The sequence below is a fragment of the Sinorhizobium sp. 8-89 genome (assembly GCF_030124325.1).
Lineage (GTDB): Bacteria > Pseudomonadota > Alphaproteobacteria > Rhizobiales > Rhizobiaceae > Sinorhizobium.
Window position 1 is genome coordinate 1 of record NZ_JASKLR010000023.1, and the last position, 57,671, is coordinate 57,671.

General features: G+C 55.9%; 52 protein-coding genes and 4 pseudogenes (1 of these 56 running past the window's edge). 30 read left to right on the top strand and 26 right to left on the bottom strand.

Going from position 1 to position 57,671, the window contains the following annotated elements; all coding sequences use genetic code 11:
- Positions 1-31: 31 nt before the first annotated feature.
- The 3 genes from istB to QN219_RS34295 form a co-directional block, all read right to left on the bottom strand.
- A complete protein-coding gene (gene istB / locus QN219_RS27155) occupies positions 32-835 on the bottom strand; it encodes an IS21-like element helper ATPase IstB (protein ID WP_284003283.1) in 804 nt (267 codons plus the stop codon).
- 12 nt (positions 836-847) lie between these two features.
- On the bottom strand, positions 848-2,377 hold the full coding sequence (istA, locus tag QN219_RS27160; RefSeq protein ID WP_284003384.1) for an IS21 family transposase: 1,530 nt from the start codon (positions 2,375-2,377) through the stop codon (positions 848-850).
- A gap of 1,004 nt (positions 2,378-3,381) precedes the next feature.
- Positions 3,382-3,513 (bottom strand): iron-containing alcohol dehydrogenase, encoded by a 132-nt coding sequence (locus QN219_RS34295; RefSeq protein ID WP_405052274.1) that lies wholly within the window; start codon positions 3,511-3,513, stop codon positions 3,382-3,384.
- Positions 3,514-3,596: 83 nt separating this feature from the next.
- On the opposite strand from QN219_RS34295, the gene QN219_RS27165 reads away from it, so the two are divergent.
- The 3 genes from QN219_RS27165 to QN219_RS27175 all read left to right on the top strand — a co-directional run bounded on the left by QN219_RS27165 (position 3,597) and on the right by QN219_RS27175 (position 5,151).
- On the top strand, positions 3,597-3,842 hold the full coding sequence (locus QN219_RS27165) for a hypothetical protein (RefSeq protein WP_405052275.1): 246 nt from the start codon (positions 3,597-3,599) through the stop codon (positions 3,840-3,842).
- Between the two features lie 47 nt (positions 3,843-3,889).
- Positions 3,890-4,288: a Mu transposase domain-containing protein gene (locus QN219_RS27170; protein WP_284003285.1), complete on the top strand. Its 399-nt coding sequence runs from the start codon at positions 3,890-3,892 to the stop codon at positions 4,286-4,288.
- Between the two features lie 434 nt (positions 4,289-4,722).
- The gene (locus QN219_RS27175; RefSeq protein ID WP_405052276.1) at positions 4,723-5,151 is read left to right on the top strand and encodes an ATP-binding protein; all 429 of its coding nucleotides are present in this window, start codon (positions 4,723-4,725) and stop codon (positions 5,149-5,151) included.
- Here QN219_RS27175 and QN219_RS27180 read toward each other — a convergent pair.
- The 5 genes from QN219_RS27180 to QN219_RS27200 form a co-directional block, all read right to left on the bottom strand.
- Positions 5,125-6,141, bottom strand: a complete 1,017-nt coding sequence (locus tag QN219_RS27180) for a Gfo/Idh/MocA family oxidoreductase (RefSeq protein WP_284003286.1) — start codon at positions 6,139-6,141, stop codon at positions 5,125-5,127. The genes QN219_RS27175 and QN219_RS27180 overlap by 27 nt on opposite strands.
- Positions 6,142-6,238: 97 nt before the next feature.
- Complete coding sequence (locus tag QN219_RS27185; RefSeq protein WP_284003287.1) at positions 6,239-7,384, bottom strand: ABC transporter ATP-binding protein; 1,146 nt, start codon at positions 7,382-7,384, stop codon at positions 6,239-6,241.
- A 37-nt stretch (positions 7,385-7,421) separates the two neighbouring features.
- On the bottom strand, positions 7,422-8,234 hold the full coding sequence (locus QN219_RS27190; RefSeq protein WP_284003288.1) for an ABC transporter permease: 813 nt from the start codon (positions 8,232-8,234) through the stop codon (positions 7,422-7,424).
- 2 nt (positions 8,235-8,236) lie between these two features.
- Entirely contained in the window at positions 8,237-9,145 is a 909-nt protein-coding gene (locus tag QN219_RS27195; protein ID WP_283979799.1) for an ABC transporter permease, read from the bottom strand.
- A 30-nt stretch (positions 9,146-9,175) separates the two neighbouring features.
- Positions 9,176-10,261 (bottom strand): extracellular solute-binding protein, encoded by a 1,086-nt coding sequence (locus tag QN219_RS27200; RefSeq protein WP_284003289.1) that lies wholly within the window; start codon positions 10,259-10,261, stop codon positions 9,176-9,178.
- 280 nt (positions 10,262-10,541) lie between these two features.
- Here QN219_RS27200 and QN219_RS27205 point away from each other — a divergent pair, with 280 nt between their 5' ends.
- The 3 genes from QN219_RS27205 (at position 10,542) to QN219_RS27215 (ending at position 14,495) form a co-directional block, all read left to right on the top strand.
- Positions 10,542-11,984 carry a PLP-dependent aminotransferase family protein gene (locus QN219_RS27205; protein WP_284003290.1) on the top strand — a complete coding sequence of 481 codons (1,443 nt, stop codon included), beginning with the start codon at positions 10,542-10,544 and terminating at the stop codon, positions 11,982-11,984.
- A gap of 227 nt (positions 11,985-12,211) precedes the next feature.
- Complete coding sequence (locus QN219_RS27210) at positions 12,212-13,552, top strand: aspartate aminotransferase family protein (RefSeq protein ID WP_284003291.1); 1,341 nt, start codon at positions 12,212-12,214, stop codon at positions 13,550-13,552.
- Positions 13,553-13,976: 424 nt separating this feature from the next.
- Positions 13,977-14,495, top strand: coding sequence for a GNAT family N-acetyltransferase (locus tag QN219_RS27215; RefSeq protein WP_283979795.1), 519 nt, complete (start codon positions 13,977-13,979; stop codon positions 14,493-14,495).
- 29 nt (positions 14,496-14,524) lie between these two features.
- Here the strand turns inward: QN219_RS27215 and QN219_RS27220 are convergent, their stop codons facing one another.
- The 4 genes from QN219_RS27220 to QN219_RS27235 form a co-directional block, all read right to left on the bottom strand.
- Positions 14,525-14,674: a hypothetical protein gene (locus QN219_RS27220; RefSeq protein ID WP_284003292.1), complete on the bottom strand. Its 150-nt coding sequence runs from the start codon at positions 14,672-14,674 to the stop codon at positions 14,525-14,527.
- Positions 14,671-14,868 carry a zincin-like metallopeptidase domain-containing protein gene (locus tag QN219_RS27225; protein ID WP_284003293.1) on the bottom strand — a complete coding sequence of 66 codons (198 nt, stop codon included), beginning with the start codon at positions 14,866-14,868 and terminating at the stop codon, positions 14,671-14,673. Before QN219_RS27225 ends, QN219_RS27220 begins: the two co-directional genes overlap by 4 nt.
- The gene (locus tag QN219_RS27230) at positions 14,834-15,334 is read right to left on the bottom strand and encodes an ArdC family protein (RefSeq protein ID WP_309486626.1); all 501 of its coding nucleotides are present in this window, start codon (positions 15,332-15,334) and stop codon (positions 14,834-14,836) included. The genes QN219_RS27225 and QN219_RS27230 overlap by 35 nt, the downstream gene beginning before the upstream one ends.
- A gap of 130 nt (positions 15,335-15,464) precedes the next feature.
- Positions 15,465-15,791: a hypothetical protein gene (locus tag QN219_RS27235; protein ID WP_284003294.1), complete on the bottom strand. Its 327-nt coding sequence runs from the start codon at positions 15,789-15,791 to the stop codon at positions 15,465-15,467.
- 582 nt (positions 15,792-16,373) lie between these two features.
- On the opposite strand from QN219_RS27235, the gene QN219_RS27240 reads away from it, so the two are divergent.
- Entirely contained in the window at positions 16,374-17,198 is an 825-nt protein-coding gene (locus tag QN219_RS27240) for an IclR family transcriptional regulator (RefSeq protein WP_284003296.1), read from the top strand.
- Positions 17,199-17,211: 13 nt separating this feature from the next.
- On the opposite strand, the gene QN219_RS27245 is transcribed toward QN219_RS27240, so the two are convergent.
- The 3 genes and pseudogenes from QN219_RS27245 to QN219_RS27255 form a co-directional block, all read right to left on the bottom strand.
- Complete coding sequence (locus QN219_RS27245) at positions 17,212-18,297, bottom strand: DDE-type integrase/transposase/recombinase (protein WP_284003299.1); 1,086 nt, start codon at positions 18,295-18,297, stop codon at positions 17,212-17,214.
- Positions 18,298-18,905: 608 nt separating this feature from the next.
- Positions 18,906-19,057: pseudogene (tnpB, locus tag QN219_RS27250) on the bottom strand (IS66 family insertion sequence element accessory protein TnpB); the annotation flags it as partial.
- Positions 19,058-19,076: 19 nt separating this feature from the next.
- A pseudogene (locus QN219_RS27255) lies at positions 19,077-19,455 on the bottom strand (transposase); the annotation flags it as partial.
- 350 nt (positions 19,456-19,805) lie between these two features.
- Between QN219_RS27255 and QN219_RS27260 the strand changes: the two are divergent.
- From QN219_RS27260 to QN219_RS27305, 10 genes and pseudogenes are all read left to right on the top strand, one after another.
- A complete protein-coding gene (locus QN219_RS27260; protein ID WP_284003301.1) occupies positions 19,806-21,470 on the top strand; it encodes a N,N-dimethylformamidase beta subunit family domain-containing protein in 1,665 nt (554 codons plus the stop codon).
- Positions 21,471-22,060: 590 nt separating this feature from the next.
- Positions 22,061-22,825 (top strand): annotated as a pseudogene (locus QN219_RS27265) (glutamate dehydrogenase); the annotation flags it as partial.
- A 362-nt stretch (positions 22,826-23,187) separates the two neighbouring features.
- Positions 23,188-24,204, top strand: coding sequence for a sterol desaturase family protein (locus tag QN219_RS27270; RefSeq protein WP_284003302.1), 1,017 nt, complete (start codon positions 23,188-23,190; stop codon positions 24,202-24,204).
- 62 nt (positions 24,205-24,266) lie between these two features.
- A complete protein-coding gene (locus QN219_RS27275; protein WP_284003304.1) occupies positions 24,267-24,578 on the top strand; it encodes a MocE family 2Fe-2S type ferredoxin in 312 nt (103 codons plus the stop codon).
- Between the two features lie 10 nt (positions 24,579-24,588).
- The gene (locus QN219_RS27280) at positions 24,589-25,791 is read left to right on the top strand and encodes an FAD-dependent oxidoreductase (protein WP_284003306.1); all 1,203 of its coding nucleotides are present in this window, start codon (positions 24,589-24,591) and stop codon (positions 25,789-25,791) included.
- A gap of 119 nt (positions 25,792-25,910) precedes the next feature.
- Positions 25,911-26,219: pseudogene (locus tag QN219_RS27285) on the top strand (TrbI/VirB10 family protein); the annotation flags it as partial.
- A 438-nt stretch (positions 26,220-26,657) separates the two neighbouring features.
- The gene (locus QN219_RS27290) at positions 26,658-27,980 is read left to right on the top strand and encodes a sugar ABC transporter substrate-binding protein (RefSeq protein ID WP_284003308.1); all 1,323 of its coding nucleotides are present in this window, start codon (positions 26,658-26,660) and stop codon (positions 27,978-27,980) included.
- 142 nt (positions 27,981-28,122) lie between these two features.
- Positions 28,123-29,067, top strand: a complete 945-nt coding sequence (locus tag QN219_RS27295; protein ID WP_284003311.1) for an aminotransferase class IV — start codon at positions 28,123-28,125, stop codon at positions 29,065-29,067.
- A gap of 368 nt (positions 29,068-29,435) precedes the next feature.
- The gene (locus QN219_RS27300; protein WP_283979695.1) at positions 29,436-30,773 is read left to right on the top strand and encodes a sugar ABC transporter substrate-binding protein; all 1,338 of its coding nucleotides are present in this window, start codon (positions 29,436-29,438) and stop codon (positions 30,771-30,773) included.
- Positions 30,774-31,007: 234 nt separating this feature from the next.
- Positions 31,008-32,042 (top strand): histone deacetylase family protein, encoded by a 1,035-nt coding sequence (locus QN219_RS27305; protein ID WP_284003312.1) that lies wholly within the window; start codon positions 31,008-31,010, stop codon positions 32,040-32,042.
- A gap of 699 nt (positions 32,043-32,741) precedes the next feature.
- Here QN219_RS27305 and QN219_RS27310 read toward each other — a convergent pair.
- From QN219_RS27310 to QN219_RS27350, 9 genes are all read right to left on the bottom strand, one after another.
- Positions 32,742-34,217 (bottom strand): amidase, encoded by a 1,476-nt coding sequence (locus tag QN219_RS27310; protein ID WP_283979697.1) that lies wholly within the window; start codon positions 34,215-34,217, stop codon positions 32,742-32,744.
- 167 nt (positions 34,218-34,384) lie between these two features.
- Positions 34,385-35,638 carry a sugar ABC transporter substrate-binding protein gene (locus tag QN219_RS27315; RefSeq protein WP_284003314.1) on the bottom strand — a complete coding sequence of 418 codons (1,254 nt, stop codon included), beginning with the start codon at positions 35,636-35,638 and terminating at the stop codon, positions 34,385-34,387.
- Positions 35,639-35,829: 191 nt separating this feature from the next.
- Complete coding sequence (locus QN219_RS27320) at positions 35,830-36,651, bottom strand: SDR family oxidoreductase (protein ID WP_284003316.1); 822 nt, start codon at positions 36,649-36,651, stop codon at positions 35,830-35,832.
- A gap of 71 nt (positions 36,652-36,722) precedes the next feature.
- Positions 36,723-38,273: a PLP-dependent aminotransferase family protein gene (locus QN219_RS27325; RefSeq protein WP_309486625.1), complete on the bottom strand. Its 1,551-nt coding sequence runs from the start codon at positions 38,271-38,273 to the stop codon at positions 36,723-36,725.
- Positions 38,274-38,452: 179 nt separating this feature from the next.
- Positions 38,453-39,631, bottom strand: a complete 1,179-nt coding sequence (locus QN219_RS27330) for a CaiB/BaiF CoA-transferase family protein (RefSeq protein WP_284003318.1) — start codon at positions 39,629-39,631, stop codon at positions 38,453-38,455.
- A complete protein-coding gene (locus QN219_RS27335) occupies positions 39,631-40,776 on the bottom strand; it encodes an acyl-CoA dehydrogenase family protein (protein ID WP_284003320.1) in 1,146 nt (381 codons plus the stop codon). Before QN219_RS27335 ends, QN219_RS27330 begins: the two co-directional genes overlap by 1 nt.
- A gap of 7 nt (positions 40,777-40,783) precedes the next feature.
- Positions 40,784-41,629, bottom strand: coding sequence for a carbohydrate ABC transporter permease (locus QN219_RS27340; protein ID WP_284003323.1), 846 nt, complete (start codon positions 41,627-41,629; stop codon positions 40,784-40,786).
- A complete protein-coding gene (locus QN219_RS27345; RefSeq protein ID WP_284003327.1) occupies positions 41,626-42,585 on the bottom strand; it encodes a sugar ABC transporter permease in 960 nt (319 codons plus the stop codon). The genes QN219_RS27340 and QN219_RS27345 overlap by 4 nt, the downstream gene beginning before the upstream one ends.
- Before the next feature lie 36 nt (positions 42,586-42,621).
- Positions 42,622-43,860: a sugar ABC transporter substrate-binding protein gene (locus QN219_RS27350; protein WP_284003330.1), complete on the bottom strand. Its 1,239-nt coding sequence runs from the start codon at positions 43,858-43,860 to the stop codon at positions 42,622-42,624.
- 89 nt (positions 43,861-43,949) lie between these two features.
- Between QN219_RS27350 and QN219_RS27355 the strand changes: the two genes are divergently transcribed.
- From QN219_RS27355 to QN219_RS27405, 11 genes are all read left to right on the top strand, one after another.
- Positions 43,950-44,780 (top strand): IclR family transcriptional regulator, encoded by an 831-nt coding sequence (locus tag QN219_RS27355; RefSeq protein WP_284003333.1) that lies wholly within the window; start codon positions 43,950-43,952, stop codon positions 44,778-44,780.
- 58 nt (positions 44,781-44,838) lie between these two features.
- Positions 44,839-45,591, top strand: a complete 753-nt coding sequence (locus QN219_RS27360) for a 3-deoxy-manno-octulosonate cytidylyltransferase (RefSeq protein WP_284003337.1) — start codon at positions 44,839-44,841, stop codon at positions 45,589-45,591.
- On the top strand, positions 45,588-46,418 hold the full coding sequence (locus QN219_RS27365) for a fumarylacetoacetate hydrolase family protein (RefSeq protein ID WP_284003339.1): 831 nt from the start codon (positions 45,588-45,590) through the stop codon (positions 46,416-46,418). Before QN219_RS27360 ends, QN219_RS27365 begins: the two co-directional genes overlap by 4 nt.
- Positions 46,419-46,444: 26 nt before the next feature.
- Positions 46,445-47,521, top strand: coding sequence for a sn-glycerol-3-phosphate ABC transporter ATP-binding protein UgpC (locus QN219_RS27370; protein WP_284003341.1), 1,077 nt, complete (start codon positions 46,445-46,447; stop codon positions 47,519-47,521).
- 117 nt (positions 47,522-47,638) lie between these two features.
- Entirely contained in the window at positions 47,639-48,388 is a 750-nt protein-coding gene (locus tag QN219_RS27375) for an electron transfer flavoprotein subunit beta/FixA family protein (protein ID WP_284003344.1), read from the top strand.
- A gap of 24 nt (positions 48,389-48,412) precedes the next feature.
- Complete coding sequence (locus QN219_RS27380; protein WP_284003347.1) at positions 48,413-49,357, top strand: FAD-binding protein; 945 nt, start codon at positions 48,413-48,415, stop codon at positions 49,355-49,357.
- Positions 49,358-49,542: 185 nt separating this feature from the next.
- Positions 49,543-49,710: a helix-turn-helix domain-containing protein gene (locus QN219_RS27385; RefSeq protein WP_284003386.1), complete on the top strand. Its 168-nt coding sequence runs from the start codon at positions 49,543-49,545 to the stop codon at positions 49,708-49,710.
- Positions 49,679-50,245, top strand: a complete 567-nt coding sequence (locus QN219_RS27390) for an IclR family transcriptional regulator C-terminal domain-containing protein (RefSeq protein ID WP_284003350.1) — start codon at positions 49,679-49,681, stop codon at positions 50,243-50,245. Before QN219_RS27385 ends, QN219_RS27390 begins: the two co-directional genes overlap by 32 nt.
- Before the next feature lie 124 nt (positions 50,246-50,369).
- Positions 50,370-51,152, top strand: coding sequence for a sugar phosphate isomerase/epimerase family protein (locus tag QN219_RS27395; protein ID WP_284003353.1), 783 nt, complete (start codon positions 50,370-50,372; stop codon positions 51,150-51,152).
- A complete protein-coding gene (locus tag QN219_RS27400) occupies positions 51,082-51,957 on the top strand; it encodes a ThiF family adenylyltransferase (RefSeq protein ID WP_284003355.1) in 876 nt (291 codons plus the stop codon). The genes QN219_RS27395 and QN219_RS27400 overlap by 71 nt, the downstream gene beginning before the upstream one ends.
- An 84-nt stretch (positions 51,958-52,041) precedes the next feature.
- Entirely contained in the window at positions 52,042-53,355 is a 1,314-nt protein-coding gene (locus QN219_RS27405; RefSeq protein ID WP_284003357.1) for an amidohydrolase family protein, read from the top strand.
- On the opposite strand, the gene QN219_RS27410 is transcribed toward QN219_RS27405, so the two are convergent.
- Together QN219_RS27410 and QN219_RS27415 are read right to left on the bottom strand one after the other, a co-directional pair.
- On the bottom strand, positions 53,348-54,160 hold the full coding sequence (locus tag QN219_RS27410; RefSeq protein ID WP_284003359.1) for a shikimate dehydrogenase: 813 nt from the start codon (positions 54,158-54,160) through the stop codon (positions 53,348-53,350). The genes QN219_RS27405 and QN219_RS27410 overlap by 8 nt on opposite strands.
- Positions 54,157-56,130, bottom strand: a complete 1,974-nt coding sequence (locus QN219_RS27415) for a VCBS repeat-containing protein (protein ID WP_284003361.1) — start codon at positions 56,128-56,130, stop codon at positions 54,157-54,159. The genes QN219_RS27410 and QN219_RS27415 overlap by 4 nt, the downstream gene beginning before the upstream one ends.
- Before the next feature lie 82 nt (positions 56,131-56,212).
- Here QN219_RS27415 and QN219_RS27420 point away from each other — a divergent pair, with 82 nt between their 5' ends.
- Both QN219_RS27420 and QN219_RS27425 read left to right on the top strand, forming a co-directional pair.
- Positions 56,213-57,145 carry a dihydrodipicolinate synthase family protein gene (locus tag QN219_RS27420; protein ID WP_284003362.1) on the top strand — a complete coding sequence of 311 codons (933 nt, stop codon included), beginning with the start codon at positions 56,213-56,215 and terminating at the stop codon, positions 57,143-57,145.
- Between the two features lie 53 nt (positions 57,146-57,198).
- Positions 57,199-57,671, top strand: the 5' portion of a protein-coding gene (locus QN219_RS27425) for a ribokinase (protein WP_284003363.1). Its footprint extends 409 nt past the window's final position; 473 of the gene's 882 nt are visible here — the first part of the coding sequence; it begins with the start codon at positions 57,199-57,201; the stop codon falls past the right edge of the window.

Sequence of the window (57,671 nt, forward strand, 5' to 3'; positions counted from 1 at the left end):
AAAGGTGCTCACGATCCTCTGAAATCGTTGCTCATGATCCCCTGAAATCCGTGCTCACGATGCAGTGAAATCCGTGCTCACGATCGCCTGAAATACGCAAAGCTTTGCGCGGCAGATTTCGGCGCAGACTATCTCCGCTCAATTCGATGCGGTGGGCATTGTGGACCAACCTGTCGAGTATGGCGTCGGCATAGGTTGGGTCGCCGATGACGCCGTGCCAGGCGGATACGGGAAGTTGGCTGGTAATGATCGTCGATCGACGGCCATAGCGATCTTCGAGGATTTCCAGCAGGTCGTGACGGGCCTGTTCATTGAGCGGTTCGAGCCCCCAATCATCCAGTATCAGGAGCTGAACATGGCCCAAGGTCCGTTGCAGCCGGGCATACCTGCCGTCACCACGCGCGAGCGCAAGCTGGGCAAACAGCCTTGGGACACGCTGATAGAGAACTGAGCGATCGTCTCGGCAAGCCTTGTGGCCGAGAGCGCAAGCCAACCAACTCTTTCCGACGCCCGAGGGTCCGCAAATGGCCAGATTGTCATGGGCGTTGATCCAATCGCCACTGAGCAGTTTCATGAAGAGAGCGCGATCAAGGCCGCGTTCGCTACGATAATCGACATCTTCCGGGGTGGCCTGGTGGCGAAGCTTGGCAAACCTGAGGCGTGCCGCAAGCTTTCGATCGTAGCGGGAGCTCCACTCCCGCTCGAGCAGCAGTCCGAGCCATTCGGCGTGCGAGAGATGTTCGCTTTCGCCGTTGGCAACGAGTTCACTGAAGGCCTTTGCCATGCCGGTCAGGCCCATGGCATTCAGTTTATCCAGGGTTGGATGAGCAAGCATCTTTCGTTCTCCTTAATGGTAATAGCGGGGTCCGCGGATGTTGGCGTGATGGATCGGTTCATGCGGCGTCGCCCCATTTGACGCAGCCGTTCGGTCGAGGTGGTTGTCGAGGATGGAGCGTACCGAGCCATAGGTCCGGGCACCGATCTCCAGCGCCCGGCTGCAAGCGGCATTGACCCTGTCGCGGCCAAAGCTCTTGTTGAGGCGGATGATCCCGAGACAGGCTCGAAAGCCCTGCTCCGGGTGCGGCCTGTCGGCAAGAATGCGTTCGCACAACAGCGCAACATCCGGCCCCATCGCAGAGGCTTCGCGTTGAATGCGTTCGATCGTCCAGTCGGCAAAGCGGCGATGCGCCGAGGGCATATGATCGGGGATCGTCGTGTGCTTGCCGTTGCCGCTGGAGCGGCGATGGGCGGCAATACGCTCGCCCTTGTGGAAGATCTCGATCGTATTGGCGGTGATACGAGCCTCGACCTGCTCGCGGGCGAAGCGATAGGGAACCGAATAATAGTGCCGCTCGATCTCGACGTGATAATCCAGCCCGGCACGCCGGATACGCCATTCGGCAAAAACATAGCGTTCGACAGGCAGCGGTCGCAAAGCCGGACGATCAAGCTCTTCGAACAATTGGCGGCGCGTGACGCCGACGCGGCGCAGAACGCGCTTATCGTTGAGATCATGGAGCAATTGGCCAATCGCCGCATTGACCTCGGCCAAGCTGTAGAAGATGCGATGGCGCAGGCGGCCCAACAGCCAGCGTTCGACGATACGAACCGCAGCTTCCACTTTCGCCTTGTCACGCGGGCGTCGCGGCCGCGTCGGCAAGACGGCGCTGCCATAATGGGCCGCCATCCCGCAATATGTCCGGTTGACCTGGGGATCGAAGTGGCAGGCCTTGATGATCGCCACCTTGGCATTGTCGGGAACCAGCAAGGCTGGCGCACCGCCAAAGAACTCCAGCGCCAGGATATGGCATTCAATCCAGTCGGGAAGCGTCTCGCTCCAGCGTGCCTGCGCATATGAAAGGCTCGATGCTCCCAGAACCGCCACGAACAGGTGCGCCTGCCGTGTCTTGCCGGACAGCCGATCAATAACCACCGTGACCGTGTCGCCGGCATAGTCGACAAACAGCTTGTCGCCGGCCGCGTGATCCTGCCGCATCGTCACAGGCAGCTTCATCGCCCAGCCGCGGTAGAGGTCACAGTACCGACTGTAGCGATAGCCGTCCGGATAACGGCTGATGTATTCGTCCCAAAGGATCTGCAGCGTCATGTGCTTGCGCTTCAGCTCGCGATGGACCTGCGCCCAGTCCGGCTCGGGGCTGCGACGATGACCCGTCTTCGTCCCGGCCGCCTTGTAAAGCGCCGCTTCCAGGACCGCATCGCTGACGTCGTCACCCAACGGCCAGGAAAGCTCCGCAACGGCCGCACGCCGCAGCGTCTCACGCACCGTCGAGGGCGCAGCGCCAACCCGGACCGCAATCGACTTGTGGCCAAGTCCTTGTTCGAAACGATATCTCAATATCTCGCGGACACGCCGCATCTCCAGTCTCTCCGCAGGCATCCCGTTCCTTCCTCGTCACGTCGAAGGAAGAAACTTCACACCAGCAGAACACCCACGCCAGATGCCCTCCGAAGGGGGCGGCATCATCTCGGAATCAGGGGGCGACTATTTCTCGGAATTGGGGGGCGAGATCATTTCGGAATCAGGGGGCGGATTGCCTCGGAATTTGCACCGCCTATTGGGATTAAAGGTTCAGCACAATTTCCGATGCCGGAAGCATCTCTTCACGCCGACCTCCTTGTGGCAGATATCGCCAGTTTAACCGCCGAAACGCCCTTACTTCGCGCAACTCGTGCCGCCGGGGCTACGACCTCCGACGGTAACGATATGCTTTCTGCTCAAATCAAGCTGATCGCGGGGTTTGCCGTCGGCCTGCCGGCAGGCACCTCTCTCGGGCAATAGTGATCGACTGACGTCAATTTGGATCTGCCGGATGTGCCTGCAGGCATCCTATCGTTGAATTGCGAGTGGACGTCCTTGTTCCAGCGGCTGTTCAGCCTTAAAATCACGCGCAGGATTACCTTTGCGTGCCTCCCACTCTTCGATTCGACGGATGCTGTTTGCAATATCAGCCGCAAGAACTGGTCGGGCGACATTGCGCAGATGAGGGCTTCGGAAGCAAGCCCCATGTCGGCGAGCCGTGCATGGCAGCCCGATCTGCTGAAAGAATTCCGTCATATCGTCGAGTTCATCCTCACTGCAGCCCTCTACGGCGAGCTGAACAAGAAGTCCGTAGGAACGTGTTCGCCTTGTTGGGCATGTCGCGTTCCGCGCGTAACGAGAAGGCCAAGCATCATGGCATGGGCTATCGAGAGACCGCCATTTTCGAAGGCAAGGCAACTCACAGCGGCCTCAACTGCGGCCTCCACGTCTGCAGTGCAGTTGACTTCCCCGCGCTCTACCGCGCGCATTGCGGCCACACCATGAGCCCGGATCATTGTGTAGCAGCCCTCGGCAACAAATCAATGCAGAACGCAGCTGCCTCAACCCGTGCCTGTTGACACCGGTTCCAGCAAACATCCGTGCGCTTCGAAGGACTTGGTTATTGCATCGCCGATGCCAGCACAAGAAAAGCGAGCCGGCGCGGCCGCGATCACGGCCGTGTCGACGATCACGCAATCAGCTACGGTTCATATGCTCAACTGCCACGAGCCGATGGTAATGATCGTAGACCCACAGTCCGCATTCCGGCAAGAAGGTGCCGATCGTCGATCGCAAGACTGGCGAGATCCGCGAGGCGAAGCTGTTCCTCGGCGTTCTCGATGCGTCGAGCTTCACTTTCGCCGAGGCCACCTGGACCCAGCCCTTGTCGGACTGGATCGGTTCGCATGTGCGGATGTTCACCTTCTTCGGCGGCGTGCCCCGTCTGGTCGTGCCCGATAGTCTGAAGTCCGGCGTCAACCGGGCCAGCTTCTACGATCCGGAGATCAACGCTACCGCATGATGGCTTAGAACGGCGTGCGCTTCGCCCAGTGCAGCGCGACAACCAAGATGAGACGCGATCTCAGCCAGATTTGTCGCTCTACAGCCCAGAGCTGCATTCTCGGTCGGCTGCGCAAGCAGACGTTATTCTCGCTCGCCGAGGCCAATGCCGTGATTGCCGACGTGTTGGAGCGTATCAACAATCATGTCATGCGCCGTTTGGGTGTCAGCCGTCGCCACTCTTCGAGACGGTCGAACGCGCGGGGCTCGCAAGCTTGCCCGCCGACGAGTACGAGTTCGCCGAATGGCTTTGCGCGGGTCTCGACGGATTACCATGCCGAGTTCAAGACCTTCTTCTATTCCGTCCCGCACGCGCTCATTCGCCAGCAGGTCGATATCGGGGCGACCGCGCGGATGATCGAGATCTTTCATCGCGGCAAACGCGTCGCGGTCCATCAGCGCCGCTAAGGCGGGCCGCGCTATGGAACAGACCCGGCGCACATGCCGAACTCCCACCGCCGATATGCCTAATGGACGCCGGAGCGCTTCCGGCGCTGGGCCGCGTCCATCGGTCCGCAGACCGAAGAGCAGATCGTCGCCATTCTCGCCAGCCGGCCACATCCCGAGCAGGGCTTCAGAACCTGCCTCGGCATCCTGCGCCTCTATCGCGACATCGGCCGCGAGCGCGCCGAGGTCGTTTCGGCACGGGCCGTCGAGATCGGCGGCCTGGCAAGACGATTGCCTCGCTCATCGCCACCCACAAGGCCACCAGACATTCCACCGAACCCGCCGCCGTCATGGAACACGCCAATCTGCGTGGTCCCGGCTACGTTCGTTGAGGAGACACCAACGATGCTGACCCAATCCGACCATCGACATGCTGCGCGAACGGCCTGACAGGCATGGTCAGTGCCTATCAGGAACTCGAGGCGCAAACGGAAGCGACACCTCGAGCATGGCGAATGGCTTGCACTGCTGCTCGAACGCGAGGCGACGACACGCCGCCAGAAGCGCTTCGGGCGAGAGCGCGCGCTGCAAAGCAGCGCCATGACGCCCAGATCGAGAACGCTGACTTCCGCGCCGCCCGCGGCCTGGACCGCAATCTTTTCATGAAGCTCGCCGGTTGCGACTGGATCTCTCGGGGCCATAGCCTGCTGTTGGTCGGACCCGCCGGCATCGGAAAGAGCTGGCTTGCCTGCGCGCTCGGAAACAAGGCATGCCGCGGGGACTTCTCCGTCGCCTATCACCGCCTTCCAAGGCTGTTCTCCACCCGAGAATTCTATGTTAGGTTTCAGCGGTATAAATCAGATTGTTTTCATAGCAGACTGTAGCACCAGGTGAGCAAGTTCTAAACTTTTCACGTTGTCCTCAGCTGACGGAAAGAAGTCTTCACACTGCCCGCTTACCACCGCTGCTTGGAAGTCGGCCAGGACAGCGGCTCGACCAAACAAATCCCGGGTGGCTAATTCTTCTTCAGTGGAAGTTTCGCCGCGTCGCACCTGAAGGCGCTCTCCATTTAGTGATACGTCGCGATCTCCGCGGCTACACCAGTCCACGCATCCGTTTTCAAACTCCATTCGCCAATCGCCCGAGAAAGTCGTTTCAGGGGCCCGGGTTATCCAGCTACCGCTCCAGTTGACGACCACCCCGTTGGCAAAACGGATCAAGGCCGACGCTGACGCCGGGTCGCTATATTTACTCCAGATGGGGCTTGAGGCGAGAGCATCAACATGTGTTGGTTCAGCGCCTATAATCATGCGCATAAGATCAAAGTGATGGATTCCCATGTCAAGGAGAAGCGGCTGCACCATCGTCTGGTGCCAGCGAGCTCGAGCTTCTGATTCGAAAGTGATGCGGCGGCGAAAATCTACGCGCACGTCGCCGAGCAGTCCCAGCTCTTGTTTCCGCACTATTTCGCGTGCGCGGACAGCCGCGGGGTAGTAGCGGAAGTTTTGATTGACCATCAGGACGCGACGCGCTTCCCGAGCGATTTCTGTCAGACGACGCGCATCGCTCAGTTCGCTGGTAAAGGGCTTCTCGACGAGAACATGCAGCCCGATCTGCAGGGCCTCTGTGACAAGGTCCGGATGAGCATCGGTTGTTGTGAGGACGAGAGCGGCTTCTGCGCCAGTCGCGGCGGCCGCTTCGCTGATTGAGCGGAAGAAGAGGGACGGCAACACATTCAGACGGCTTGCTGCCTCTGCGACTTTTGAGGGCTGCCGGTTTACGAAGGCGACTATCTCGATACCCGCGACTTGCGGAACAACTGTCAATGCCCAGTTGACACCCCAGTCGCCAATGCCAACCTGGATGACTCGCATGAAAGTTCCCCTGCTGCTGATGCGGTTGATCGCGCTTTGCAAATGTATGGAACTAGTCCCGTAGGCGATTTCACGGGGCCGGCTTTGAATGGGTTGGTCAGCCGCGTGTGGCTTTTGGCACCAGAACCGCATTCTCCGTTGGGAACCGCAGTCCGACCGTCTGGTCGAGTACGAAACGACGCGACGGGCTCGGCTTCGCGAACGCCGTTACTGTTCCCACCGGCGTGTCGACCTCGATCCGCGTGAAACTACCCAGGTAGACGGACTTCGTTATTCGACCTTGCAGCATGGCCTCGGTTTCGGAGCAGACCTCGACGTTTTCCGGGCGGAGCAATAGGAGATATTGCTGCGCCGGATTGATGGCGAAATCCAGGCTACAACGCAATACCCTGCCGTCCGCGAGTTTGAAGTCGCTTTCGGACGACTGATTGACCGGAAGGAGGTTTGCCTCCCCCAGGAAGTTAGCCACGAATTCGGTCTGAGGGCGCTGGTACAAGCTCTCAGGTGATGAGACCTGTTCGAGCCGACCATCTCGCATCACAGCTGCGCGATCAGAAAGCATCAGGGCCTCACTCTGGTCGTGAGTCACATAAACGATCGTGAGCCGCAGCCGCTCCTGCAGGTTCAAAAGCTCCAGTTTGAGCTCCTCGCGAAGATTCTTGTCCAACGCGCCCATGGGTTCGTCCATCAGGAGCACATGGGGCTCGTAGACCAATGCGCGGACAAGAGCGACGCGTTGGCGTTGGCCGCCTGACAACTGGAGCGGCAATCGGTTGGCGAACTTATCAGGCGATAACTTCACCGTTTCCATTGCCCGGCGCACGCGTATGTCGATGTCAGCTTTTGACATGCGTCTGAGCTTGAGGGGATAAGCGATGTTGTCGAATACGCTCATATGGGGGAACAGCGCGTAGCTTTGAAACACCATTCCAATGCCTCGTGCATATGGCGGAACCGATGTGACATCCTGGTGGCCGATGTGGATTGATCCCGACGTTGAACTCTCAAACCCCGCCAGCATCATCAGTGCTGTCGTCTTGCCCGACCCGGATGGGCCGAGCAGAGAAATGAACTCTCCAGGCTCGATATCGAGTGAGACGTTGTCGACAGCGCGAACTATCCCATACTCTTTCGTGAGACCTCGCATTTGCACCCGAGAACCGGCTACTGAACCAATTTTTTCTAACACCGGAACTTCTCCTGTATAACTTTGCGACTGCACGATTGCTGATTGGATGCCCACGAAACTTTCCTTCTAAGTCAATTTGACACACGTCGCTTCACATTGCAGGGGCGGCTTCCGCCCACCGCCGCTGCCAGCGCTGGAGGATGCCCGCCATGCACATCAGCACGACTGCAATTATGATCTGGACTGTTGAAACGGCAGCGACGACCGGCGAGGCTGCCATGGATAAACTGGAGAAGATCCGCACAGGCAGTGTCGGCGCAAGCGATCCCGACACGAAAACTGTCACGACGACCTCATCGAACGAGATCAGGAAGGCGAACAGCCCTCCAGTGATGATGGCCGGCAGATTGACGGGCATCGTCACGTCGCGAATTGTGCGCCAGCGATTTGCTCCTAGGCTGAGGGCAGCGAGTTCGATGCTGGGATCGATCCGGGCCAATGCCGAAGCTACGATCAGGTAGACATAGGGGACACCCAGCACAGTGTGCAATACGGCAAGACCAATATTGGAGCCGATCATGTCCAGCTTTGCAAAAAGTGAATAGCCACCCGTTGCCAGGATGATTGGCGGAACCACCAGCGGTGCGATTGCGAGGGCTTCAACCAGACGCTTTGCTGGAAGTTTTGTCCGCGCCACGCCAAAGGCTGCAATGCTGCCAATCGTCGTAGAGAACAAGGTGGCCAGACCACCGACAAAAAGCGTCCGCAAGACCGCCTCATTCCACCGTTCGTCAAACACAAACTCCTGATACCAGCGCCAGGAAAACAGTTGCGGAGGAAATCTTAGGACGTCGTCGGTGCTGAACGATAGCCAGACGACTACCAGTGTCGGGCCGGTAAGATAGAGAGCTACCAGTGCAATGAGCAGAAAACGAATGCGGCGGATGTTTGCTGTGTCGCCCATCTCTATCTCCTGTAGTGAGCAGCGACGCTGCCGATTTTGCTGGCAATGAAAAGCAGGCAAAGGGTCACTAATAGTAGGAGAACGGACATCACTGCACCGCCCTTCAGGTTGTAAAACGTAATGACCTCCGTGCTGATCATATTGGAGATCATTGCGCTTTTCGGTCCGCCGAGAATTGCTGGTGTAATGTAGAAGCCGAGGGAAATGACGAATACCAGGATAGCGGCCACCGCCGCTCCCTGCTTCGTGAGCGGCAAAACAACCTTGGTAAACGTCTGCCGCCCTTTTGCACCGCATATCGCAGATGCTCGTAGGAGGTCGAGGTCAAGACTCAGAAGCGTTGTGTAAATAGGGAGGATTGCAAAAGGCAGCATAGCCTGCACCATGCCAATCAGGACGACAGGTTCGGAGTTCAGCATCGTCAGCGGCTGGTCGATTAAGCCGAACTTGAGCAGCACTGTATTGATGATGCCAAAACGACTGAACATTGCCGTCCAGGCGTACGTCCTGACGACGATGCTCGTGAAAAGCGGAAACATGATGAGGGCCAGGGCGATTGAGCGCACGGTTTGTGAACTCCTCCACATCGCGTAGGCCATGGTGTAACCGACAACGACGCTGATGATCGTGACGATCAACGCGACCCGAAATGTTCGGAACGCAACGGAGTGAAACAGATCATCTCGCATAACGTCATATAACAGTTGACCAGCGGCTCCTACTCCCTGATCGAATATTGCTAAAATCAGTGCGATAATGGGTCCGAAGAAGAATACGCCAAGTACGGCAAAAAGCGGGGAAACGCTCGCAAAGCCAATCGGCTTCGAAAGAACAACTCCCTTGTCGACTTCCGCGACGGCGCTTCCCCGCTGAGGTTTGAATTTGTACGTCGATTGCATAACAAGGTCCAATTGGTCTTTCGCCTGACTACTTAGACTAGATTACCGAGCCACGTAGGCCTGCCAGGCTTTGCCAAGTTCGACTTCCTGGTCCGACATCTTCTCTAACAGATCATCAGTCAATGTCGTGAGAACCGCCTGTGCCTCCGGCGTCACGCTGAGAAACGGCTTTAGTTCCTCTGGGAGGTAGTCAATCGCCTCCGGATTCGGCGCGCTATAGCCGACTTGCTTGGTGAACTCCGCCTGCCGCTTCGGATCCAGCATGTATTCGACGAAAGCATTAAGAACGTCCGCGTTCTTCGTTCCCTTCGTGTAGACGAAATAGGCAAAGAATTGGATGCCGCCGTTGTACTGGATTTTCCATTCCGGGTTCGCTTGCGCCGCTTGAATGATCCGGCCGTCCCAGCAGAGGCAATAGTCGACGTTATTGTCGATCATCAACTGGGCCATCTGACTTCCGTTTGTCCAGTAGGACGTAACCTGGTCTTTGATCCGGTCGAAGATCTTGAGGCATCGATCGACGTCGATACCTTTGCTGAGGTCATCGACACTGACTCCATCGCTTATCAGTGCCAGCGTGCAATTGAACGACGCTGAGCCGGCGTTCGAGCCCATGGCGCGGGCGCCCTTGATACTCGGATCAAAAAAATCTTTCACGCTCTTCATTGGTGTGACGTTGTCACCCGAGCGATAGGAGACTGTCACGACCTGATTGATAACTCCAACGCCATTTCCATGTATCGCCGCCTTGGGAAGCTTGCTTAGGCCGGGAATGGCAGACGCGTCGATCACTTCGATCACTCCGTCGCTAACCAGCCTTGGCATGTAAGGGGCATCAACCGACGAGAGGCCGTCCCACTGGACATCCTTCGACTTGGCCTGGGCTGAAGCCGCGGTAACCGCTTGGTCCATACTCGCCTCAACCAATCGAATCTTAGCGCCGGTCTCAGCTTCGAACGGCTTTACGTAGGCCTCCTGGAGGGCGGTCGTATACTTCCCACCCGGGCTCCAGATAACGGCTTCTCTGCCTTTAAGGTCTGCCGCAAGCACGGCAGACGTCGCAAATGCAAATGCGGCAGTGATGCCGACGTAAAGCATCGGTTTCTTAAGCAATGATTTTATGCTCATGCTCTCTCTCCTTTGGTGAATCGCCCGGTGTCGTAATGCTCCCGCAAGCGGTTGCAGATCGTGTTTCTAAGCATCGTAGAGGACAACTGCAGAAGCTCTGCTCGCAGCACGAAGCTCTGAACAAACTCAGCCTCGCGGCTGTTGATGTCTCGCCGAAACGTTAGTCCTGTTCCCCGCCGCCTTGAGGCGGTCATTGGTTATGCGGAATGCAGTTCCATCTAGAACATCAATACAAAAATGTGTCAAGCTGATTCATGTCAGTGCACAAAAAGGTGACGACATGCCGGTACAAAACGCATACAAGTTACAAAATTTGTATCGTTCCCACTTGCGAACAGAATGTACGGAGCTTAACTTCGGGCCACTTAGATTTTTTTGCGGAGCATTTGCCGTTTTGAGCAAGAGTGAAGACCTGTTAGCCACAGTTCTGGCCGACTTGAAATCGGGGCGATATCGCGTCGGCTCCAAACTGCCGCCCTTGCGTGAATTGGCTCGACAGAACAAGGTTTCCGTTTCGGTCGCCGTCAAGGTCTACGACGAATTGAGACGGCGAAATATCATTGAGACCGGGGGGAGCCGCGGTACAACCGTCACCGCGTTCGCCACCGATCCGAATGAACATCCATCGAACGCATGGTTCGGCTCTGTTATCGATCTTAACCAGACCTATCCTTATGTGCCAGAGCTGATCGGCGAACTATCAGAGCTATTTTCCGACACTGCCCAACGTCAGGGTTATATTGGTCCGGGAGTGGCCGATCCTCGGATATTGCAAAGCGCCGGCGATCGCTGGTTTCAAATGACGCAGGTGCCGATCGTTGGCCGATCCGTGCAGGTTACAGCCAGCGGGCAATCGGCCTTGTTTTCCATTCTGCTGATGCTGCGCCGGAGATTGCGCTATGTTTATGTCGACACCTTCACTTATTTCGGCCTGCGTTTCATCTTGGAAGCTTTAGACTTGAAAGCGCTTGCCGTTGAGGGCGACGAGGATGGCATGCGGCCGGATGCCTTGGAAAAGGCGCTGAGATCTAACAAGCCCGGCGCGATTTACCTCATGCCTTCAGTTCACAGTCCAATGGCATATTCTATGCCCGCCGCACGAATCGAAGATCTTGCGAGAGTCGCGAAGAGCCACGATTGTCCAATCATCGAAGACGATCCCTTCCGCTATTTGCTAGACGTGCCGCCGCCAAGTTTCGGCGAATTCTATCCCGAAGGAACATTTAGTGTATCGAGCTTCTCCAAGGTCTATGGAGCGCAGACACCACTGGCGTTCGCCGCCGTTCCCGAGTCAGCGCGCGGGGACATCGTGCTCAATGCGCGTAGTGCCTTTTGTGAATTTGCCTTGCCCCAGTCGTGGATTATATCCCAATGGATCATGTCAGGCAGAATCGAGGAGCATCTCGCCGTGACGAAGTCGGTGTGCTCGGCGTTTCAAGCCATAGCCGCAAGAATCTTTCCCGCGCAGGCGGTTTCCGCCCAGAAACAGGCGCCGTTTATATGGCTGAAGCTGCCGCCCCAATGGGTCAGCAGTTCTTTTGTCGGATCGGCGATGCGCAACGGCGTGCACGTTGCGGGAGGGGATGATTTTTGGGCTGGCGGTGAACGTCGGGGCGACTACGTCCGGATCTCCGCCTTTCCTACTTCTGGACCGAAGCATTTGCCCCGAGCCCTTGAGATTCTCGGCACAATTTATAGCCGCGATCGCCTGAATCTGGCGTAAACAAGGCTCCGAAACAATTACGCGACACCACGTCTCTGCGCTCCCTTCGTCAGGCCGCGCACTGGGAATGCTAAAGCACGCCCGTACAGGGTACTTGACAACTCAATCTTGTTATGTTCATTAGTAGCAATGTTCCGGTACAAAGACAAGCTTGTACCCGATAGAGCACCTCACCCGATCCCCCGAAGTTGATTCATTGGCAATCCAACCCGATTCTAGGAGATAACATGAGTTCGGTTTTTCATCGGCAAATCCACGGACACCCCGAAACTGCCGAGTACGGTGATGGTGTTTTCGTGATTACCAAGCAGGGCAAGCGCTATCTCGACGCGAGCTCCGGGGGAGTGGCGGTTTCCTGCCTTGGGCACAACAATGCAGAAGTCATCGATGCCATTGAACGGCAGCTTCGGAAGCTGCCGTTTTTCCATGGCTTTGTGTTCACTACCGATCCACTTGAGGAACTCGCCGAGGAACTCGTTTCAAACGCGCCATCGGAACTGACAAAGGCCTTCTTCGTATCGAGTGGTTCGGAGGCAGTGGAAACCGCAGTCCTGCTGGCGCGCCAGGCCGCGGTAGAGCGTGGTGATACGAAGCGCAGGCGTATTATCGCGCGCAGGAACAGCTATCATGGCGCGACCATCAATGGCTTTGCAGTGGGGCACAACGTGGTGCGGAGGAGTCCCTTTCTGGACATGGCTGTCGAAATGTCGCACATCGCGCCATGTTATGAATACAGGCATCGCCTTCCTGGGGAGAGCCTGAAGGAATACAGCTTGCGAGCCGCCAACGAGCTCGAAACACAAATACTTGCGCTGGGAGCTGATGAAGTTCTCGCATTCGTCGCCGAGACTGTAGGTGGTAGCGCGTCGGGCGCCGTACCTCCGGTTCCGGGCTATTTCAAACGCGTGAGAGAGATCTGCGACAAATATGGGGTAACTTTGATCCTCGACGAGGTTCTCTGCGGCCTCGGCCGGACAGGAACGCTTCACGCGTTCAGTGAGGAAGGTATCGTTCCGGATTTGGTCGCTCTCGCGAAAGGCCTTGGGGCTGGATACCAGCCAATCGGCGCCGTACTCGTGTCGTCCAGGATTCATGAGGCGATCGGAGCGGGCTCAGGCATGTTTAGGGGTGGTGGGACGTACACAGGACATGCATCGGCCTGCGCCGCCGCTCTTACAGTGCAGCGTATTGTTCGCCGTGACCGGCTCGTGGAGAAGGTAGCTGTTCAGGGGCAGCGTCTGCAGGAACTTTTGAAAGCTCGATTTGGCAACAATCCGTTTGTCGGAGATGTTCGTGGTCGCGGCTTTCTGCAATGTATCGAGTTGGTCGCGGATCAACCGACGAAAGCACCGTTCGAAAAGACACAGGCCATCAGTTCGCGCATCCGCGACGAAGCCATGAATCTAGGCCTTATATGCTTCCCCGGGGCAGGGACGGTTGACGGATTGGTTGGCGACCATATCGTCCTCGCTCCGCCGTTCATAACGACACCGGACCAGATCGAAGAGATGGTCGACAAGCTCGGGAAAGCGGTGGATTCTGCCTTGGCGCATTCCTGTTCAATGTGAACTGACCTGGCATAGCCGGTCACAGACTTCAAGCGTAAACCCTAGCCTCATATTGCGGCGGCGATGCGTTCGCCCCGCTTTAATTATCGGGGCTGCGGCAAGTGCTATCGGCGCACCATCCGTCGAATGCGATATTGCGGTTTCGCGCGACATATCCTGGCAGAGCACCCCCTTCGTGAAATTTTCCCACGATGACGGTGGGTGCGAATCCGCTGCCAATTCCACAGTGTGGGACTGGAGTAATCAATGAGCTGCTCTCGGGCGGGAAGATGGCATAGAGATCATGCTAGGGTAAGAACTCTCCACCTTGCACTGAGCTTTTATGCGCGTTCTGCAATGTAACGCCGATTCACGTAAACCGCCCATTTGACGTTGTTGGATTCAGATCGGCGCATTGTTGCAATAACTACAAGGAATTATCAGGATGAATCCGTCGACTGACATCCGTCCTGCCCGTACGTCCGACCATCCGGTCCTGGTTAAGGCCATCCAGACATGGTGGGAAGAATCTCGCACTCCTGAACAGGCACGGATGCTGTCCTTGCTGCTCCCTCGGTTGTTTCTGCAGCACTTCGCCTCCAGTAGTTTGGTGGCGGAGGATGAAGCAGGAGTCCGAGCTTTCTTGGTGGGTTTTTTCTCTCCCGATCATCCCGAGCAGGCCTATATTCACTTCGTTGGCGTGGATCCGCACTGTCGTGGACAGGGACTTGCACGCCGGCTCTATACGACCTTTTTTGACCACGCGATTGCCGCCGGACGATGCGAGGTCCACGCCATTACCTCACCCCAAAACACCGGCTCGATCGCCTTTCACAAGGCCCTCGAATTTACTGTCGATGGTGAAGACAAAGGTATATCCGTCCACAGCGACTATGACGGCCCGGGTGAGGACCGCGTGGCCTTCCGCCGTAGCTTGATACACTCTGTGCCACGTGGGACCTAACCGGAACGAAAATCCCTATTCCCTTCCGATCACTCGACCAGTTCCTGACGCTTGTGGGTGGCCTCAATATGGAGGATTGGAGCAACTACGAGTTCGGAGCCCACAAGGCTTGACGGGGACGTCAAGCCATTGACGGTCCAGTTTTCAAATTTTGCTCCAATAAAGATGGTGCTGGTCATGCCAGATCTTGCGTCTCAGGTTGCTGCGCATGCATCCAGTCTGCCGCCTGTTGCGTCTTGCTAGCGGCGATGAATATGGCTTTGGGATCGTCCTTCAACACCAGCAAAGAGGCGACATAGGCGGCATGATCGGGGCGCGGATGGTGGGCGATACCCAGATCAGCCAGGACTAGCCCATTGAGAATTTCTGTCACGTTTCTTCGGCGGCATAGGCCGCTGACCCGAAGCGGCCGGAAAGATCGCGGTCAAGCCTGTCCTTCGAACCGCGGCGTGACCGGCTCGTGAATCATACGGCATAGAATGACGCGGCGTTGCGCGGCGTCGCGAAATGAGGTGAACGGCGGCATGGTGTCGGAAGACGGGAGGTGGTAGGCTTCCGACCCGCCGAATACGGTCTTGATGCGCAGGTTCGCAGTGCATGCTTTGGCATGTGGGATACGTTAGGTCTCGGGCAGGTGGCGGGCGCTCGTAGCCGTCAACCTGCGCGCCGGCCGCAGCCCGCGGCCCAGAGCGCCAGCGGTAGAGTAGGCGCGAAGCACCTCTGTCGAGGCCGCGATAGCGCTTGCCGGATGAGACGTTGGTCGGACGGACAATGCTGGTCCCAATGTGGAACCTGGGCGCCTGCCATCCACCTGTGCCTTGCTCGATGGTGGCAGTGATCTCGGCCGTGACGCGGGAATAGACGTCGGCGCGCTTGGTCCGGACAGCGTGGCTCCGGCCCGTCGCTCGTCAAAATAGATCAGCACTGCGTTGAGAGTTGGCCGAGGCTGCGCCGGTTCTCGACCTCCGCTCAGAAGTCGGATCGGCCGGAGCCGGCATAGCCTTCGAAAGCGGCGACGGAGGCATGTTTAGACTGGATCATGCCGGTGATTGTGCCCAACGGACGGTTGGTATGTGCCATTCGATCTTGCGCCTGAACTGCCGCGTCGTGATCCGCCAACGTTGCCCACCTGGCTCGTTCGGGACCGCCCGGCCTGTCGGGTGTGCCGAACAGGTGGTTGATATGGTCGCCGAAGTGATTGAGCTGGCGGACGATTTCGGCCGAGAGGTGGTCCTTGCAAACAGGCCGTGCCACCAGAACGGGCCGGAGCGTTGTGAGGCCTCGGGTGGATGCCACCCGGAACGACGGGCGTTCCAAAACCTCGATTGCGTTGGCTAGCGGCTCGACGGTAATCCACCCGGCAGGCTCACCCTGGCTGGATTTGCCTTTGTATCAGCAAGGCACTCCACAGTCCGGAAACGAGAGAAAACAAAGGAACCTGCTTCCCGCGTACAGTCTTGTTTGCCATCTCCCTTGACTGCACGGTCCGAATTGCGCTGGCCGCATAGATCAGACCCTCGAAGCATGTGGAGAGACAAGACGTCCAATCGCACCGGTGGTCTGACGACAAAGCATTGTAGGTCTTCATAGATGCCAGTAGCACGGGGAGGCCATGCATGCCTAGGTTGCCTCGCCAGTCGTTTACGACAGGCCTGAGTCGGGCCCTTCACAGGCCGCGTTAAGCGAAAACTCCAGCATGCCACAGTCGCGGCACGAGGGACGAATCACTTTGAATCTGGCCATTTCAGAGATTGATGTGCCTCAGGCCCACATCGGACAGACACGTCGGCACCGCTCCTCTAGCACGCGCTGGCTGAGATCCATAGCACTCATTGACAGGTGCGTCTGTTGCTAGCAATATCGTGCCGGTCCGAACAAATGGAACATTATTCCACGATGAAAGTCACTAATTCCTTAGTCGAAAATTGCTTCGCTGTCATTGAACTCTTGGCTTGCGAGGGACGGAGCGTGCGCCTCAGCGAGATTGCACAGACGCTTCAGCTTCAGCGCAGCGGTACACATCGGTTACTTTCGACACTTTGTGCTTTGGGATGGGTGGAACAGGACCAGAAGACAGAATTTTATCGGCTAACACTCAAGTTGTCCGCTATTGGATATCGGTATCTACAAGTGGCCCAAATTCCTGACATATGTCAGCCAATCATTGATCGCGCTGCGAATGAATGCAAAGAACTTGTTCGCTTGGCTGGCATAGTTGGAAGCGATCTGATTACATTTGCTCATGCACAAGGCGCCACCGGAAGTCTGATTTGTCAACCACGTACATTTCCGGTCTTGCCGCTGCACGTGACGGCAAGCGGAAAAGCGTGGTTGGCAACCCTTGCAGACGAGAAGGCACTCAAACTGGTACTCGACGCAGGCTTCGACTATCCGGGAGGATTTGGCCCCAATGCGCTACGTTCCGCCGACGCGTTGCTTCAAGAGCTGGCTAGAACGCGCGACCAGGGCTACGGAGTTGCAATAGAAGAGGCTGAGGTTGGAGTTTCATCTGTTGCTGCTGCCGTTATCTCCAACCAAGGAAATGCTGTTGGTGCTGTGGCGATTGTGGCCCCGGCCTTACGTCTGCATGAACGTCGAATCCCAGAGTTAGCCGAACTGGCGCGACGAACTGCCGAGGAACTCGCTTTCATGTGGCCCCTGCGTCAACTGCTGACAGAGCTGTCGGGCGAAATGAAAAACTGACCCCCCTATTGCCTCACCCAGGGATGTTACCGAAGCGTTGTGCGCTGAGATGGCCGTTATCTTCTCCTGCCGCGGCGGGAGAAGATAACGGCGCGCGCTCCATCCAGTCTCCATCGAGAATAATCTGCCCGGCTGTTTCGATGCGCCAAGCCTTGACGGCCATTTGCACCGTCCGCAGGCTTTTCTTCGTGAAGCGTGACGGATCGGCGCTCATTAGACGCTCTAGGACCGAGGCTGCCGAGACCGCCGGATCCGCCTCAAGCCACGCTCGAATCTGGGGCTCGAATGGCTCCAGCATGCTCCGCCTTTTCGGGTAAGGCTTGGTACGACGATATGGCCTCCGATGTGTCGGCCGTTTCTCCCCAACCTGCCAGGCGGTCTTCAGGCTCAAGGTGAAGCGTTGCAGATCGACGACGACCGGTTCTTCGGATCTGGCGTTTAGGCCACGCCGATCGACCCGCCTTCCGAGCTCCTCCTGGGCGGCGCGGATCCCGGCAAACAGTATCACTGGATCCGCGCTTGCCAACATCGCCTTCAGCCGATCCTTGTCGGCCTCGGCCACACCGGAATGGGCCAGCACCCGCGCAACAGGCGGCACGGGCGGATGGTAGCGTTTGATGACACGAGCGCCGATCCGCGTCTTCTCCCGCAACTTGAATGAAGGTTGGAACAGGTTGCCATGCAGGCGCACCACCTCATAGAGGCGAGCCAGCGCTGTCGTCGCCTCCGCGCCGACGAACCTTCCGTAACCGACCAGCCGTCGCACGATCGCACCGTTCTTCTGCTCGACCCAGGCTTGATCGTTCTTTCGATACGCGCGCGAACGGGTCACCTCCAAGCCTTGGCTTCGACACCAGCAGACCACCAGTTCGTTCATGAAGGCGCTGTCATTGTCGAAGTCGACGCCAAGCAGCGGAAATGGAAACTGCGAGCGGGCCTGCTTGAGGGCAGCAATCACGAGGCCGCTTTCGCGCGTCCGCACCGGCACGCACTCGGTCCAGCCCGTAGCGATATCGGTCAGCACCATCGTCTGCGCGAAGCTGCCGGACGAACAGGTACCCGAATGGGCCACGAAATCGATCTCGACGTAACCGGGCAACGGATCGTTCCAGTCCCGAAAGTACGCACCGGGACCGACCGGCGAACCGCGGAACTCATTCCGGCGCGCCGACGCTGGCCACCGCGAGCCACCACACGTACCTCTGACAGCAACCGATCCATCGTCGCTGCACTGACCATTAGCAGTTTATCGCGAAGCTCGCTGCTCAGCTCGAGCCGGCCGTGACGCTCGAGGGCGGGCAGTAAAATCGGAATCAGCGGCTTCAGGCGTTTCGAGCAAAGACGATCGGACGCTTCCCATAGAGCCACCAGCGCTTCCCTGACGTCGGGACCATACTGGACAGCGTGCTGCCGAGCGGAAGGCGGCTCGGACCCACGATGGCGGAGCTCTGATCGCATGCTTGCGGTGGTAGCCGGTAACCGCGACGAACTCATCTAGGATCCTATGCTTGTCCGCCCGACAGCTCGATCGACAGCGCTCAATGATTGCCTCAATCAGTTCCGTCCGTGTCGCCATGCTGATCCGCCGTGCCATCCATCCCCCGAGCCGGGACAGCGAACCATGACCATCCCATCGGGAGCATCAACACTATCGGTAACATTTTGCTTGAGGCAATGCGCCGTCTCATCCTGATCGCCGCGCTATACCCAACAAATGGAGCGCAGGCGATCGCGTCGCTTGGCCCGAAACACGAACACGTCACCACAACAGGGATCGGCCGCAAGGGCTGACGCCACCAGTGCAAGTCGACAGGTTGGGTCGCCGTCATGATCTTTACATTCGGCGAAAGTCCAATCACCGGCGCCCTCGCAACGCCACGAGCCGATCACGGCCATGCGTGCTCCGGCAATCTCGATCTCAATTCGACTGGAGGCAACGGAAGCGATATCCGATGATGCGCTGGTGAGGCGTTCGTTTTCCAACCACTGTCACCGGCACGAACATGGCCTGCTGTGCGCAGGCTTGCTCGGATCGTCGAACGGTCAGCCCGGCTTCGCGGCGCCAGACATTCAGCAAACCGCGATTGACGCCCCAACGCCGGACGACGGCCGAGATGTTCACGTCGGGTTCTGCGCTTTCGGCAAGAATCCACGCCTTCTCTGCGTCGGTCCAATTCCGCCGCTGGCGTCGACCGGTGATCACCTCGATCCGCCGGTAGACTCCATCGTGCCTGGCTTCATCCATGACTCCAAGCATGGCACCAGCGCGATCTCCGTAGCGCTCACGATCATGCGGCGATGGAAGCGGCCGTCCTCAGCACCGTCACCTCGGGTCGAGGCCCCAATTGGAGGAAAGCGTTGTCGTCGTCAGAACGATACAACCGCGTTATTGCAATGCCATTCTTTGTGGAATAGAGTTTCACTCGCTCCCTTGCCAACTTCCAAGCTGAAGGGGCATTCACCTAGAGAGTGCGCAGTTGAGCCGCTGGAGCCATGACCAATGCCGAGCTCTGCTGCGTTGCGAGCCCACATTTGAGGTTCGCAATGGATGGGCAGGTTCCGCGCCAATGAATTCGGCTTCCGTAACCAATAAAATTGGAGAAGACTATGATTAGTGAAGATATAGACGAGGGACGCGAGCTTCCTCACGAACCTCTTGAGCACTGGGGCGGATTCATTCCAAGACCCCAAGGCTTCGATGCAACTCGGTCGAGGTCTTACGAAACAGTGATTGATGATGCGCGAGTAGCGCAGGTCTTCTGTTATACAAACCTTCTTTCGTACCGCCCAGGCGACGACGTACTTATCCATGCGAGCACAACTGCTACCGAGATATCCATTGAAATTCGAAGAGATGAGATTGGGTCAAACCCAGTAGATGTCATTCAGCAAGTCAAAGCGCCGTTTTCACTGCTGCCGGCCGACTTTGCAGCAAACGGCTGCGGCTGGCCCGTTGTAGCTCGTTGGACTGTGCCGCGCGATCTACGAAGTGGATTCTATTTAGTGATCGCACGTGCAGCGGATGGCCAAGGGAATGTTCGCGAACACGTGCACGGGATTACAGTACTTCCCGCAAAGCGGGGCGCTCGAGCCCCTGTTCTATTCATTCTCGCGACAAGTACCTGGACCGCCTATAATGACTTTGGCGGCTCATGTCATTACCTCGCTGATAACGAGCCGGAGGGTCTGCCCTTTGCCCCTAAACTGTCAATCCATCGGCCTTGGGCGCGAGGATTCATGTCGCTTCCCGCAGGTGCGCCCAGAAAGGGATATGGCACAGCACTTGAGGTGGGCGCGATTCCGCGCTACCCAGCAAGTGAATTCGCGACCCTGCGTGGGTATAGTAGATATTATGCCAATGCTGGTTGGGCAAATTATGACCGCCATTTTGCCTTCTGGGCCGAACAAAACGGTTATAATCTCGACTACGCCACACAAACCGATTTGCATAACGACCCAGATATTCTCGAGGCTTACCGATGTGCAGTTATTGTCGGGCACGACGAGTACTGGACATGGGAGATGCGCGAAGCAGTCGATCAATATGTTGAAAAAGGTGGAAGAGTTGCTCGCTTCGGCGGCAACTTCTACTGGCAAATCCGTCTTGAGGATGGCGGCACCAAACAAATTTGTTACAAAAAACTTGCTAAAACACACGATCCACTAATGGGTTCAACGCACGCTCGAAGGATAACTGCTGAATGGGAAGATCCGTTGGTCGGCCGGCCTGGAGCAGCCACCTTTGGCCTAAATGCAACGTGGGGCATGTATGCTAATCACGGCGCCTTTGCGCCGCGTGGATCCGGCGGCTTCACTATCTATCGCCCTGAACATTGGGCGTTCACTGGAGGTAATTTCTACTACGGCGATATTCTCGGGGGAAGCGCGCGAATTTTCGGCTACGAAGTAGACGGACTTGAGTACGAGATACGCGACGGTTTACCTTATCCGACTTTCAAGGATGGTGCACCGGAAAATCTCGAAATTTTGGCGATGGGATTGGCCAATAATCGTGAGGTCCCCCATTACAGCACCGGCGAGAGCTTGTACTATTCCGACGAGACAGACACTTTCACCGTACCTAGATATGGAGCCGACACTCCCGAAAATCGCGACAAAGCGTCGCGCGGTAGCGGAATGATTGTACACTTCACACGTGGCAAAGGGGAAGTGTTCAACGCGGGTGCGGCTGATTGGGTGGCTGGATTGGCGGCACGTGAGCTAGGTACGGAAATTGTTACTAGAAATGTTCTAGATCGATTTTCTCGGTGATGCTCTATCAGGGTGACCGCTCCCACATGCGGAAGACCACCACCGGGCTAAAACTCCGGTGGTGGTCACAGATTTTCGTTGGATGGCGTCCCCTGCAGCGTTTTTTCAATCACATCCCCTCGCTTAATCATCTCCCGGAACATCTCTGTGGATAAATACCTCTGAAGCATGACGTGCCCGCTGCTCGGTCGTGATGTCGCACTTCGCTACGGCGCGTGTTGAGGGCGCGCTCCCAAGAGCTCCGATACTGTCGAGCTGCACCACCGCGCGGGACACGACCCAAATCAACATCACGGCCAGGGGACCTCGAGGCTCGATTTTTGTCAGCTGGCTCCGACCGGACTATCGGACTATCCACTCCTCCTGTTCGTCACCCAGCCGACGCCCCATGCGGAGCAAATCGATCAGACGACGAGCCACGTGCCTGGACTGCTACTCTGTCGAAGCGAGTCTAGGACTTCTGTAAATCAAGAGCCGTTGTGAGGCTTGGCGCCACGGCTGATCGGCCTTGGTGGAAACTACATAACCATTGGGAACGTGGTTGGGCATGCAGCGATCGCGCTGGCCGGTCTCACTGAAGCAATCTCGAGCTTAGTCGCGATCTCGAGGGCGCCACCGTGATTGTTCAGGGCTTCGGCAATGTCGGCTACCACGCCGCCAAGTTCCTCTCCGAAGAGGACGGCGCGCGCATCTTCGTCGTTGCGGAACGAGACGGCTATGTTGCCAATCCTGACGGCCTGGCGATCGAGGCGCTGAAGCAGCATCAGATCCGCACCGGCAGCATCCTCGGTTTCGACGGTGGCGCCTCGCTCGCCCGCGACATGACGGGCATCGAGCAGCCTTGCGACGTGCTGATCCCGGCGGCGATGGAAAATGCCATCCATGCGGAAAACGCCGAGCGCATAAAGGCGCAACTCGTCGTAGAGGCCGCCAACGGGCCGATCACCTTCGATGCGGACAAGATCCTGCGCGCGCGCGGCGTAACAATCCTTCCCGATCTCTATGTCAACGCCGGCGGCGTGGTGGTGAGCTATTTCGAGTGGGTGAAGAACCTGACCCACATCCCATTCGGCCTGATGGAACGGCGGCGGCGCGAGCGGCGGAACCATGCAATCGCCACTGTCCTGGAGCGGATGACCGGTAAGGAGTTTCCCACCGACATGCGCGACGAATTCCTCGAAGGGGGCGCCGAAATCGACCTCGTACGCTCCGGCCTCGAAGACGTCATGCGCAGCACGTGGTCGCGTATTGCCGACCTGATGCAGGAACAACCGGAACTCGGCGATTACCGCACGGCCGCCTACGTCGCATCCATCCGTCAGATCGCGGAAGCCTACGAAGCGATAGGCATTTGATTGGAGTTGCTCTCACACGGCATTATCAGTCTGTGTCGCGGCATACATGTGCGTATAAGCTCATCAGCATCTTATTCAATACAGGTCGGGAGGGGCTGCGACGCAAATGGCTGAGAGTACGACTTTCATTTGCAAACGCGACTCCGTTTTTCGCACCTCGCCCAGCCATCGGCGTTGGCGTTGTCGACCAGCATTAGGTAGGGCTTAGCACCTTTTGAAAGGCGGCCCGATAGTGGATCTTTTCTAAGGCAGCAAGTGGACCTTTCCTTTACGCGGCAGGACGGACCATCATGGAGCCGCTTATCAACTATCTCGTTCGCTCATACTTCATGCGTGAGGGATGTACGGCTGTGGAGGAAGTCATGGACGATCTCAAATACGGTACCCGTAACAAGCGCGGGGACTGGGCTCCAAACGCCAATGCGCAACCCGCACCACTATTCGCACTGCCGCCACGGCCGATCGCATTCCTAAAGTGGTTGCCGCATTATTTCTTGCCGTGGAACCTGCTTTTCGCGGCTTCCGCAGTGGCATATTGGCATTTCGTAGTGCCCGATCCTGAGGTGACAAAGACCCTGGCGATGTCTTGGATTCTGCGCCTCTTCGTTGTCAATTGTGTAGCCGTGTTTCTGTTTTACGGCGCCTTTGAACTGCGGCTTTACATTTTGCGCCGCCAGGAGAACAGGTTCAAGTACAACAGCAAATTTCCCGCCGAGCAACGAAGCGAAGCCTTTTTCTTCGGACGGCAAAATATAGACAACATGATCCGCACCTTCGGCACCGGCTTGCCCATTTGGACCGCGATCGAAGTTGTGATCCTATACGCTTATGCCTGGGGATATGCCCCTTGGATGACTTTTACGGAACATCCGTGGTATATTTTGGCAGTGGGCCTGGCAGTGCCTCTTATTCATTCTACGCATTTCTATCTGCTGCACCGACTTCTCCATTGGGGCCCGTTATATAAATGGATTCATTCGGTACATCACAACTCGGTTAACCCATCACCGTGGTCGTCTCTATCGATGCACCCGATAGAGCAGCTGGGTTACTTCGGGGAAGCCCTTTGGCATCTCGTAATTCCCTCTAATCCCATTCTCGCTCTTTACCAATTGCACTACACAGGGTTCGGCGCAATCGTAGGGCACGTGGGCTTTAACAAAATCGAAGTTGCCGATGACATCCTCGTGGATGGCGACGACTACGTCCACTACCTCCACCACAAGTTTTTTGAGGTGAACTACGGCGGCGGGTTGATCCCTTTCGATCAGTGGTTTGGAACTTACCATGACGGCAGCAAGGAAGCTGATGCGCGAATGCACGCTCGCTATCAAAAGAAAAAAGAGCGCGTAAACAAGAAATTATCCAAACCAATGTGAACTCACGCAAGGTCAAAGGAGGGGGAATACCGCTCCTCGTTCAGAACATTAGAGGAATTAGAATGGCACAGTGGGTGGAAGCTTGCTCTACAGAAGCAATTGAGCAGGAGGAGGTGATCCGCTTTGATTTCGGCGGGCGCACCTTTGCTATTTTTCGCAGTCCTGAAGATGAGTATTTCTGCACGGACGGCTTATGCACGCATGAGAAGGTTCACCTCGCGGATGGTCTGGTGATGGACAACACGATCGAATGTCCCAAACATGACGGGGTATTCGACTACAAAACCGGCGAGGCGCTGCGCATGCCGCCGTGCGTCGATCTCAAAACCTATCAAGCCAAAATCGAGGACGGCCGTGTTTGGATTGAGATTTGAACGGGCAGGAATGGCCATCGTCGGCGCTGGCGAGTGTGGAACCCGAGCAGCGTACGCACTACGCGAAGCCGGATACAACGGACCGGTGACCTTGATCGGCGACGAGGCAAGCTTGCCCTATGAGCGGCCGCCGCTGTCAAAACCTTCGAACAGGGGCATAGAGCATAAGTTGATCTGCGATACCGCCCAGTTGGAAGCTGCTGGAATAACCTACCTGCCGGGTACACGAGTGACGTCGCTTGATTCGGCTAGAAAGGTTATTTCCCTAGACAAACAAGGCCATCTTCCCTACGAGCGCCTCCTATTAGCAACCGGCGCAACGCCGCGCAGACTAACCTGTCCCGGCGGAGAACTCACTCACGTTCTACGGACGCTGGAAGATGCGAAGCGGCTCTATGAGATGGCTTCCACCGGCGCTCGTTTCGCTATCATCGGAGCCGGCCTAATCGGAATGGAACTGGCAGCTTGTCTCAAAAAACTTGGCATCGATGTAACCGTGATCGATGTGGCAACGCGTCCGCTCGGAAGGGCGGTGCCAGATGTACTGGCGCGACGTATTCACGAAAGGCATGTGGAGGAAGGCGTCAAATTCCGATTTGATGCAATCGTCGAAGAGATCGACAAATTTGGGGTGCGTCTAACAGATAAAAGCCTTGTCGCGGCGGATGTCGTCATAACCGCGATCGGCGTTGCTCCCAACATTTCCCTTGCCAAAGCTTCGGGAGTTTCTACTCAAGACGGCGTTCTCGTAGACGCTTTTCTTCGTACTTCTGCCTCCGATATCTTTGCGGCTGGTGACTGCGCACGCCTCGATCTTGGTGCAGGGAAAACCGCGCGCTATGAAACGTGGCGTAACGCACGCGTACAAGGGGAGATCGCCGCGCGCAATATGGCTGGCGGAGCGCAACCGATCACTACCCAGCCTTGGTTCTGGTCCGATCAATATGAGCTCGGGCTGCAGGTCGTCGGGCTGCCATCAAGGGACCATGTAAACATAACCCGTCATCTGGTTGATGGTGCCGAGATTGTTTTCTTCCTTGACGAGCACGGACGCCTGGCGGCTGCTGCGGGCCTCGGTCCTGGCGGCGCTATCGCCAAAGACATTCGCTTAGCGGAAATGCTTATTGATACACAGGTAAGCTTGGATACGAAGCTTCTCGCTGATCCAACTGTAAGCCTTAAATCGTTTCTGAAACGGACGCAGCTTGCTTGAAGTGGATGTGCTGAAATAGCCGTGGTCAACTAAATGGCTGCACGACAAAGCGGCAATCAAAAATCGAACTACTCTAAAGATGATCGCGACAACAACTCTAAGCCACAAGCCTCATCATCTTTCACGACGAGGTGAATAATCACTATTGGCGGACATTCGGCTCGGCGGCGCTGATTGCGCTGATTGGCACAGGGATCGACGCCTCGATACCGGAGAGCTCGACGCTTGCCACGCAGGAGACCGCGTCGGATGCGGCCAGGCGGAATTTCGCGGAAAGCTTCGGCCGGGTCGCCGAGCGGACGATCAGTCGCAACCTCAATGTCCAGCCAACGCTGGAGATCCGGCCAGGCTACAAGTTCAACGTGCTTGTCGATCAGGATATTGTGTTTTCAGGCGCCTACAAAAATCAGATTCTGCTCGGCAAATAATAGCAAAGCATAGCCGATCTCGGATCCGAGCGCGTAGGATCGGTGATCTCGTGCATCATCCGCTCGCATCCAGTGGATTGTCGATTGTCGGACCGCAGCGGCAAGCCGCTCGGCCAGCTGCAGGCGCCGTTCGGCAACCGCAGAAGTCGCCGCCCTCCGAGCAATGCGATCGCCGTCATAAGCGGATGTCACCTGCCTGCTTCCAACGCTAGAAAAGCCAAGGACAACAACATATCGTCGGTCATGGCAGCTAGCGAGATCGGTCGCAGGGTTGGCTCGAACGGCCGAATTCTGCATCAAATTAACCGCTTAAGCTACATCCGCCAACCTCTCCAACTACGCCGCTGGCATGAGACGGAGTGTGAAACTAGTGCCTCGCCCGTTGACATCGACCTAATAAATGGCCCCGTGCACCTGAGCCAAGTGGACCTTGTTTAAATGCTGTTGCTGGCACTCAATGGAGCCGCTTTAAAACCGAGAAAAGCTCTTGGGAGAGCTAAGGGAGATAACATGCATATAAAATCAACAATGGGGATCGTTCTTGCAATGACATTGGTCGCAGCACCTATTGCTCGCGGCGCCGAAGTCACTTGGCCCAGCTATGTGTGGCAAGACCCGGAAGATTCACCTTTTTATAAAGCCTTCGAGAAAGGATTTGAGGAGGCAAATCCAGATATCGATATCAAAGAAATTCCCACGCCGTTCGGCAGCTTCTGGGACAAACAGTTTCTGGATCTCTCTTCCGGGAACTCAGCGGATATCGTGACGATGTTTGATACGGAAGTGAGATCATACATCGACAAAGATCTTCTCGAACCACTCAACCCATATCTCGAGAAGGCAGGAATTTCGCTCGACGACTTTTATCCTGGCGCTCGCGCCGCCGTCAAAGACGGCAAGATCTACGGGATTAACTTGATTATCAATCCCCGGACACTGTTCTACCATCGAGGAATGATCGAAAAGGCTGGCCTCAAGCCGCCGACCAACCTGTCCGAGTTCACAACTGCTGTCGAAAAGTTGCGCAACGAGAGCGAAGGTGAATTCGGGTTCGCAACTTGGGCAAAAGCTGGCGATCCGAACACCCTTTATCTCGAAACCGCGCCAATCGTGTTTGGCTTCGGCGGTTCGTTTTTTGAGAAGGGCGAGCCCACTGCAACCAAGCCGGAGACCATCGAGGCGTTGCGTTTCTATAAGAAGCTTTACGATCAAAGCCTGATACCCAAGGGCATGGATGTAAACGGCTATCGGCAGATCTTTGTCCAAGGAAAAATCGCAATGTATGCTGGAGGGCCCTACATGGGCGCCTTGGTAGAGAAAGCCAACGCGGAACGCGGAAAAGAACTTGCTGCCGAGCAATTGCCCTTCCCCGGAAAACGGACGTTTGCGTTGAGCGTATTTATGGGAATCGGCAAATCCGCTAAGAACAAGGATGCAGCAGCAAAGGTCCTCACCTCTATGGTGAGCCGCGAGTGGCAAAATAAACTGCTCGAAATCGCTGGACAACCTCCGGGGCGGCGCGATGTGGATTACAGTGGTTATCTCGCAGAGCATCCGTGGTTCAAGGCGTTCATTGAAGCTGCCAAAGATCCGAACACCGTTTCCTATGCTCCTGATGGCGCCGAGTCTTATGCTCCCGAGGTTATTAAGATCATCGGTGGCAATGTTGAGGCCATGCTCTTCAACAATGTCACGCCTGAAGATGCCGCCGCGAAAATGCAGAAAGAATTGGTAGCCTTGGCGATGTCTCACAAAAAGTAGCTTCACCCAGAAGCTTTGGCTGCGGTCTGCATCGTGAATGCCGTAGCGGCCGGCCCACAAAGAATTTTCTCGCGGTCAAAGGCGACCGCGAGCGGGGACGAATGTCCTTCTTAATCTCGCTCAAAACTTAGTAGGAGAATCCATGAGCAACAGCAAAACCAAGATCTACATGGATGGAAAGATCATTCCATGGGAAAGTGCCACGATCCACGTGGCATCCACCGGCGCGAAATATGGTGCCAATGTCTTCGAGGGTATTTGCTGTTACTATGGCGACCAGCAGTACCTGTTCAGACTACGCGAGCACCTGGACAGGCTGCGCGAATCTATTGACCTAATGAGGCTTCCCCAACAGTACTCTGATGCGGAGTTCGAACATGCGATTTGGGAAACTCTCAAAGCTAACGACATCTCAGGGGACGCCCATATTCGCCTTTCCATCATCGTAACCGGTGAAGGTCTCTACGACGTGAGCGGTCCTCTCGCACTCGTATGCACCGCAACACCCCGCGAGCCCGGGACATTGTCGGACCGAACAGTAAGTTTGGGATTCAGTAGTTGGCGACGCATCGACGATGCCTCGATGCCTCCGCGCATCAAAGCGGGTCCTAATTATCACAACGGCCGTTTCGCACTCATGGACGCTAAGCGTCATGGTTATGATGAGGCGCTTCTTCTGAACTCCGCTGGCATGGTGTCGGAATCAACCAATTCCTGCTTCATGATGATTCGCCGCGGGGCCCTCGTCACGCCTCCAGTTTCGGCAGGTATCCTCGAAAGCATCACTCGTGATACGTTCCTTAAAATTGCTGCTGACGAACTTGGCATCCCCGTCGAGGTAAGAGAGATTGACCGGACAGAAACGGCAATTGCCGAGGAAGCGTTCCTCTGCAATAGCTTCCAAGAGGTGCGTCCAGTTCGCAGCATTGACGGTATCAAGCTGAAGCGAACGGCTCCGGGTCCTGTCACCCTACGTCTTTGGGAGTCTTACGAGAACGTGGGACGGGGGCGGATCTCAAAATACAGGGATTGGCTCACGACACGAGTGGATGTTCAGCCGCAGAAATCAGGTGCGGCCGCTGAATAATTTCCACCCAGTGATCCGAAGCTCGGATCCGCCGAACAGCCCATAGCCTCGACGAAGCTAAACTGACTCCGGTGGGCTGCCCACCGGATAACAGCCTTGAGCCGCCGTATTCGACGAAGTCTTCAAATTCGGAGGATATAACGCACGGCTATGACCAATCTAAAACCGCGGCGAACATCACAAGTTCGGATCGTCGAACACAGTGCTGAAATATGTGAAGGATCGAAACACCGACTCGGCTCACGATAGTGTTGGTGAGGACGTGAATTCTCCGATCTCTACTTCATCTCGATGAGGCAGACCTTTCAATCTTCAATCGCAGTGAGGGGCGGGAACAATAGGCCGCCATCCGTTAATAGGAGGAAAAGATGGGGAGCAATCGGACAAATACGCAAGCCAATGGCCCATCGCCAATTCTAATGGACGCTACAACTTTTCAGCTCTCGCGACGGCAGGTTTTGGGCGCCGCCCTGGCTGCTACCGTAGCAGGTTACACCACGGCCAATGCCGCAGAGCCTGTCACCGAGGTAGCATTCCCTGGTTATGAGTGGTCAAACCCACAGGATATTTTGTTCTGGCGGCCATTCAAAGAGGAGTTCGAGAACAGTAATCCTGACGTCAAAATCCGCGATATCCCAGTGCCGTACGGAGATTTCTGGGATAAGCAGTTTGTTGAGCTGTCCGCCAGTAACGCACCTGACATCGTAACGATGTTCGACACCGAGATAAAATCATACGTCGAACACGGCTTCCTTGAGCCGCTCAATTCGTACATCGAGAAAGCCGGCGTCACACTCGACAGTTTCCAGCCCGGTGCTCGCGCTGCAGTCAAGGATGGCAATATTTATGGATTGCTGTTTCTCGTCAATCCGCGGGCGCTATTTTATCACGGCAGTTTACTTCGAAACGAAGATTTAGAGGCACCAAGAAATCTCGCGGAATTCCACGCAGCTCTGCGAAAGTTGCGAAAAAGGGATATGCAGCAGTGGGGTTTTGCTACCTATTCCAAACCAGGAGACCCAAACAACCTGTTTAGTGAAATCATGCCGATCATCACTGGGTTTGGTGGAGCTTTCTTCGAAAAGGGGACGCCAACAGCGACCAAGCCGGAAACGATCGAAGCGCTGAAATTCTACAAACAGATCTATGACGAAGATTTGATCCCGAGAGGCATGGATATTAACGTTTACCGCCAGCTTTTCGCAGAGGGTAAAATTGCGATGTATGCCGGTGGTCCTTTCATGAGTGGCCTGGTTCGAAAAGCAAGTGCGGCACGGATGGACGAGCTAGGTGCGACGGCTTTGCCATTTCCCGGCAACCGCACATTCGCGCTCTCAGTATTCCTAGGAATTGGCAAGACGGCGCAGCATAAAGATGCAGCAGCGCGCGTCCTTCTAGCCGCGACGAGCCGGCGATGGCAAGGCGAGGTACTTCGCATACAGGGTTCGCCACCAGGCCTGCGGGACATCGACTACTCAACCTTTATCGCTGCAAACCCATGGTTCACCGCCTTCAGAGACGCCGCTAACGATCCACACACGGTCTCGTTTGCACCGGACGGAGCGGAAGCTATTGGCCCAGAAGTCATCAAAATCGTTGGCACCCGCTTCGATCAAATGCTCTTCGGCGACTCCAAACCTGAGGAGGCGGCGAACGCGATGCAGGAAGATTTGGAGGCGCTTCTAGCAGCCCGCGGGAAGAATTAACATGATGGGAACGCTAATTTTGCGCCTTGATTATTCCTTCAAGGGTTCGCTTCAGCGGTTAGCGTCGCTTAATGACTGTCTCTGGATACGAACTGAAGACGTTGCCGCAAACATTGCATTCTGTCTCTTTGCTGTTTGGCCGCGCCTCTCACCGACTACTAGGCATGTGGTTGGACGATGCGATGCTGTTACACGCAATCAACGCCCTTTTTAATTCTCAGTAAGGTTACCCCCATGCTTGTCATCCACCACCCTGATCAAGCTCTACATGATCCACAATGGGCTCTACGACGCGGCAAGCTCATGGAGGCACCTGATCGAGCGGAGCGGTACGGTATTCTCCTAGCAGCCGCGCGCGATGACGGGCATGAAGAGGAGATCGCACCGATTGGGCCTATTGATCCTGTTCTCGCGGTGCACGATCGTGAGTACGTCGAGTTCTTAAGGACACTTTATCAACGCTGGAGCACAATGCCCGACTGCGGAGACTACGCAGTACCTGACTCCCATCCAACGCACCGTATGCACCGAAAGCCAAAGGACTTACGTGGAGAACTCGGATGGTATTGCAACTCCACAGGTTGTCCAGTCACAGCTGAAACCTGGACCGCCGTTCATGCGAGTGCTCAGGTGGCCGCCCATGGTGCTCGCAGGGTGCTTGAGGGGGTGAATGCGGTGTACGCACTTTGTCGCCCCCCCGGACACCACGTCTACCCGGATCTTATGTCTGGAAGCTGTTTTCTTAACAATGCCTCGATCGCAGCACAGTTGCTCGCAACGCGTTTTGAGAAGGTTGCGCTTGTAGATATTGACGTTCATCACGGCAATGGCTCTCAGCACATTTTTTACAGTCGATCCGATGTATTGTTTTGTTCCGTTCACGTTGACCCATCGGTTGCGCCGCCTTTCTATGTAGGCTACGCAGACGAAGAGGGGGAGGGGCTAGGTAGAGGGTGCAATATCAACCTGCCCTTGCCAAGAGGTACCCGCAATGCTTCATGGCTGCTGGCGCTCGACAGCGCGCTTTCGAAAGTCGAGCAATTTGGTGCGCAGGCCGTCGTTGTATCCCTTGGGCTTGATGCCGGCCAACACGATCCCAATGGTATCTTTAATATCACCGATGACGGTTTCTTTGAGGCTGGCAGACGCTTTGCAGGGCTACGGCGACCAACATTGCTGGTACAGGAGGGGGGGTATCTCAGCGCCTACTTAGGCGGCTACCTCAAAAGTTTTTTACGTGGCTTTGAGAACGATCCACCCGCGGGCTGAGACTGAATCTCCTAGTAGAGCATTATCCCGAACCGCCGGCCATCAAGCTGTTTCATTGCTCAATCCAAACTCGCTGAGGAAACCGACCGATTGTCGCCTGATGGCCAGCGGTCCGCGTCTACGGGCGCCTCATTCCGTTGTCGACCTCTCCGCCGCCTGCGGCATCTCCAGAGATTGGCTCACACCCCGGTGTGAGTACATCGACAATATGCACGTCTGCAAGATCGAATACGCCAGGCTGATCTCGGACCCATCCAGTAAATCGTAACCAACTCAGACAACATCGATTACGGCGAGATGTTCCATGCTATGATCGCACGGAAGGCGTGCCTTAACACCTCAACCGAACGCTCTCGCTAAAATCCGCACCTAGCATGGCAGTGTGTCCGGCATTTCCTCGTCGATGAGCAATGTTGATCCGGAAAAGATCGAACGCATCATCGCAGACCAGCCGAACCAATACACTCCGCGCGCTCGCCGGATTCCAATTCATTTAGTTGACGAACCGCGGCGAAACCTGAAATGCAAGGATGCTTCACGATCTCGGGCCTCCCCCCCGCTGTCTTCGCTGGAGCCGAACCAGCGAACGTGTGCGGGCACAATTTCGCTCCCCGCCCAGTCGCCGCTTCGGCTAAACAAATTCGCTTGCGGTTCGGAAGACCTCATCAAAGTCTATTTAAGATGGATGCCGTCCTGCGACTAAGCACCCTGCAGCCCAGCTGGAGGCTCTAAACTTGCTAATCGTGAGGGCCACCCGATTGCTTGCTCCATCTGAGTAGCAACTTGCAGCAACAACCGATCTTCGCCTCGCGCTGCAGCAACCTGAACGCCGACGGGTAGCTGTTCCTCGGTCCATCGGACAGGGAAGACCATCGCTGGTTGACCAGACGCATTGAAAGGCTCAAGAAACACCGATTCGCTAAGGTCAATGGCCGACTGCTGCTCAAAGGAACTCTCAGCTACTTCTTTGAGGCGATACTGCAACTGATGCACAACCGGCGTCACAAGGAGATCGAAACCTTGCTCCCACCACTGTAGCATTCTCGCTGATCGAGCAAGATGCCAATTCCAGGACTCGCGAAGATCTTGAGAAGAGAGCCCCAAATTCTTCTGGTATTCTGCCCAGGTGCGCGGTTCGACGTCCTTCTCTTCCACCGGACGGCCAAGAACCTTCGCAAGGTGTGCGATTGCCGCAGGAAAGCAGTCTCCAAATCTAACTCGGTCAACCCATCCCGGTTTGGTCTCGAGTATCGCTGATGGGTGCGTGAGTTCCACGTTATGGCCGGCCGCCTGCAGAAGCTTTCCGACATCTTCGACCGCGCGGACACATTCCGGATCGACTTTCAATCCGCCGGGAGCGTCCGTCAAGAGACCAATTCGTAGCACACGCGCAGGCGCACCTAGATCGGCAAAATATGGTGCACTGGGCCGTGGAAGCGAGAAAGGGTCGCCCGGAAGCGAACCATTCACTGCGTCAAGAACCACCGCGCTGTCGCGTACCGTGCGCGAAATCACGAATGGCACGCTATATATGTCGTCAATCGAACCCACCAGCTTCGGCATCCGCCCGCGCGATGGCTTCAACCCGAAAACCCCGCACCATGCTGCGGGCTGCCTGATCGAGCCACCGCCGTCGCCCGCGTGCGCAACGGGAACAAAACCGGCCGCAACTGCAGCTGCTGATCCTCCCGACGAGCCCCCAACTGAGTGATCCAAGGACCAGGGATTGCGCGTGGGGCCAAACGCGAGCGATTGAGTGTCGCAAAGCTGCCCGAATTCCGGCATGCTGGTCACCCCAAGGGTGACCAAACCCGCTTCTTTGAAGCGTGCACCGAGCGCAGAATCGGCTTCGGCCGTGTAGTTAATCCGCTTGAGCGCAATGTTCCCTAGGGTATGTGGTACCCCAGCCTGTGCGGCGCCGGTAGTATCCTTCAACAGGAACGGCACACCGGCAAGTGGCGCTGTAGACCCTGGCCGGACAAAATCAGCCTCCTCTAGCGCCTGTTCAAACCTTCTGTGTACCACCGCATTGACTACGCCGTTTCCGGCCTCGATGCGGTGGATTGCCGCTTGAACCAGTTCACGGGCCGAAAGTTCACCTTTCCGAACTAGTTCGGCCTGCGCAACGCCGTCTAACCGGGCTAGCTCAATCGCGGTATTCTTTTCTGCGCTCATATATGAAAGTTTCCTTATCTGCACAAATCAACAAACAGGGTATGGCGCCCTAGTTGCCCGATCGATGGTGCGGCGACTGCATGAGGCTTACTTCGTTCCACACCGCGTACGGTGTAGGGAGTGGCCGCAATGCTTTGCGGCCACTATTTTTTACGTTCCTGAAGCAGCTAGTTCTTCTTTTTGGAAGCGACTAAAGCCAGAAGTTCCTTTTGCATCTTCGCCGCCGTGTCCTCTGGCGAGACGCCGGAAAAGAGCATAGCTTCCACATTTGCGCCGACAACCTTTTGCACTTCCGCCGCGAAAGACTCCGCCCCTTCGGGCGCGATTGACTTCGTCTTCGGATCATGCGCCGCGTCGATGTAAGCTTGGAACCAAGGATATTTGGATAGGGTTGCCGTGTAATCTATATCAAGACGTGCCGGCGGCTGACCAATGAGATCGAGGATCTTCTGCTGCTCCTGAAGAGTCGCGATGAAGGCCACCATTTTACCCGCAGCATCCTTGTTTTTGGAATCTTTTCCGATCCCCACGAAGACGCTCAGCGCTTTGGTTGCGTGTCCAGGAAAAGGTAAGGCCATGGCACGGAGGTGAGGTCCCAACTCAGGGCTTATCTTTCCGACAAGCTTTCCCGCAAAAGAAGCTACGGGCTCCATGGCGATCTTGCCCTGATAGAAAAGCTGAGCAGCGCCGTTGATGTCCATGCCTTTTGGCGTCAGGTTTTCATCATAGATTTTTTTGTAGAAACGCAGCGCCTCGATCGTTTCAGGTTTGTCGGCAGTCGGCTTACCTTTCTCAAAAAAGTCTACCCCAAACCCTCTTACATAGGTCTGTACGCTGTTATATTGCAGGTTCGCTGCACCAGGCTTCGCGAAAATATTGGTGGCAAATTGGTGCTTTTCAGGTTGATTGAGTTTCTTGAGCGCCTCGTAATATTCCGAAATATCCTTCGGCGGCTGCACGCCGGCCTGTTCCAGCAACTTTGAATGATAGAGTAGTACCACCGGATTGACGATTATGTTTACGCCATAGATCTTGCCGTCCCTAACCGCAAGACGAGCACTGGGGCCAAAATCGTCAAGCGAAATACCCGCCTTGTCGAGATAGGGATTGAGCGGCTCAAGAAATCCGTTCTCGATGTAGGTTCCCAGTTCGCCATCGAACATTGTCACAATGTCGGCTGGATTCCCCGAAGCAAGGTCGGTGAACTGCTTGTCAAAGAATCCGCTATAAGGTACCGGGACCCGCTTGATTTGGATATCCGGATTCGCTTTCTCAAAATCATCCGCGAAGGCTCCATAAAAGGGAACGTCTTCGGGATCTTGCCACATATACCCGGGCCAGGTTATCTCTTCAGCGTGGACGACTGTTGCCGTCCCCAAAGTCATTGCTAACACCATCCCCATTGTTGATATTATACGCATGCTTTCTCTCTCCCTAGACGAAGCGTTGCTCGCGGTTTCACAGAGCGACGCCAATGTCGGCGTTGGCTTTTCGTTATTGAAGGGCCGCATTTCGACGTTGGATAGAGCCACTTCCCGGCCCCCCTAAATGCGGAACAAATTCAGAAAGGCCCGCGCGTGCTTTCGGTGAGCCGAAACACGCTCTCAACTACTCACCAGACAGTGTAGCCACCGTCGGCCATGACGATCGCACCTGTCATCAGGCTCGATGCATCCGAGGCCAGAAAAAGCACGACTGAGCCAATTTCGTGTGGCTCGCCTTGCCTATTCATGGGCGTGGAACTCATCCACGTGGAAAAGATCGAGTCGTCATCCTTGCCCCATCTCCCCGGCTTGTCGATGTAGGTCGGAGCTACAGCATTGACACGCACGCCACGATCAGCCCATTCGGCCGCTAGACACTTGGTCAGATGGTGCACACCGGCCTTTGCGACGTTGTAATCCGACTGGAATTGCGGGCGGTTGACAATCTCACCAGAGATGGAACCGATGTTGATAATCGCTCCTTTTTTCTTTGTGAGCATTTGCCTACCAAAGGCGCGGCAGCATCTGAAGACGCCATTTAGATTGAGATCTAGCGTTTGCATCCAAGCCTCATCGGCTAGATCTTCCGCCGGAAATCTTCCAAGTCCTGCGCCAGAATTGCAGACGAGAATGTCTGCGCCACCAAACTGATCAGCGACAATTTCCGCGGCCTTTTCGACCTCGTCGGCTTTGGTTACGTCGAATTTCAAGACACTGGCGTCGTATCCGAGATGCGCGAGTTCATCCCTTCCACGTTCAGCCGTGTCGCTGTCTGACCGTCCAGTGATGACAACTTTGGCACCGGCCTCGGCTAGAGCTTGTGCACATGCAAGTCCTATGTTGCGCCCGCCGCCGGTGACAACGGCAGTACGACCTGTTAAGTCGAATTGTCTTCCGTAGAATCCGGCAAGCGGTCGATGCGTGAGAGGCTCGTTTGGGTTTGAAATCATCGTGCGTTTCCTAATGCTCAGATCTTCTCAGCTTATAAGCTGCGATGACAACCTGACAGGACCGCTTGGCGTCAGTGCGGGGAGCCAATTCTGCTGGTGTTCAATTTCGCGGAAGCGAAAGTTTCTCTGGAGTTAAGGAGCGTGGCGAGACGCGAGACAGCAAGATTTATTTCAGTTTGACTGAAACCTGCGAATGCAAGCAGAAGGCCATGTGCATCCGTTCTCTTGATGCACATCGGACTGATCGGCTTAAGAGCAACACCAACGTCCGCCGCTCGCCGACAGAATTCCACATCGTTTATTCGTTTGTCGCGCAGGTGAGCAAACAGTTGCGTTCCTTGTACAGTTGGCAATATTTCGATGTGATCGCCCAAATGGCGATCGATTGTCTTACAGAGTTGGTCTCGTGCTTCTCGGTAAACGCGGCGCATTCGAGAAAGGTGGCTAGTCAAATGGCCCTCAGCGAGAAAATCTGCCATGAGCAGTTGCTGAAACATGGGAGGCTGGCGATCAGCCAGGAAACGAGCCGCAAGAAATGCAGGCATTAACCGTGTTGGCACCACAGCGAAACCCACGCGCAGGCCAGGCATAAGCATCTTGGAGAATGTTCCTATATAAATCACTCTCGATGCTTCATCCAGCCCCTGCAAAGAGGCTAGAGGCCGGCCTTCATATCGGATTTCGCTATCAAAGTCGTCTTCAATAATCCAGGCATTATTTTCGCGCGCCCACCTCAGAAGTTCCAGTCGACGTTGTAGTGAAAGCGTGACGCCAAGAGGATACTGGTGCGATGGTGTCACGAAAGACAAACGGGCAGTCCTGCAGTTGGCCACACCGAAGCCGACGTCTATGCCGTCGCTATCGACAGGGACTGGAAATATGCGGCCTCCTACACTCTCAACTGCCGCTCGCGTCGTTGAATAGCAAGGGTCTTCAAGCCAAACGTGATCGCCGCTGTCGACCAGGACCTTAAGGGCCAAGTCGACTGCCTGTTGAGCACCGCTGACAACAATGATGTTCTCCGCATCGCACCTCACCGCTCGCGCAGCTCGTAAGTAGATAGCTATTTGCTCCCGCAGTTGAGGCAGCCCTTGAGGATGCGAGTAGGATGAGTGGCTTTCGCCCAAGGCTAGCAAGTGACGTTGGGCTAGCCTGCGCAGGCTCTGGAGGCTATTTGCATCGAGTGAGCAGACGCCGGGGTTGAATGGCTGCCGACCACCAAGGGGGAGTGACGGCCACCAGTGCTCGGCAATTTTGCCTAACTTGGAGAGATCATCTGGTGGAGCGAACGTTTGCTCTACGCCACGGGCTCTCGTTGGCTGCAATAGGTCAATGGAAACGTCGGCAACAAACGTGCCCGAACCTGAACGCCCACAAATGTAACCCTCTGCCGTTAGTTGCTCGTATGCCTGTGTGACCGAATTACGAGAAACGCTAAGTTCATCCGCTAGAGCCCGTGTGGACATCAGTCTAGACTCAGCCTTCAAGCGCCCCCCGATGATCGCCTCTCTCAGTCCCAAATATATTTGTCGGAAGATTGGAACGTCCGAAGATCGATCGATCGTCAACGCGATAAGTTCGGCGAGTGACCCTCGCGGCGCTCGCTTGGATTCAATGGACATAGCAAAGCGGCCTCATATTTCCTATCCGACGAGGTGATACACAGGATCCAAGTTACTCCTTAATACGCGGGTATTCTATTGTTAAACAGGCTCAAATACCCCAGGTTCGGCCTGCTCCTACGTCACTGCTAATTGACCCCGAGACCACTACGCGCACCGGGGTCAATACTAATTTACGCCTATACCGTTTCGACAGAGGAGAGACCGATTTCAGCCAACACCTCTTTGGTATGCTCCCCCAATGCCGCTGCCGGTCGGCGCGAAACAAGTGGCGTTTTCTCCATGCGGAGAGGTTCCACGACAACCTTATATTGACCGCCGTAAGGGGTATTAACGTCTTGGATGATCCCCGTTTCGACCACCGCGGGGTCAGCAAGCGCTTCGCCAAGTGTGCGGACAGGCGCAGTCCAGGTGCCTGTCGGCTCAATTATCGCCGTGGCTTCGGCAATGCTCATGGTTGCAAGGCGCTTGGCAATTTTTCCAGCAATTTGATCCCGATTGAAGCGGATCTTCTGCTCAGTGATATCCTCTTCGGTCAAGTCTTCGATTTGTAGCGCGATAACGAGTTTTTTGACCATCGGTACGCCACCAAATGTCGACAGGACAATCGCCCCATCCTTCACTTGATACACACCGTAAGGAGCCGATTGGTTGACATGGGCAATCCCAGCGCTGCTTCTGATCGGATTGGGATTAACGTTGAGGATGTAGGAAGCTTCCTGTGACATCAGAAACATCGACGATGACATCATGTCCGCGCGTACAGCTTGCCCCTCGCCAGTCGCGTCCCGGTGGCGTAGCGCTGCGAGGATACCCACTAGGACCTGCATCGCGGTGAAGCCGTCAATAATGTACGCGCCCACGGGGATTGGAGGGCCGTCACCCCGACCGGTCAGGGACGCGATTCCGCTCAGCGCTTGGATCAGAAGATCCTGTCCCGGGCGGTCGCCCGCCGAACCTTCGGGATCATATGCCGAGATTGACGCATAGATAATGCGTGGATTGATTTTCTTGACCTCCTCGTATCCCAGGCCTAGCTTTTCCATCACGCCCGGACGATAGTTCTCAATCAGCACGTCGCTTGATGCTATCAGGGCCTTCGCAGCGGTTAAGCCATCCTCAGTCTTGAGATTCAAGCAAGCATTGCGCTGATTGCGGTTCGTCACGACAAAATAGGGGCTGATGCCCTGCAGATGACCGTCCGGATCGCGCAACGCGTATCGATTTACGTCCTGAGCCGGGCTCTCGATTTTAATCACATCGGCGCCCAAAGAACCCATGTATTGAGCTGCGATCGGGCCGGCAGCAAAATGTGTGAAAGCAACGACGCGGATTCCGTCAAGTGCAGTCTTAGGCATCATGCAGCCTCCTTCTTAAGGTGACGTGCAATGATCATTCGTTGCACTTGGTTGGTTCCATCCCAGATCTGATGAATTTTCGCATCCCGGAAGAGCCGCTCGATCGGATATTCCTTGGAGTAGCAATAGCCGCCAAAGATCTGCATGGCGTTGGTTACGTTTCTCATGCACATGTCGCCGGCAAATGTCTTCGCAAGCGATGTGGCGAACGTGAAGGGCTGGTCGGCATCTCGTAGTGCCGCGGCATTATGCATCAGAAGCCGAGCAGCCTCGATCTCGATCGCCATGTCGGCAAGCATGAACTGTACCGATTGGAAGTCGAAAACAGGCTGACGGAATTGTTCGCGTTCAAGCGAGTATTTCAGTGCGACGTCCATAGCGGCCTGAGCGACGCCCACTGCCATCGCGGCTGCACCCAAGCGGCCAGCGCCATCAAGTCCGTGCATCACTGCTCGAAATCCTTCGTCTCCACCAAGCTGCTGGCTTTTGGAGATCCTGCAATTGTCGAAGAATACCGGCGCTGTCGCGAAGCCGCGGATGCCCATCAGGTCGAGCTTCTCGCCGAAATTGAGGCCCGGGGTTCCCCTTTCGACGATATAAGTGCGAACGCCTTTGGAGCGTTGCGACTTGTCGACTGTTGCGACAACAATAAAGAAGTCGGCGACGAGGGCGCCTGAAATCCACATCTTCTGGCCATTGAGAATGACGTCATCGTCCTCGATGGTAGCAGTGGTAGTTAGAGAAGCGGCGTCGGAACCAGCGTTTGGTTCGGTAAGGCAAAAGCTGCAAAGCGATTCGCCACTGGCAAGGCGCGGAAGATATTTCTGCTTTTGCTCCTCAGTGCCCATCGCGACAAGATAGTGCACCATAGATTCCGTAAGAGTAACGCCGTTGGCCACTGCGGAGGACGCTTTGGCGATCTCCTCAACAACCATGCACCAGGTAACGGTATCTGCACCGCTTCCACCGTATTCCACTGGAGCTGTCATGCCGAGGAGCCCGAGCTCACCGAGTCTCTTGTGAAGCCCCCGGTCAAACGTTGAAGTTTCGTCGATTTGACGAGCTTTGGGTGCGATCTCCTCAGCAGCAAATCGTCGTGCCATGTCTTTAATGGCGCCTTGCTCTGGAGTTAACGTAGCGTGCATAGTGCAATCATCCCTTTACTGCGCCAGCGCCGAGGCCAGCCATGAAGTGCTTTTGAATGAGGAGGAAAAGGATCACGGGCGGTAGCGTGAAGATCGTTGCAGCCGCCAGAATTTGATCCCAGGGCGTCACATAAATCCCTATGAAGGACGCCAGTCCCACAGTACCAACCCACTTGTCTGTCGCCGTAACGACCGTGCGCGCGAACATGAATTCGTCCCACCCATTGATGAAGGTAAAGACGGAGACGGCGACCAGTCCGGGAAGCGCGATTGGCAAGGTGATGCGGGTCATAATGAAGAACCAGGACGCACCATCGACGCGAGCAGCCTCTTCTATTTCCACGGGGATCGTGTCAAAAATTGACTTCATCATCCAGATCACGACGGGAAGCGAAAACGCGAAGTTTCCAATGACTAGGCCGAAAAGCGTGTCCGTCAGATTCAAGCTAATATAGATTGTGTAGATCGGGATGATCAGGACGAGCGGAGGCATCATCTGCGTCGTGAGAACGATAAGCGCCAGAGAAGACTTTGCGCGATACCTGAACCGGGACAGCCCATAAGCGCCGGAGATACCCGCGGCCAAAGCGAGCACCGTGGATCCAACGGCAACCACGAGCGAGTTCCAAAGCCAGAGGACTATTTCTGTGCTGTTTAGTAGGCCGACATACGCATGGAAGTCATAAGACTGGGGCACTAACTTCGGCGGGTAGGCAAAGATTGCTCCGTTCGAATCCATGGAGGTTTTGAACATCCAGTAGAACGGGAACAATACCGCGACAAGAAGAATGACAAGTGCCACGTAGAATGCTGCTGACCAGAGCAACTGCTTTGTCTCATGTATTTTAGTCATCGCTGGCTTCCTTTCCGATAAACCAGAGCAAGGTACGCTGCCGAGAATGTGAGAGACAGGAGCAGAACAATTGCGCCGATCGCGCTGGCAGTGCCTACGTGGAAAAACTTGAAGGCTTCAAGGTAGCTGCGTACCACGATGGTTTCTGTGCAACCGGCCGGCCCGCCCTCTGTCAGAAGGAAGATTGCTGTGAAGCTCCACCCGAAGCTCCAAATCGCAATCAGGAGCGTGAGCATGACTGTTACACCGCGTAAGCCGGGTAGGGTGACATGCCTGAATGCCTGGATGGGGCCGGCCCCGTCGATCTTTGCGGCTTCGTAGTATTCGGACGGTATGGTCTGCAAGCCCGCCAAGTACATCACCGTGCCGAACGGCACGAGCTTCCAGATCGACAGAGCACCTACGCTATAGAAGGCTGACGGGCATGCCGTGAGGAAGTTGACCTTGTTTGACGCAAGGCCAATCGCATTGATCAGGTAATTCAGTACGCCAAATTCATAGTCATACATCCAACCCCATACGATACCTGCTGCAACGTACGGCACCGCCCAAGGCAAAAAGAACAATGCACGGACGAGACCCCGCCCCGGAAATTTCCTATCCAGCATCAGGGCAATCGCCAGCGAGAAGCCGCATACGAAGATGACATTGCCAACGGTCCAAAATAACGAAGTCCTCATCACCGTTGGAAACCAGTCGCTTGCGATGACCTCTCGATAGTTCTGAAGGCCAATAAAGTGAGCCGCGCTTCCGATGTTATTCGAGTAGAAGCTGATAACGATCGCGTGGATCATCGGGTAAAAAAATACGACCGCCAAGGCGAGGAAACTTGGCAGAAGAAACGCGTAAGGCACCAGCGCCTCCCGTTTCTGGTAGCCGAACCACCGGCGCCGTTGTTCCACCTCCATGTTCAATGCGGCCGCTTGAGTGCCGCTTCTCTGTATCTCGCTGTTCATCTCGCGTTTCCCCTGCGATTTTGACGTTCAAAAAACTCAGTGCTTTGTCGCAATGAACGTTGTGAGCTTTTGTTGAAGGCTGTTCGCTGTCTCCTCTGGAGAGAGGCCTTGGAAGAGCATGTTCTCCACGCCTTCGGAAACGATCTTGATGATCTCCGGTCCGTACTGCTCCGCGCCTTCGGGCGCATAGGAACGAGCAGAGAGAGATGCGCTCTCGAATGCCTTGAACCACGGATTTTGATCGAAGAACGTGGCAGGCAACATATTCACGCGGCCTGGGTAAGCCTTGCCGATCTGCGCGATCTTCAGCTGGAAATCGTCTTTGAGCATCCGCATTAGCACAGCGGCGGCAGCATCTTTGTTCTTGGCGCCTTTGGGGATCCCAAGGAACACAGTGACCGAGACTGTCTGATGGCCCGGGAACGGCAATGGAACTGCGCGCAGATCCTTGTAGACGTCCTTGTCTGCGTTCTCAACAACGCCAGCAATGAAGGAGCCAGCTGCGTACATGCCAACCTTCCCATGGGCAAACATGTCACGATAGACGCCGGTTTCGACGCCCCGTGGTATTAAGTTTTCATCGAAAAGTTGCTTGTAAAGCTTAAGTGCAGCAATCGTTTCGGGCGAATTGGCACTCGGACGTCCTTCCTTGAAGAAGCCGCCGCCGAATCCTACGATCAAAGGCGAAATTTCGATATAATTCAGGCTAGCATTGCCGGGCTTGGATGCAGTGGCATACCCGAATTGCTGCGCCGCAGGTTGGCGCAATTTCTTGGCCGCCTCCAGAAACGTCGCCGAGTCTTTGGGAGGCTGCAGCCCAGCCTCGCGAAATAATTTTTCATTATAGAAAAGCGCGCGGGCGTTAACGACAACCGGCACGGCATAAATATGTCCGTCCTTCTGTCCAAGGGAAGCGGTAGGTACAAAACTGGAGCGATCAATGCCGGCCGCCCCCAGGTAGTCGTCAAGAGTTTCTAGAAGACCTTGCTCGATATAAGAACGAACATCGGGATCGTAGAAGGTACCAATATCCGGCGGGTTTCCATTGCTCACGTCAGCAAACTGCTTGTCCCAAAAAGTTGAGACCGGGATCAGTACATTGTTGATGTGATCCTGGGGATGCTCCTTCTCGTACGTGCCTTTCAGTTCCTTGAGGGCGGGCGCCAGTCCAGGATCATTCCAAAGAAAGCTCGGCCATTCGATATCCGCCGCATGGCTCACAGTCGACGTAAGCGCAAAGCCGAAGGCGATTGCGGCTCTTTTGAAGGCTTTCATGTGACTCCTCCCGGGACCATTTGATTGATTGAGCGAACTTAGCAGGTTGACCGTCGTCGAAAAGGAGTCTACCTTGAAACGAGTTCTTAATGGAATGGTATTCCACGCAGATGAAGGTTGTCAACTCGCTTATCGAAAATTGCTTTGCAATCATCGAGCTTCTGGCAACGGAAGCGCAGAGCATGCGCCTTTCGGACTTGGCAGACAGGCTTGAATTGCAAAGGAGCGGCGCCCATCGCGTCCTGACGACGCTCGTCGGTTTGGGGTGGGTGGAGCAAGACGATGCCACAGACTTTTACCGCCTGTCGTTGAAGCTGCCAGCCATAGGTTATCGCTTTATGCAGGCGGCATCGTTACCGGATGTGTTGCAGCCTGTACTGGATAGACTCGCTCGAAGCAGCCGAGAACTTATCCGGCTGGCTGCGCTCGTAAGTGAAAATCTAACGACGGTTGCCCACGCTCAAGGAGCCCAGGGAAGCCTAATCTGCCGCTCGCGAACATTTCCCGTCCTGCCACTTCACGTCAGCGCAAGCGGCAAGGTTTGGCTGGCAACACTGTCGCGTGAAGCTGCGCTCAAACGTGCGCTGGAGGCAGGGCTTGGCAAGCCGGGCAGTTATGGCCCGCGCGAAATCAAGACCGTAGATGAGTTCATGTCTGAACTCGACCGCACTGCAGCAAGAGGTTACGGGATTGCGCTGGAGGAAGCCGAAGAAGCAATCGGCGCCGTTGCGGCTCCAATCGTCACGACCTCTGGTCAATTCGTAGGGTCGCTCGCCATCGTTGCGCCAGCCTTTCGCTTAAATGAAGCACGACTGGAGGAACTTGGTGCGCAGGCAAAAGCTAGCGCAGCAGAGCTTGCGCTGGTGTGGCCCCTCCGCTCCGTGGCCGGATCTGATTCAGGCGAAGGCGACGCAGCATGAACATTACATTGATCGGTGACTTTCCTCGCGAAACAGATGCGTCACGGTGGAGGAAGCCATGAAACCAGTCGTCGTTATTCCCGCGCGAATGGATTCGAGCAGGCTTCCTGGCAAGCCTCTTGCTGACATTCACGGAGAGCCGATGATCCGGCATGTGCTTCGCAGAGGTGTGGAAGCGGGTTTGGGCCCTGTGTTGATCGCCGCCGGGGACCAGGTGATCGCTGATGCGCTTGTGGGAACGGGTGCCAACGTCATTTTGACGGAGACCGATCTTGCATCTGGGTCGGACAGATGCCACGCGGCGTTGTCAAGCTTTGATCCTGATCGAATATACGACGTTGTCGTAAACCTGCAGGGCGACATGCCCACGTTCTCACCGCTTTTATTGCGCAAAGCAATTTCTGTACTCGAAACCCTTAATGTCGACATCGTCACGCTGGCAACTCCTGTATCTGATCCGTCTGAAGCGGAGCGCACGGCGGTCGTCAAGGTGGCTGTAGAGCCCTCAAAAGAGGATTCTCTGATGGGTAGAGCCATCTACTTCAGTCGGTCACCGGTCCCGCATGGGGCACGTAACCTTCTGCATCACATCGGGCTGTATGTTTACCGACGCGACGCACTCGACCGTTTTGTAGCCGCCCAGCCATCCCAACTTGAACGCCTTGAAAAACTTGAGCAACTAAGAGCTCTTGCCTTGGGTCTGACCATCGGTGTCGCAGTTGTTGATACACTGCCTCTTGGGGTCGACACTCACGACGACCTCGAAGAAGCCCGCCGCCGATTAGCTCTATCTGCACAGAGGACGTCATGAATAAAAATCTTCACGAGGCGTCTTTACGATTGGTAGGAAAGCGGAGGAATACCCGCTCCGGCGAGGTAAGCCTATCCGGCATTGGCGCGCTAAGCGATGCGTATAAGGTACAGGCACAAACACGCCTGCTCCTTGCCGCTTCTATTGTCGGTTGGAAGGCTTCACTACAGGCGAATGGAGCCCTGTTATCAGCACCACTGTTTGATTGCGACACGTTTCATAGCGGCAGCAAAGTGCCGTTTGTCGGGCGAATTGGTCACGGGGTCGAATGTGAGCTCGCTTTCCTAATCGACGATCCATTGCCGCCACGGCCGTGTCATGGCTACACAAAATCTGAGGTCCTTTCGCACGTCAGTGGCGTAGTACCAGTATTTGAGATGCTGGAGAGCCGCCTAGTCGACGGGTTCGGGTCGTCTCAAGCACATCTCGTGGCCGACAACCTGGGCAATGGGGGAGTTGTGCTGGGTATGCCGATGTATGGCGGGCAGCATCGAGGCTTAGCAGAGATCGGCATCACGGTTAATATCGATCGTAAGGTTATCCTTTCGAAGCGTTACACCCACCCTGCAGGTGATCCGGTGGATGTGCTGGTTGCCCTGGCAAATCATTTGGCCGACCGAGGATTGGTATTGGAAGCCGGTCAATTCGTTATCACCGGTTCCTATACGCCCGCGCAAAAGGTCTTGCCGGGCGCCCTTATCACAGCCTCGTTCGATGGGTTCAACCCTGTCACGCTTCGAGTTGCGGCCGAGGAAGAGCCGCCAACACTCGCGGCAGCCGCCCACATAGAAGGCGCATCCCTCCACAGGCAGATGCCTCAAAAGTAAACCAAACAACTAAGGGAACACCGCACATGGCAAATTTGAAAATCGCAAATCTCCGCAAGGCGTACGGCAATTATCCCGTCATCCATGGAGTTGACATTAACATCGCGCATGGTGAGTTCGTGATTCTCGTGGGCCCCTCCGGCTGCGGGAAGTCAACGTTGCTGCGCATGATCGCTGGTCTCGAATCCATCAATTCCGGAGAAATCCGCATCGGGGAAAGGGTCGTCAACGACATTTCTCCGAAAGAGCGTGACATCGCGATGGTGTTTCAAAACTATGCGCTCTATCCGAATATGACGGTCGCGCAAAATATGGGATTCGCGCTCAGACTGCAGAGAGCCTCTAAATCGGATATCAGTCAGCGCGTATCTAATGCAGCGAGTATCCTCGGACTTGAGAAATTGCTCGACAGATATCCCCGCGAACTGTCAGGTGGTCAACGTCAGCGCGTTGCAATGGGAAGAGCGATTGTGCGGGACCCGAAGGTGTTCCTTTTTGATGAGCCTCTTTCCAACCTGGATGCGAAGTTGCGCGTATCAATGCGATCGGAGATCAAGGCTCTGCATCAGCGCTTGGGCAGCACGATTGTGTACGTGACGCACGACCAGATCGAAGCGATGACGATGGCAGATAAAATCGTCGTGATGCATGATGGCATTGTGGAGCAGATCGGCACTCCGTTGGACCTCTACGATAGTCCCGCAAACTTGTTTGTCGCAGGTTTCATTGGCTCTCCAGCGATGAACTTCGTGAAGGGAACGCTGACCACAACGGGAATGAAAGATGACAGCGGCACGATCTGGAACATCGCAGAAGATCGAGGGAACGTCGTTGGGAAACCGGTTACGCTTGGAATCAGACCGGAACATATTCGGCTTGATCCTCAAGGATACAAGGCGAAAGTATACGTCGTTGAGTCAACCGGCTCTGAGACTCAGATTATCGCTGATGTCGGGCAGACGAGACTCACATGCCTCATCCGGGAGCGCATCGAGGTCCGGGTGGGCGATGAAATTTCAATCGGCTTCGATCCTTCAATCGCACACCTCTTCGACGGCGCCACGGGGGAACGTATTGTTGGCACGAGCAGACTCGCAGCGTAAGCAGTTTGAACTCTTGTTACGTGCTGCGAGGTACTCAGCACTTGTGCGCACAATAGCAAGTTGACTAGTGCGCCTTTTGGCGCGCTGCTCATTGATAACAGACAGGTGAGCATTACAATGAAAATTCTCGTCCCCGTGAAGCGGGTGGTTGATTACAACGTGAAGATCCGCGTGAAGTCGGATGGCACGGGTGTTGAGCTTGCCAATGTGAAGATGTCGATGAACCCGTTCGACGAGATCTCGGTCGAGGAGGCGCTGCGGCTGAAGGAAGCCGGCAAGGCCGAGGAGGTGATCGTCGTGTCGATCGGTCCGGCCAAGGCCGAAGAGACGCTGCGCACGGCGCTTGCGATGGGTGCCGACCGCGCCATCCTCGTGGAGACCGACGACGCCGTCGAACCGCTCGCCGTCGCCAAGATCCTCAAGGGCGTCGTCGACGCCGAACAGCCGGGGCTGATCATCGTCGGCAAGCAGGCGATCGACGACGACTCGAACCAGACCGGCCAGATGCTGGCGGCGCTGCTCGGCACCGCGCAGGCGACCTTCGCCTCGAAGATCGAGATCGGCGACGGCAAGGCTGAGGTAACGCGCGAGGTCGATGGCGGTCTGCAGACGATCGAGATCAAGCTTCCGGCCGTCGTCACCACCGATCTGCGCTTGAACGAGCCGCGCTACGCTTCGCTGCCGAACATCATGAAGGCGAAGAAGAAGCCGCTCGACAAGAATAGCCCAACCGACTTCGGCGTCTCCACCGCCCCGCGTCTGAAGGTGCTGAAGACCGAGGAGCCATCCGGCCGCAAGGCGGGCGTCAAAGTCAAGTCGGTCGCCGAGCTGGTCGAGAAGCTGAAGACCGAAGCTGGCGTCCTCTAGGGTTCGACAAAGGGAGATATATCCATGGCCATTCTTCTTCTGGCTGATCACGACGGCAATCACCTTTCCGACCAGACCGCCAAGACGCTGACGGCCGCAACGCAGATCGGCGGTGACATTCACATTCTAGTCGCCGGCAAGGACGCAAAGGCCGCCGCCGACGCGGCTGCCAAGCTCTCCGATGTGTCCAAGGTGCTGCTCGCTGAGGGCGAAGCATTTGGTCACAGCCTAGCGGAACCACTTGCCGAACTAATCTACTCCATTGCGGCGGACTATGAAACGATCATCGCCGCGGCCAGCTCGACCGGCAAGAACGTTATACCACGCGTCGCCGCCCTGCTCGACGTCGCCCAGGTTTCGGAAATCATCGAGGTCGTCTCCTCCGATACCTTCAGACGGCCGATCTATGCCGGCAACGCCATCCAGACGGTGCAGACAACCGATTCTAAGAAGGTGATCACCGTACGTACCGCCTCCTTTTCCCAGGCCAGTTCCCAAGGCCTACCTGCTGCCGTTGAGGAAATCTCGACGGCAGCCTTTTCTTCCGACCTATCGCGCTTCGTTACCGATGTGCTGTCGACGTCTGAACGTCCGGAGCTGACCTCGGCGAAGATCATTATCTCGGGTGGACGGGCGCTCGGCTCGTCGGAAAAGTTCAAGGAAGTGATCCTGCCGGTTGCCGACAAGCTCGGGGCTGCCGTCGGTGCCAGTCGCGCGGCCGTCGATGCCGGTTTCGCCCCGAACGACTGCCAGGTCGGCCAGACAGGCAAGGTGGTCGCCCCCGACCTCTACATCGCCTGCGGCATTTCCGGGGCCATCCAGCATCTCGCCGGCATGAAGGACAGTAAGGTCATCGTTGCCATCAACAAGGATGAAGAGGCGCCGATTTTCCAGATCGCCGACTATGGCCTCGTTGCCGATCTGTTTGAGGTGCTGCCAGAGTTCCAACGGCAGATTACGAAGGTCTGACTACTTAGCCGCCAGTTGCGAGGTCATAGATTTCTCTCTGGTCTAATTGATTGGAAACGAATTCCGTTTTGGAGTTTTTCACGAACCCGGAGATATGGATGACAGTCGCCGCCGTAACGAGATGCCAAATTTTGGCTGGAGAGCCTGATCCGGTTGAGCTTTCAGAATTGGCCGGTCGACTTGATATGCCGGCGAGTGCAGTGCATCGACTACTCGCGACTCTGGCTGGTCAAGGCTGGGTAATACAGGATACGACAAGTCAAAAGTATGCACTTTCTTTAAGGATGAGCACATTGGCCTTTCGCAATCTCGATGCTCGAAATGTCCCAGATGGCGCAATCCATTTTAGATAAGCTGGCCTTGCAAACTCGGGAATATTGTCGATTGGCTATATTGGAGGGCCAGGACTTGGTTTGGGTTGCTCGCGCGCAAGGTGCTATTAGCGGACTGAAGTATGATCCCGACATGGGGCAGGAGATAATCCTGCACGCTACGGCGAACGGGAAGGCTTGGCTTGCAACACTGCCGGAGGAGGAAGCGCTTTCGATTGCATATTCAAGGGGCTTTGGCGGCTCCCGCAAGCTCGGCCCAAATAGCGCACGCAATGTTGACGAGCTTCGAGAGAAGCTAGCTGAGACACGGCGTCAGGGCTTCGCGACTTCATTGGAAGAGGCCGAAGCAGGTACCGCGGCTGTCGCGATCCCGTTTCGAGATAATTCCAGTTCCAACGCAAGGGTTGCCGGCACCGTATCGGTCGCCGGGCCCATGGTTCGGATAACACCAGATCGCTGGCAAGAGCTTGCGGCCGCACTTAATCAGGCGGCGGCTGAACTTAGTCAGATCTGGCCACTCCGCAACCGTCAACGCACCGCGGTCCGTCCCAGATGACCCTGGGTGTGAGCAACTGCTGCTGCAGAGATTACTTGATGGGTTTATCGTCGAGATGTCTTTAACTGAAAGTTCCTCAAGATCTGTCGTCATTAACCACGCGACAGTTCGAGAACGCGCCGATATGACGACTCTCGTTCGACTTTGTGCCGAACGAGACATTCGGGTGGTCTCCGTTTGGGGCAACGAGATCGACAGGGTCGGAGAGGCTGAAGCGCTGAATGCTCTTCGCGAACATGGCATCACCGTCTCCGGCTACAACCGAATTGTCCCGTTCACTCCTGGATATCTGGAGCAGGCACGGTTCGAACTCGAAAGAGCTGCGAGGTTTGGCGCTGATCACGTCTTCCTTTTTACCGGCGGTCTTGCGCAAGGAGATCGCGATCTCGGTATGGCTCGACGCCGTGTCGAAGACGAGATGGGTCACTTGCTGGAGATCGCAAAGCCCCTTGGAATGAAGCTGGCAATCGAGCCTCTCCACCCAATGCTAACCGGCGATCGAACCGTCGTTGCGAGTGTTTCCCACGCAAATGATCTCTGCGAAACGCTCGGACCGGGTATCGGGATCGTCATTGATGTATACCACGTCTGGTGGGATGAGCGGCTGGAATCGGAAATCCACCGCGCAGGAAGTGCCGGCCGGTTGCTTGGGTTCCACGTTAACGATTGGTTGCTTCCGACCAAGCACCTTCTCACCGACAGAGGCATGATGGGCGACGGGATCATAGATCTTGCCGCCATCGATCGTCTAATGCGGGAGGCAGGTTTTGAGGGTCCTGTCAAGGTGGAATTGTTTTCTAGGGATTGGTGGGAGCGCGATCCGGCCGAAGTGCTGGATGTCGCGCTTTCCCGTTGTGAACAAATTTTTGGGGGCACTCAACGTGCAGGAACAGATACCCAATCTTAACGGTCACTCACGCGTCTACGCCGTCTTTGGCGATCCTATTACGCAGGTGCAGACGCCACACTTAATTAATCCGATCTTTGCTGCAGCGGGTGCCAACCTTTACGCTGTCCCCTTCCACGTCAGATCGGCAGATTTTGACGCTGCCTGGGATGCATTCTCAGAAATGTCCAACCTAGCTGGCATTGGTGTTACGGTACCCCACAAGGTGGCGGCCTGCGGACGGTGTTCAACCTTGACACCTACAGCGAAAGCGGTTGGAGCAGTCAACTCGGTTCAGCGCGGCCTCGATGGCCGCATGCACGGAGCGCTGTTTGATGGACAGGGCTTTATCGACGGCTTGGGTAAAGCGAAGGAGCGTTTGCGCGATGCTCGCGTGCTAATGGTTGGAGCAGGAGGCGCCGGGCGTGCCATCGCTTTTGCCCTCGCGGCTGAGGGCGTCGCTCGACTGGAGATCATCGATCCAAACGCTACTGCGCTTACGTTCACCGTGGACATGTTCAACGCTGCGAAAAGAAGCGGTCGCGCCAAGGGGGCAGATGCCACAGGGGGGTGGGACTACGACATCATCATAAATGCTTCGCCGATCGGAATCAAAGGAGCCGCTCACTTCCCAATGCCGGAGGAGTTGCTTCGGCGCGACATGCTTGTCGCGGACATCGCCAGCCTGACAGCGGAGACGCCCCTTTTGCAAGCGGCACGTGCTGCCGGTGCCACAGTATCGGACGGCAATGATATGCTGGCCGCTCAGATCAGGTTGATAGCGGGATTTGCTGCGGGATTTGAAGCGGGTACTCCTCTTAGTTAGCGTTGCGCAGAGTCGAGTTTCAGCGCGGGACCTTAGGGAGTCTAGAGCTAGGCGGCACAGAGCCCTTCTCGTTGGCGAGGGCGCATGCAGGACCTCAAACGGAAAGATAAGATGGCAATCACATCGAAAGCTTGGATCAGGGATCTAGTTGAAGAAACTCCGCTCATTGATACGCACGAGCATCTGGTAGAGGAACCGCGCAGGTTCTCGGGCGTGATCGACACAATGTTCCGATGCGACGACTGGCCGCTTTTGTTCAGGGACTACGTCTTAGAAGATCTCCATAGTGCTGGCATGAGCACGGTTGAGGAAGAGCAGTTTTATGACCCAGATTTGTCTTCCGTAGACAAATTCAGTGTTATATCACCTTATTGGGAGCGCATCCGCCATACCGGCTATGCTCAAGCGTTAAGCATAACATTTAGAGAGCTCTATGGCATCGCTTCTCTTTCATCAAACACTGTTGAGGAATTGGCGGATAAATACCATCAGGTAAAAAAACCTGGCTTTTACAATTACGTTCTGAAGGACGTTTGCCGCATCTCGGAATGTCACGTGCACTCCGTCGAACGCATTTTCATGGAAACTGCCCAACCTGCACTCCTGAAGCAAGACCTTAGCATAATGGAGCTTACTAGGTGCAGCCTCACGGACATCCGCAGAGTTGAAGAAGAGATGGGATTAACAATCAGCTCCTTCGACGACTGGCTAAAGACCATCGATACCTACTTCGAGCGGTTTGGAACGAAAGCAGTCGCCGTCAAATATCAAGGCGCATACTACAGAGGACTTCGATTTGCCCACGTGGAGCGACACGTTGCCGAAAAGCAATTCAAGACCCTGATTGCCCCTAGACCTTATCTCGGTCCAGAGGGCGCACAGGCATTGGAAGATTACCTGTTTCATTACTGCATGAAAAAAGCTCAGGATTTCAAGCTGCCCGTCAAGCTACACACTGGCTACTATGCAGCGAAAAGCAACATGCCGCTCGTCCGGATAAGAGATAACGCAGTCGACGTGTGTCGGCTATTAGAGGACTATCCCGGGATCAACTTTGTGCTCATGCACATTGGATATCCATATCAGGATGAGTACATTGCACTCTGCAAGCAATATAGCAACGCGTATGTCGATCTCTGCTGGGCATGGATAATCAACCCTGTTGCATGCGTCAGATTCCTGGCCGAGTTTCTGATGGCGGTACCAGCCAACAAGGTTTTGATATTCGGCGGAGACTATATTGCCGTCGAGAATGTGGTTGGGCATGCAGCGATCGCGCGCGCGGGTCTTACCGAGACAATCTCATCCTTGGTAGAGCGTGGTTGGCTCGGAGCCGAAAACGTGCCCGAGCTTCTGGATCGCCTCATGCGTCGGAACGCTCATGAGCTTTTCAGGTGACCTCGCCCCAGATTTCGCAGATGTGGTCCGCAATAAGATCAACCTGGCTATTGATCATGTGCATGCCCGAGTGGGTCTCAACGCCCCGTGCTTTTGCCTGCAATAAAAGGGGTGTGATTTCTGGCTCAGCGATAACCTCAGCAACGGTCATTCCGGGCTTCAGCACAACGGGGTCGAAGGGGAGGGGATCCGCCGTCTTCAGGCCAAGCGACGTGGCATTGATAACGAGCTGCCCGGCTGTGGATACGGGGTTCCCGGCCCTGGCGACGCTACGTCTGAAATAGGAATTCACCGCTCCTGCTAAAGCCTCAGCCTTTTCAACGGTGCGGTTCGAGACGACAACCCTTTTTGCTCCCGCCTCGACAAGTGCGAAGGCGATGGCGATCGCGGCGCCGCCCGCGCCGACCAACAGCACATCCCGGTCCTCGGTGGCGACTTTTCTTGATCGCAAGCCACGGACGAAGCCCTTTCCATCGAATTGGTACCCACGGAAGCTGCCGTCCCGTTCGCGACGCACGAGATTGACCGCGCCGACCCGGTCGGCGACCGGATCAAGCGTGTCGCAGAGTCCGATGGCAGTCTGCTTGTATGGCAGAGTAATGCCGAACCCCACGAGGTTCGGCATCGCCTTCAGTCCCGCCCAGATCGTGGAAAGATCGGCGGGGGGTACATGCAACGGCACGCATGCGATGTCGACGCTGCGAGCCACAAAGATGGGATTGATAGCAGAGGGTGACTTTGCCTGAGCTATTGGATCACCGATCAGCCCCAGCAACCTTGTCGTCCCTTTGATCTCGACACTCACCAAGAAAGCTCCTCGCGCTTCAGCCAGACGATGCTACCGTCCTCGACGCCGACGACGAGATCGAGAGCGCCGCGTCCGGCCCAGTCCACTGCCTCCGGCGAAGCGACGTGCATTGCCATGGCGATGGTTTCGTCCCGGAACTTGAACGGGATAGGAAGCGCGAAGCGCGGCTCTTCCGGTGTACCGACATTACGGGACAGGAAGAGACCCGCCTGTTTGGTTGTGTTTCGCGGCGCTCCCGTTTGCGGGTCCGGTGGAACGCAGGCGCGGGCATGGGTGCCGAAAATTAGGTCCGTGCGGCCGGTGCCTTCCCAATCGCAGAAGCAGAGCTTCACGCGCCCGCGCCCACCGCCGACATCGACCGTGAAGCGCATTTCGTCGCCGTTTTCCCAGCGAAGGAAATGTTTTTCGACAAGTTCAGTGTCGGACGCCTTCTTCCAGTCGCTGAGAACGCCGTCTTCGTCGAGAGCGACATAATGTAGCTGACCATTCTTCTCCCAGTCGACGACGGCTGGGCGCACACGCCAGACTGTCTTCAGGGGCTTGCCCTTATAGGTTAGGAATTCCTCTGCGCCAAAACGCGGAGGAATGGTTTTTTCTCCGGTGTTGCGGAACAACCGATGACGGCCGGTCACGTCGCTGACCAGGATGTCCATGTGGCCGGAACCGGTCCAGTTCGCGAGTGTCGGGCAAGAATAACCGAACATCTTTTCGGATGGGCCCTGGATGGAACCGGTCAAACCGGCTGCAAGCCGCACCGGCTTGCCGTCAGCCTCCAGCATGACTTCTTTGTCCAGATAGATCATGCCGTTCTCTTCGCGGCTTGCGTAAAAGAGAAGCTCCCCGGTGCTGTTACCGACGACGAGGTCGAAATGACCGTCGCCGCTGAAGTCGTGAGCTGCCGGGCTTGGTAGTACGCCGGCATGGATCAATGGTTTGGTGGTCTCGACGCGTCCGCGCTTTTCGAAGCGTGGCAGGCCGTCTTCGCTGATGCCGACATTCTTGAGAAACGTCACGTAACCGTCCTCGGCTCCGACGAGAATATCTTCAAGCCCGTCACCATCCCAGTCCACGACGCAGGGCAGGTGGATGCACTGGTCGAGTTCGAGGACTTCGTCATTCACCGCGGCGATCAGGCTCGTCGGTGCAAACGTTCCGTCTTCATGCTGCCGGGCGATATGCAGAATATTCCAGAACTCGCCCGCGATAACAGTCTGGCTATCACTTCCGAAACGACCGAATGCCGGGGCAAGCTGACCATAAACTTCGAGCGGCGTTTCTCCGGATACCAATGCCTTACCACGTTCAAGCGACGGCGATGCCAGCGTGCCCTTGTTCTTGAAGACATAAAGAAATCCGCGCAACGGACCGCCGAGCCAACGGCCGGCATCGTCATAGCCGCGATAGCCTTCATCGTTCCATTCGAGACCGTTCGGCCAATAGTCATCCCAATAGTCGCTGCCGACGATCAGTTCCGGAACGCCGTCTCCGTCGATGTCGTGGAAGCGAGCCATATGGAAATACTCGTTGCCCTTTACCCAGTCAGCATCGAGATCAAGCCGCACCGGGTCGGCAAACTCCGGGTCGCCCTTACTTCCGACATTGGGAAAGATATAGATTTGCTTGCGCATACGCGATGCTGAAACCAAATGAAAAACGTCGCCGTCGCGAACGGCCGTAACATAACCCCTGACCCCTTCGACGAGTTCTTCCTTGCCGAGGATCGGGCTGCCATCTTCATTCGTGCCAATTTGGCGGCGCAAGAAGACGCGACCGTCATAGCAGGGATCCCAAGCGGATAGGAGAAGGTCTCGTGTTCCGGTGCCGCTCCAGTCGACGACCTCGACGCATGTGATAATGCGACCTGCCACAGCGGCCGACTTCACGTCCGGATGATATTGCAGTGCTTCCGAACCGTAATCGGGGCCATGCCAGACTGTCGCATCATCCTCCCATCGTTTAACACTCACTTGCATTACTCCCTGCTTCCGTTTAAATTGGAATTCAATTCTAAAACGAAATCGCCTTACAATTCCAGTGGAAAGTACGAAGATGACCAAAAACGCTCACGGCGTCGTTCCGGTGATGCTCACCCCGCTTACGATTGACAACCGCATAGATTGGGGCGGGCTCGAAAGGCTTGTAGAGTGGTACATAGCACTGGGAGCGGACGCGCTCTTTGCCGTGTGCCAATCGAGCGAGATGCAAAGGTTGTCGCTTGAAGAGCGCGTAGCGCTCTCGACGAGGGTAGTATCCCTTGTGCGAGGACGCGTTCCGGTTATTGCTTCAGGCCATGTAAGTGAAAATACGGAAGATCAGCGAGCCGAATTGAAGGCCATGGCCGACACCGGTATCGACGCGCTTGTGCTCGTTACCAATCGGCTCGATACGGCCAATGCCGGATCAGAGGCTTTTCGTTCCAGCATCGATGCCGTGCTGAGCTGGGTGCCAGGTGATTTGCAGCTTGGCCTCTATGAATGCCCTGCGCCGTACCGCCGACTTCTCAGCGATGACGAGTTCAAGCTTTGCCGGGACACTGGCCGCTTTGTGACATTGAAAGACGTCTCTTGCGATATTGAGACGGTGAAGCGTCGCGTGGCTCTCGCCGAGGGCTCCGATCTTGCGGTTGTGAACGCGAACGCAGCCATCGCCGCGGCTGCAATGCGTGCCGGTTCGAAAGGCTTCTCAGGCGTCTTTACCAATTTTCACCCAGATCTTTATGCTTGGCTGTATCGCCATGCGGCGGAAGATAGTGACCTGCGCCGAGATCTGGAAATCTTTCTGGCATTGTCTGCTATGGCGGAGCCAATGGGGTATCCTGGCCTTGCCAAAACCTATCACACCCGGATTGGCACGTTCGCCAGCGCACGCTCTCGCGTGACGGATTACGACATCGCGGAGCGGCACTGGGCCGTGGTGAAGCTACTCGACCATATTCATGAAGGAACCGAGCGCTTTAGGCAGTCGATCGCCAAACGCGGATAACAATCTTGAGCGATGTAGCACCCGAGCATCGCGTTCCCACGAAGAATGTACCCATGATCATCACATTTGGTTCCATCAATGTCGATCTCATCTTTTCGATGAGCGAGATACCTCAAGCCGGCCAGACGCTTCTGGCGAAAGACTTTCGAACAGAAGCGGGCGGCAAGGGCGCAAATCAAGCCGTCGCTGCCGCCCGTGATGGCGCCGCGGTTGTGATGGTGGGGGCCGTGGGCGATGATGCTATGGCCGCAATCGCTTTGCGAAACCTGCAAGATAAGGCAGATGTTACCCGAGTACAGCGGGTACGCGAGCCAACCGGCTGTGCTTCAATTCTGATCGACGCTGGGGGCCGAAACATGATCGCCGTCGCAGCGAGTGCGAATTTGATCGCGTCTTCCGATGTCATTGATGAGTCTCTTCTTCAGCAGGCGTCGATTGTCCTCATGCAGATGGAAAATGACGTTTCTCAAATCGCGAAACTTGTTCGGCGGGCCAAGGAAACAAGCGCGCAATCGATCTTGAATCT

Excerpts from the sequence above, each read along its gene's own strand:
- istB (WP_284003283.1), bottom strand. The coding sequence starts at position 835 with ATGCTTGCTCATCCAACCCTGGATAAACTGAATGCCATGGGCCTGACC.
- istA (WP_284003384.1), bottom strand. The coding sequence starts at position 2,377 with ATGCGGCGTGTCCGCGAGATATTGAGATATCGTTTCGAACAAGGACTT.
- QN219_RS27170 (WP_284003285.1), top strand. The coding sequence starts at position 3,890 with ATGAGACGCGATCTCAGCCAGATTTGTCGCTCTACAGCCCAGAGCTGC.
- QN219_RS27175 (WP_405052276.1), top strand. The coding sequence starts at position 4,723 with ATGGTCAGTGCCTATCAGGAACTCGAGGCGCAAACGGAAGCGACACCT.
- QN219_RS27180 (WP_284003286.1), bottom strand. The coding sequence starts at position 6,141 with ATGCGAGTCATCCAGGTTGGCATTGGCGACTGGGGTGTCAACTGGGCA.
- QN219_RS27190 (WP_284003288.1), bottom strand. The coding sequence starts at position 8,234 with ATGGGCGACACAGCAAACATCCGCCGCATTCGTTTTCTGCTCATTGCA.
- QN219_RS27200 (WP_284003289.1), bottom strand. The coding sequence starts at position 10,261 with ATGAGCATAAAATCATTGCTTAAGAAACCGATGCTTTACGTCGGCATC.
- QN219_RS27205 (WP_284003290.1), top strand. The coding sequence starts at position 10,542 with ATGCCGGTACAAAACGCATACAAGTTACAAAATTTGTATCGTTCCCAC.
- QN219_RS27210 (WP_284003291.1), top strand. The coding sequence starts at position 12,212 with ATGAGTTCGGTTTTTCATCGGCAAATCCACGGACACCCCGAAACTGCC.
- QN219_RS27215 (WP_283979795.1), top strand. The coding sequence starts at position 13,977 with ATGAATCCGTCGACTGACATCCGTCCTGCCCGTACGTCCGACCATCCG.
- QN219_RS27220 (WP_284003292.1), bottom strand. The coding sequence starts at position 14,674 with ATGACCAGCACCATCTTTATTGGAGCAAAATTTGAAAACTGGACCGTC.
- QN219_RS27240 (WP_284003296.1), top strand. The coding sequence starts at position 16,374 with ATGGAACATTATTCCACGATGAAAGTCACTAATTCCTTAGTCGAAAAT.
- QN219_RS27260 (WP_284003301.1), top strand. The coding sequence starts at position 19,806 with ATGATTAGTGAAGATATAGACGAGGGACGCGAGCTTCCTCACGAACCT.
- QN219_RS27270 (WP_284003302.1), top strand. The coding sequence starts at position 23,188 with ATGGACGATCTCAAATACGGTACCCGTAACAAGCGCGGGGACTGGGCT.
- QN219_RS27275 (WP_284003304.1), top strand. The coding sequence starts at position 24,267 with ATGGCACAGTGGGTGGAAGCTTGCTCTACAGAAGCAATTGAGCAGGAG.
- QN219_RS27280 (WP_284003306.1), top strand. The coding sequence starts at position 24,589 with ATGGCCATCGTCGGCGCTGGCGAGTGTGGAACCCGAGCAGCGTACGCA.
- QN219_RS27290 (WP_284003308.1), top strand. The coding sequence starts at position 26,658 with ATGCTGTTGCTGGCACTCAATGGAGCCGCTTTAAAACCGAGAAAAGCT.
- QN219_RS27295 (WP_284003311.1), top strand. The coding sequence starts at position 28,123 with ATGAGCAACAGCAAAACCAAGATCTACATGGATGGAAAGATCATTCCA.
- QN219_RS27300 (WP_283979695.1), top strand. The coding sequence starts at position 29,436 with ATGGGGAGCAATCGGACAAATACGCAAGCCAATGGCCCATCGCCAATT.
- QN219_RS27305 (WP_284003312.1), top strand. The coding sequence starts at position 31,008 with ATGCTTGTCATCCACCACCCTGATCAAGCTCTACATGATCCACAATGG.
- QN219_RS27310 (WP_283979697.1), bottom strand. The coding sequence starts at position 34,217 with ATGAGCGCAGAAAAGAATACCGCGATTGAGCTAGCCCGGTTAGACGGC.
- QN219_RS27315 (WP_284003314.1), bottom strand. The coding sequence starts at position 35,638 with ATGCGTATAATATCAACAATGGGGATGGTGTTAGCAATGACTTTGGGG.
- QN219_RS27320 (WP_284003316.1), bottom strand. The coding sequence starts at position 36,651 with ATGATTTCAAACCCAAACGAGCCTCTCACGCATCGACCGCTTGCCGGA.
- QN219_RS27325 (WP_309486625.1), bottom strand. The coding sequence starts at position 38,273 with ATGTCCATTGAATCCAAGCGAGCGCCGCGAGGGTCACTCGCCGAACTT.
- QN219_RS27330 (WP_284003318.1), bottom strand. The coding sequence starts at position 39,631 with ATGCCTAAGACTGCACTTGACGGAATCCGCGTCGTTGCTTTCACACAT.
- QN219_RS27335 (WP_284003320.1), bottom strand. The coding sequence starts at position 40,776 with ATGCACGCTACGTTAACTCCAGAGCAAGGCGCCATTAAAGACATGGCA.
- QN219_RS27340 (WP_284003323.1), bottom strand. The coding sequence starts at position 41,629 with ATGACTAAAATACATGAGACAAAGCAGTTGCTCTGGTCAGCAGCATTC.
- QN219_RS27345 (WP_284003327.1), bottom strand. The coding sequence starts at position 42,585 with ATGAACAGCGAGATACAGAGAAGCGGCACTCAAGCGGCCGCATTGAAC.
- QN219_RS27350 (WP_284003330.1), bottom strand. The coding sequence starts at position 43,860 with ATGAAAGCCTTCAAAAGAGCCGCAATCGCCTTCGGCTTTGCGCTTACG.
- QN219_RS27355 (WP_284003333.1), top strand. The coding sequence starts at position 43,950 with ATGGAATGGTATTCCACGCAGATGAAGGTTGTCAACTCGCTTATCGAA.
- QN219_RS27360 (WP_284003337.1), top strand. The coding sequence starts at position 44,839 with ATGAAACCAGTCGTCGTTATTCCCGCGCGAATGGATTCGAGCAGGCTT.
- QN219_RS27365 (WP_284003339.1), top strand. The coding sequence starts at position 45,588 with ATGAATAAAAATCTTCACGAGGCGTCTTTACGATTGGTAGGAAAGCGG.
- QN219_RS27370 (WP_284003341.1), top strand. The coding sequence starts at position 46,445 with ATGGCAAATTTGAAAATCGCAAATCTCCGCAAGGCGTACGGCAATTAT.
- QN219_RS27375 (WP_284003344.1), top strand. The coding sequence starts at position 47,639 with ATGAAAATTCTCGTCCCCGTGAAGCGGGTGGTTGATTACAACGTGAAG.
- QN219_RS27380 (WP_284003347.1), top strand. The coding sequence starts at position 48,413 with ATGGCCATTCTTCTTCTGGCTGATCACGACGGCAATCACCTTTCCGAC.
- QN219_RS27385 (WP_284003386.1), top strand. The coding sequence starts at position 49,543 with ATGCCGGCGAGTGCAGTGCATCGACTACTCGCGACTCTGGCTGGTCAA.
- QN219_RS27390 (WP_284003350.1), top strand. The coding sequence starts at position 49,679 with ATGTCCCAGATGGCGCAATCCATTTTAGATAAGCTGGCCTTGCAAACT.
- QN219_RS27395 (WP_284003353.1), top strand. The coding sequence starts at position 50,370 with ATGACGACTCTCGTTCGACTTTGTGCCGAACGAGACATTCGGGTGGTC.
- QN219_RS27400 (WP_284003355.1), top strand. The coding sequence starts at position 51,082 with ATGTCGCGCTTTCCCGTTGTGAACAAATTTTTGGGGGCACTCAACGTG.
- QN219_RS27405 (WP_284003357.1), top strand. The coding sequence starts at position 52,042 with ATGCAGGACCTCAAACGGAAAGATAAGATGGCAATCACATCGAAAGCT.
- QN219_RS27420 (WP_284003362.1), top strand. The coding sequence starts at position 56,213 with ATGACCAAAAACGCTCACGGCGTCGTTCCGGTGATGCTCACCCCGCTT.